Genomic DNA, 40,518 nt, shown 5'->3' on the forward strand with positions numbered 1-40,518 from the left:
GAGGTAATCGAGCATATGCGAGTTGATTTCCGGGGAGAACGAGCTGATCACCGCTTTTTCAATGCGTCGCGGCTGTTGGGAAAGCGCGACCATGGTCGCGGCACCGCCCCAGGAAAACGACAGCACGTGTTCGGCGGCGAAGTGGTCGATCAGCTCAATAAGGATCTGCCCTTCGATTTCCTTGGTGAGCATTTTTTCATGCAGGTTGTGGGCTTTTGACCGGCCCGCGTAGGGCTGGTCGTAGCAGACGACGTTGAACTGCGGATGGAGGTTTTTCACGGTTTGTGCAAACGACGCAGTCGTGGCCATCGAGCCGTTGACCAAGATAATGGTCTTCTCTGCGGCGTCTGCGCGATAGAACTCCGTGTAAACCCGGTACTGACCCTGTATATCCAGCACAGCGATTTCTGGCCTCATGTCATAAGACTCCTGGCAAGCGGGTATGCGCGCAAATGAGATTGCACGAGCTTTGTGACAGGTAGGCATACGCCTGGAATTTGAGAGGCCCATGTCGATCCATTGCAGTCCGGTCGACGGGTATTGTTATTGGCGGGCAGTCTGCCGGATGAGGCCGGAACCCTTGGGTTCCTACCGGCAAAAAGTTTCTTAGAAGTATGGGGTGACTCGTCGGTCACATTTCGGCCGACGTCCTGATTCAAGCAGGGGTCACATCAATGCGCAAGTGCCTTTGGTAAATTGTTCGACAACTTCTGCTGAGCGGTCGCTGGCTTAGATCGATCCGATCTCTTCATCGCTCAGTGGGCGGTATTCGCCCGGTTTCAACGCGTCGTCGAGCAGCAGCGGCCCCATGCGTTCGCGGTGCAGGCGCATCACCTTGTTGTTGAAGTGGCCGAACATGCGCTTGACCTGGTGATAACGGCCTTCGACGATGCTCAGGCGCGCGCATTTTGGCCCGAGCAGCTCTAGCCCGGCCGGTTGCGTGGTGAGGTCTTCGAAGGCGAAGTACAGCCCCTGGCTGAACGTGATCGCGTATTCGGGGCCGATGTCCTGCTCGGTTTCGACGTAATAGACCTTCGGTAGCTTGGTCTGCGGTTGGGTCAGGCGCCGCGACCAGCTGCCGTCGTTGGTGATCAGCATCAGGCCGGTGGTATTGAAATCCAGGCGTCCGGCGATGTGCAGTTCGTCCTTGTCCGGTTCATGGATCAAATCGAGCACAGTCGGGTGTTGCGGATCCCGGGTGGCGCTGACGCAGCCGGCGGGCTTGTGCAGCATGAAGTGGCGCAGGGGTTTGCCGACTTGCAGCACCTCGTTGTCGACTTCGACGCGGCTGAATTCGCGGACTTCGCTGTGCGGGTCGCTGACGACGTTTCCGTCAACCCGGACGCGTTTTTCCACCAGCAACAGGCGTACTTGCTTACGGTTGAAGCACGGCAGGTTGCTGAGGAAGCGGTCGACACGCATGACTTAAGGATCGGTGAATAAAGGGGCGCGCATCTTACTTGATCGATTCGGGCGCTGCTTGCAACTGCGCCTCGACCTCGGCGCAACGCGGGCACAGGCACGAGGCGTCGCGCAGTTGCGCCGGCAGCGCCTGGAGCACGGCCGGGTCGATGCTGACGCCGTAGCACCAGCAGGCGCGGTCAGCGGTTCGCGGATCGGCCAGGGTGCAGTCGTTGGGGGCGCCGCAGGCGGGGCAGAGGTCAGGCTGGTTCATAGCTGGAGTGAGACATTTCCACACAGGTTCGGTTACGGCCACTTTGCTTGGCCCGATACATCGCATGATCCGCCCGTGACAGCAGGCTGTGCAAGGTGTCATCGGGCTGCAGGGTGGTGATACCGATGCTGACGGTCACATGCAAGGCCTGGCCGTTGTAGGCATAGCGCTGTTGTTCCACGTGCTGACGAATTTTCTCGGCAATCATCAGGCCAGTCCTGCCGTCGGTGTCCTTGAGCAGCACGATGAACTCTTCACCGCCCCAGCGGCAGACGATGTCGGAGTGCCGCAGGCAGCTCTTCAGATCCCGGGCAAAGCCAATCAATACCTGATCGCCGGCCAGGTGGCCATAGGTGTCGTTCAACACCTTGAACCGGTCGAGGTCCAGCAGCAAAGCGGTCAGCGGCCTGGGCTCGCGCCGGGCTTCTTGCATGGCCTGCGCGGCCAGCAGGTCGAAGCCGCGACGGTTGGGCAGTTCGGTCAGGCTGTCGAGGATGGCCTGGGCCTGGATCTTGTCCTGATAGCGTTTGATCACCTGGTTGAGCAGGGCCAGCACGATCAAGGTCACCAGCAGGCAAATCAGCAGGTTGAGGTACAGCGACTGGCGGATGTCACCGAGGGCGCTGTCTTCGCGTTTGTCGACGAACAGGTACCAGTTCAGCTCCGGGATAAACCGCACATTGAGGAAGTGTCCCTGGCCCTGCACGGAGTATTCATAGCTGCCGCTGTGGGGTTTGGGCAGCCGGCTGACCAGGTCTTTCATGCTGTCGAGTTCGTCGAGCTTCTGCCCGATATGCGCACCCTGCGGACCCCCTTCGGCACCGGTGAGCACCAGGCGCCCGAAGTTGTCGACGAAATACACACTGCGTTGATAACGCTGCTGGTACTTGTCGATCAGCTTGATCACGGCGTCAACGGTCAGGCCCACCCCGGCCGCGCCGATGAATCGGCTGTTGTAGTCGTAGACCTTGTAGTTGATGAAGAAGGTCAGGTTGTCCTTGTTGGCGAGGTCCGGGTCGACGTTGATCTCGTACGGATCCTTCATGTCCCGCACACGGAAGTACCAGGCGTCGCGGGGCTCGGTGGCCTTGACCTGCTTGAGCACACCCTTGGCGTGGTAGTAGGTCAGGCTGGTGTTGGAGACGAAGAATGCGGTGTAGGCGCCGTAGTGGGTCATGACCTCGTTGAGGTAACGGGTCATCTGGTCGGAGTCCTTTTCGCCGTTGACCACCCAGTCGCGCATGAAGGTGTCGCGGGCCATCATCGAGGAAATCAGGATCGGCCTGACGAGGTCTTTCTGGATTTCCGAGTAGACCGTGTCCGACGTCAGCGGCAGTTCGGTGTTGACGATGTTGTCGCGGATCGAGGCCCGGGAGGCGTAGTAACTGAGAAAGGAGGTGGCGAGGAAACCAGCGCCCAGCAACGCGACCAGCGTGAGCACCAACGAACGTTGAGAGTACAGCGGCGAGCGAAGCGACATGGTAGTTCCATTGGCAGTCATCCGATGGTTGCATTCTAATGGCACTGCGGGGAAATAACTGCTTCATGTGCGCCGCGAATGGTCGTTCCAATGTTCCACGGAGGTTGCAGGTGCTCCTTGTGGGAGCGAGCTTGCTCGCGATGGCGGTGTGTCAGTCACATCAATCGTGAATGTGCTGACGCTATCGCGAGCAAGCTCGCTCCCACAGGGTTGAGTGTGTTTAAGCCAGTGATTTCAGATACATCCGCCACCCGCCCAAATGGCTGATGTTCACCGCGCCCTCCAGCCCATAGGCCTCGCAGATAAACCCGCTCTCCCAGCGACCGTCCGCCAGTTGCACCTTGCCCAACCCCAGTGGCGCCGGAATTCCGGTCAGGAACGAACCCAACTCGCTGCTCGGCAACTCCCAGACTTCCACCGCAATCGCCACGCCGCCATCCTTCACGCGGACCATGCCCGGACGAAACGGCGGGCCACCGGCCAGGGCATGGAGTTGATAATCCGGTGAGCTGAATGTCGTTTCCACCAGGCGGGCACCGCGCTGCTTGAGCTGCCAGTTCAACGCCAACCCGTCCAGGTGCGCACCGCAGACCACCAGGCGCGCCCGATCGTGGCGGGCAACCGTCGCCGGTGCAGGCGCGGCCAGGCCTTGCTGACGCTGCAAGGCATCCGCCACGCTCAACAGGTACTGATCGGTAAAGGCGCGGCCAAACAGCGTCACGCCCCACGGCATGCCGTTGTCCATGAACGCGCTGGGCACGGCGACGGCGGCGTAGTCGAGCAGGTTCATGAAATTGGTGTAGTAGCCCAGTTCCGAATTGCGCAGCACCGGTTCGGCCTCGAGCTCCGCCAGCGTCACCGGGCGGCCGATGGTCGGCGTGACGACGCAATCCAGGCCTTCCAGCGCTGTGTCGCACAGGGCTTTGAGCGCTTGCAGCCGGTATTGGGCGCGGAAAGTTTGCACACCATCGACGGCGGGTGCCTTGGCCAACACGGCGCGAATCACCGGCAACACGGCCTCCGGGTTTTGCGCCATCAACTCCCCGGCCACGCTGTAGCGCTCGGCCACCCACGGGCCTTCATAGAGCAAGCGCGCGGCCTCCAGAAATGGCGACAGGTCCAGTTCCACCGCTTCGCCGCCGAGGGCCTTGAGGCGGTCGATGGCATCACCGAACAACAGCGGGCCTTCAGGGCAACCGAAGAATTGCAGGTCCTGTGCACGGGGTACGCCGAAACGGAAGGGGCGTGGGGTACCGAATGCCGAGCCGTCGTTCCACAGCGGGTTGCTGCGGCTGTATTCGTCCCGTGGGTCGAGGCGTGCGGTGAGCGCCAGTAACTGACTGGCTTCCCGCGCCGTGGCGGTGAAGGTGGTGACGCAATCGAGCGTGCGACAGGCCGGAACCACGCCGGCTGTCGAGATCAGGCCCTTGGTGGCCTTCAGGCCGACCAGGTTGTTCAACGCCGCCGGCACACGCCCGGAGCCGGCGGTGTCGGTGCCCAGCGCAAAGCTCGCGACCCCGAGCGCCACCGCCAGTGACGATCCGGCGCTGGAGCCGCCCGACGGATACTCCGGCAATACGCTGTTGGGGCATGCGCCGTACGGTGAGCGGCTGCCGTTGAGCCCCGTGGCGAACTGGTCGAGGTTGGTCTTGCCCAGCGGAATCGCACCGAGGGCCAGCAGTTGTTCGACGATGGTCGCCGAACGCTCCGGCACATAGGCGAATGCCGGGCACGCCGCCGTGGTCGGAATGCCCGCCAGGTCGATGTTGTCCTTGATCGCGAACGGCACGCCATACAGCGGCAGGCTGTCGAGGTCGCGACCGTCGAGGGTGGCGAGATAAGGCTCCAGTTCATCGACACTGAGCAAGTGGATGAACAGGTGATAGTCCGGGTTCAGCGCGGCGGCTTTGTCCCGCAGTTGCAGCAGTAATTGCCGTGGCGTGGTGCGGCCTTCGCGATAAGCGCTGCGCAGGGCGTCGAGTTGCAGATTGATGTTCATGGAGTCAGTCCTTTTCAAAATAGGGTCAGTCGAGTTCCAGCACCACGACGCGCTGCCCGGCGCGTACCGCCGAACCCGGTTGCACGCGAATCTCGCGCACCACGCCGGCCATTGGCGCGAGCAGGGGGATTTCCATCTTCATCGACTCCAGGATCACCAGCACATCACCGGCCGCGACGCGGCTACCGGTCTCTACCTGGACCTGCCAGAGGTTGCCGGCGATGTGGCTGTCGACGCTCTGCTGGCCGTTTTCCAGCGGTGCATCTTCGGCGGCCTCCGGGGCCAGTTCTTCACTGTCGAAATGCGCCTGGCCACTGGCGATCCAGCGTTCGCGCTCGGCATTGAATGCGCCTTTTTGCTGATCGCGAAACGCGTCGATGGTCTCGGCTTCCCGGGCCAGGAACGCCTGGTATTGCGCCAGGTTCAACTGACTGTGTTCGATGTTCAGGTCGAAGCGCCCGAGGGGGAAATCCCGGCGGATGCGCAGCAATTCATCGGCGCTGACCGGGTAGAAACGGATCTGGTCGAAAAACCGCAGCAACCAGGGTTTGCCTTCGAACGCGGCGACTTCGCGGTAGCGGTTCCACATCTGCAACGTGCGCCCGACAAACTGATAGCCGCCGGGGCCTTCCATGCCGTAGACGCACATGTAGGCGCCACCGATGCCTACTGAGTTTTCCGCGGTCCAGGTGCGCGCCGGGTTGTACTTGGTGGTCACCAGGCGGTGGCGCGGGTCGAGCGGGGTGGCGACCGGTGCGCCGAGGTAGACGTCGCCCAGGCCCATCACCAGGTAACTGGCGTCGAACACCGTGCGCTGCACTTCATCGAGGTTCGGCAGGTCGTTGATGCGGCGGATGAACTCCAGGTTGCTCGGACACCACGGCGCGTCCTTGCGCACGGTGGTCATGTATTTCTCGATGGCCAACTGGCACGCCGGGTCGTCCCAGGAAAGAGGCAGATGCACGATGCGCGAGGGCACTTGCAGGTCTTTGGCGGCGCACACGGCGTCCCATTCCCCGGCGACGATGCCGAGCAGGTCGGACAGCGGCAGTTGCTCGGGCTGATAGTGGATTTGCAGCGAGCGGATGCCGGGGGTGAGGTCGATCACGCCGTGCAGGTCTTTGCTTTCCAGCGCCTGCATCAGGGCGTGGGCGCGGAAGCGCAGGACCAGGTCCAGTTCCGGGGCGCCGATTTCCAGCAGCAGGTGGGTGTCGCCGGAAAGGCGCGCCACCAACCGCGTGTCGTCCTGCCCAATATCCAATACAACAGGCGACACCAAACCCTGTGGGAGCGGCGGTGCGGCGATCCGACTTGCTCGCGAAAGCGGTGCTTCAGACACATCAATGTTGACTGACACGCCCTCTTCGCGAGCAAGCCCGCTCCCACATTGATCCCATTTCAAGGCCAGGGGGCGGGCGGTCTTGATGTCGACGGGGGAAAACTGCACCTTGTCCCCAGCCTTGAGCTGCCCCAACTGCCAGAGATCCGCCTCGATCACCGTCACTGGGCACACGAACCCGCCAAGGCTCGGGCCATCCGGGCCGAGGATCACTGGCATGTCCCCGGTAAAATCCACCGCACCGATCGCATACGGGTTGTCGTGGATGTTCGACGGATGCAAACCGGCCTCACCACCGTCGGTACGCACCCACTCAGGCTTCGGTCCGATCAGGCGAACGCCGGTGCGGCTGGAGTTGAAATGCACTTCCCACTGCGTGGCGAAGAAGGTGCCGATGTAGTTTTCAGTGAAGTATTCCGGCGCGCCGTGGGGGCCGTAGATCACGCGAATCTGCCGAACTGCCGGCAACTCGGTGACCTGTTCTTCAGCCAGTTGCCGGCCGGCACTGCGGTCATTGAGGGCCGGCAGGTGCAACACATCACCGGCTCGCAACGCGCGACCACCGTGGCCGCCAAACTGGCCGAGGGTGAAGGTGCTTTTGCTGCCCAGATAGTCCGGTACCTGCAGGCCGCCACGCAGGCACAGATAGCTGCGCGCACCTGCGCCTGCGATGGTGCCAAGGCTCAACGTCGCGCCCGCTGGAATCAGCAGTGCCGAGTTCATCGGTACGCTTTCGCCGTTCAAAGCCAACGGAATCACCGCCCCGGTCACCGCCACCACCGCCTCGCAATTGAAGCGCAGCAACGGCCCGCTCATGGTGATTTCCAGCGCCGCCGCGCCTTCGTCATTGCCCAGCAAACCGTTACCCAGACGCAGCGCCCGACTGTCCATCGGCCCCGATGGCGGCACGCCGACCGCCCAGTAACCGAGACGGCCGGGATAGTCCTGAACGCTGGTCTGGGTGCCGGCGCTGAGTACCTCGAACGTGTTGGCCTGATAGATCAGCCCTTCCAGGCAACGGGTCCACGGCTGGCCGCTGGCGAAAGGCGCATCGAGCAGAATCTGCCGCAGGTAATCGCGGTTGGTTTCCACGCCATACAGCTGACTGTCGCCGAGGGCTTGATGCAAATCGGCGCGGGCCTCTTCGCGAGTCGGCGCCCAACTGATGACCTTGGCGATCATCGGGTCGAAGTAGGGCGGGATCTCGCAGCCAGCCTCGACCCAGGTGTCGACGCGCAGTTCAATGCCATTGGCCGCGGGGAAATCCACGGCGGTGAGCAAGCCGGGGCTCGGTTGAAAATCGCGGCCCGGATCTTCGGCATACAACCGCGCCTGGATCGCATGGCCCACCGGCTTCAAACCTTGCATCAGTTCGCTCAGGGGCGGCAGATCACCGGCCGCCAGTTGCACCATCCAGCGCACCAGGTCGACCCCCCACACCTGTTCGGTGACACCGTGTTCCACCTGCAAACGGGTGTTCACTTCCAGGAAGTAAAAGCGCTGGGCCTCGCTGTCGAACACAAACTCCACGGTGCCGGCGCTGCGGTAATTCACCGCCTTGGCCAGTTTGATCGCAGCCGCGCACAACTCATCGGCCATGCCGTCGGGCAGGTTTGGTGCGGGGGTTTCTTCGAGGACTTTCTGGTTGCGTCGTTGCACCGAGCAATCACGCACGCCGAGGGCGATCACTTCACCTTGACCGTCGCCGAATACCTGCACTTCCAGGTGCCGGGCGCGCTGGATGTACTTCTCGATGAACACCCCGGCGTCGCTGAAATTGTTCTGACCCAGGCGTTTGACCGCTTCGAAGGATTCGCTCAACTCCGCCGCACTGCGGCATACGCGCATGCCGATGCCGCCACCGCCAGCGGTACTCTTGAGCATCACCGGGTAGCCGACCTGCTCACCGGCCAGCAGCGCGGTATCGATGCTATCGAGCAGTTCGGTGCCTTCGAGCATCGGCACGCCGTGTTGTCTGGCCAGGGCACGTGCGGTGTGCTTGAGGCCGAACACCCGCAGTTGTTCGGGTGTCGGGCCGATGAAGGCGATGTTGACGGCCTTGCAGGCTTCGGCGAACGCGGCGTTTTCCGAAAGAAAGCCGTAGCCGGGATGGATCGCGGTAGCGCCGGTGGACTTGGCGATGGCGAGGATCTTGTCGAGCGCCAGATAAGTGCCGGCGGCCGAGCCTTCACCGAGGCTGTGGGCTTCATCGGCTTGCAGGATGTGCAGGCTGGCGGCATCGGCTTCGGAGTACACGGCAACGCCCTGCACTTGCAGCTCGCGCAAGGTTCGCAGGATGCGGCAGGCAATGGCGCCACGGTTGGCAATCAGGACTTTTTCGAACATGGCATAACCCCCGGAGGCGATAGCGCATCAGCCTCGACTGGGATGCGGGCCGTCCCGCAGTTTTTCTTGATGCACCAGGGCCGTCCCCGGTGAAAAAACAGTTCACTTCGCAACACCGCCGAACCCCTGTGGGAGCGAGCTTGCTCGCGATGACGTCAGCACTTTCAACATTGATGGTGACTGACACACCGCTATCGCGAGCAAGCTCGCTCCCACAGGGTTATCAGTGTTCTTGCGGTTTTAGGCACTGACCGGAACGGGCCTGGCACAGGGCAAACAACCAACGGCGCAGTCTCGGGAGTTTCAGTTCCATACCAGCAGCTCCGCAGGGGTGGGGTTGTAGGCGTTGCAGGGGTTGTTCAGTTGCGGGCAGTTGGAGATCAGCACGATCACGTCCATTTCTGCCCGCAGGTCGACGTACTTGCCCGGTGCCGAGATGCCGTCCTCGAAGGTCAGGCCGCCGTCTGCGGTGACCGGTACGTTCATGAAGAAGTTGATGTTCGGCCCGATGTCGCCCTTGCCCAGGCGGCCATCATGAGCACAGGCGCGCAGGTAGTTGTCGCGGCAGCTGTGCATGTAGCGTTTTTCCAGGGCGTAGCGCACGGTGTTGCTCTCTTGCGCGCAGGCGCCGCCCAGGGTGTCGTGACGCCCGCAGGTGTCGGCGACGATGGTCAGCATCGGCTTGCCGAGGTTGGAATAGAGCACGCTGCCAGTGCTCAGGTACACGCTGTTCTGCCGACGCAGGGTGCGCTGCACGTCGTAGCGCTCCCTGGGATTGGCGACGCTGTAGAACAAGGTGTCGACAGCCTGGTTGCCCTCAAGGTCGAGGATGCGCAGGGTCTGGCCGGCCTTGACCTCCATCAGCCAGGGCTCGCCGGCGGGGATGGTGGCGCGGTAGACGGCGGTTTCAGGTGACTGTGGAGCGGTAGCGATAGCGAGTGACATGGCAGCGATCCTCAGGCAAACAAACGGTCGGTGTTGATGAAGCCGCGCTCGTTTTCGGGGCGCGAGGTGCGGCAGTGTTCGGCGACGCTGGCGTCGGCGTTCATCCAGCTGAGCTTCAGCGGTTTCGGTGCATATTCCGGCGCCGGGTCCATCGGGTGCTGCAGGGCTGTTAGCACCACCAGGGTGTCCATCGGCGCGTACAGCTCGATGTAGTCGCCAGCCTTGGAATTGCCCTCGACGAAATGGAAGCGCCCGGCGTCATCGACGTTCACGCGGCTGAACAGGTTGAGGGTCATCAGCAGGTCGGACAGGCCCAGCCCCCACTTGCCCAGTTCCACCAACAGGTTGTCGGTACCGTTGCGGAAGAAGCCGTTGCGCAGTTCCTGATAGCGGCCCGCGCCGTACTTTTGCGCCACTTCTTCTGCGCAGAGCAGGCCGCCGAGGCTGTCGCTCCAGCCGCAGGTGTCGGCGGTGATGGCGGCCAGCACGCGGCCCATGTCCGAGTACAGGCAGTGGCCGGCGGTGAGCTTGGCGGTGTGTTGGCATTTGAGGCTGTCGGGCAGGTTCAGCCGTTCGGTTTTTTCATTGGCGTTGAGCAACGTCAGGCTGACGTTGGCGCCGCCACGCAGGTCGGTCAGGCGCAGCAATTGGCCGCGTTTGAGCACAAAGGAGCGATGGCCGCCGCCGGGGAGCATTTCCTCGGCGAAGGGGGGGAACAGTCGGGTCGAATCTGTCATTTTCAGAATTCCTCTAAGCGATACGAAGCGTGCCCGCCAAAGGCGCCGGCAGGGCGTCGACGGCGGCACGGGTGGCGCGGCGGTCGCTGTTCAAAGGGATGTCATAGGTGATGCGCGCGCCATAGCGGCCGGGTGCATGGGGGTCGAGGCGGACCTTGTCGAACACCAGCAGGCGGGTGCCGAGGCTGAAGCCTTCGGACAGGTCATGGGTGACCATGAACACCGTCAGTCGGGTCTCGCGCCACAGCTCCAGGAGCAAGGCGTGCATGTCTTTGCGGATGCCCGGGTCGAGGGCGCCGAACGGTTCGTCGAGCAGCAACACCCGCGGCTTCATGATCAGCGCCTGGGCAATGGCCAGTCGTTGTTGCATGCCGCCGGAGAGCTGCGCCGGGTACTTGTCCAGCGAGTGGCCCAGGCCGACTTTGTGCAGCAGCACCGAAGCCTGTTCACGGGCCTGTTTTTTCGCGCTGCCGAACAGGCGACCAAGCAACGGCGAGCGCGGCAGTTCGAGGCCGAGGGCGACGTTGTCCAGCACGCTCAGATGGGGAAACACCGAGTAGCGCTGGAATACCACGCCACGGCTGGCGTCCGGCTCTGCGGCCAAGGGCTGGCCGTCGAGCAGGATCTCGCCGCGACTGGCGCGTTCCTGGCCGAGCAACAGGCGCAGGAAGGTCGATTTGCCGCAACCGGAGGCACCCACGAGGGTGCAGAACTCACCTTCGTTGACGTTCAGGTTGAGGCCTTCGAGCACCACTTGATCGGCGTATTGCTGCCAGACGTTTTTCACCGTGATGAAGCTCATTTTGCCGCTCCTTCATACCAAGGGAACGCGCGACGGGTCAGCTGCTTGAGCCCCCAATCCATCAACCAGGCGAGCAGGGTGATCCACACCACGTAGGGCAAAATCACGTCCATCGCCAGGTAGCGGCGCACCAGGAAAATCCGGTAGCCGAGGCCGTCAGTGGAGGCAATGGCTTCGGCGGCAATCAGGAACAGCCACGCCGAGCCGAGCATCAGTCGCAGCGAGATCAACAGGCGTGGCAGCAGTTGCGGCAACACCACTCGCAGCATCAGGGTCCAGGTAGAGGCGCCGAGGGTCTGGGCCTTGATCAGCAACTCCACGGGAATTTCCCGGGCGCGCTGTTCCAGGTCACGGGCCAGCGCCGGAGTAATGCCGATCACGATCAGCATCACTTTCGACAACTCACCCAGGCCGAAGACGATGAACAGGATCGGCAGGATTGCCAGCGGTGGCACCATCGACAGCACGGTCAGCAAGGGAGACAACGGCGCACCGAACAACGGCAGGGTGCCGGCGGCGATGCCCAGGCACAGCCCGGCCAGGGCGCTGATGCCCAGGCCGATGGCCAGACGCTGCAAGCTGGACGCCGTGTCCTGCCAGAGCAGGTATTCGCCGGTGCGGCTGTCGGCCACGAAGGCCAGGCGTTTCACCGCATCGGTCATCTGCACGGCGCTGGGCAGCAGCTTGTCGTTGGGGTTTTCCGCCAGTCGCTCGGCCGAGCCCGTGAAGTAGGCGAACAGCACCAGGGCGAACGGCAGGATCACCAGCAGCAGGCGACTCGGGCGGTCCGGGTGACGGTTGATCAGGCGCATAACCAGTTCTCCTGATTACAGCTTGGCGTCGGCGGCCATCTGTACGTAACTCGGGTCGAAGCGCAGCTTGAGGTTGCCCTTGTCGCCGCTGGTCACGCCGTTGGCGAAGGCCATGCCGACCGCGCTGGTGTCCTTGGCGCCTTCACCCAGCAAGCCATGCTGGAAGGAAAATTCGGCGACCTTGCGCATGGTTTCCGGCAGTTGCTTGCTGGTACTGAACGCCAAGGCTTCTTTCGGGGTGGCGAACAATCTGGTGGTGTCCAGTTGCGCCTGGAAACCCGCCAGGTCAGTGCCCGAGGCTTTGGCCATGTGCTCCAGGGCCGCTTTGCTGGCGGCGTTTTTCGCGTTCATCAACTCGACCACTTCGAACCAGGCGCCGGTCAGTGCCTTGCCGAGGGCCGGGTTGTCTTTGAGGGTCTGGGAGTTGACCACCATCATGTCCATGATCTCGCCGGGGATCTGGCTGGAGTTGAACACTTCGGTCACCGCAGGCTTGGCCTTGATGTCCGAGAGCATCGGGTTCCAGGTGGTGACGGCGTTGACCTGATCGGTGTTGAAGGCGGCCGAGATATCGGCGTCGGAGGTATTGACCACTTTCAGGTCTTTTTCGGTGAGGTCCACCGAATCCAGGGCCCGGGCCAGCAGGTAGTGGGAGACAGAGAGCTCCACCAGGTTGACGTCCATACCCTTGAGGTCGGCGACTTTCCTGCCTTCGCCCTTGAGCACGATGCCGTCGTTGCCGTTGGAGAAATCGCTGACGATCAGCGCGGTGCTGTCGACGCCGCCGGCGGCCGGAATGGTCAGCGCGTCCATGTTGGTCATGGTGCAACCGTCGAACTGCCCGGCGGTGTACTGGTTGATGGATTCGACGTAGTCGTTGAGCTGCACCACATCGATCTTGATGCCGTACTTCTTTGCCCATTTGTCGACGATGCCCTGGCTGCCGGCGTATTCCCAAGGCATCCAGCCGGCGTAGATCGTCCAGCACACGCTGAAGTGGTCTTTCTGTGCAGCCTGGGACGAGAAGCTCACGAGGGCGGCGAACGCAGCGGCGAGCAGGGCGGGTAAACGAAGCTGGGACATGGTGGTTCTCCAGTTGATCAAGGACGGACAGGAAGGCAGCGGCACCGCTAACGGTGGCTTGTCTCCCGGGCTTTTGTCCCGCCGTGTAACCTCAACTGGAGGTCGCCAACTCTCGGACCAGTCACTCGCGATTGCGAGCCGGAACCCTAGTCAGCCATTGCAAATTGTGGTGCCGCGAACCTGTAGTGACTCCTGCACGGCTTTACTAAAGCGAGAGGCGTGCCAAGTTGGCCCGAGCGCTCTAGCGTGGGGGGCAGGAAGGTCGACGGTGTTGGTTGGAAAGGCGCACTGCCTTGTGATGGTGCGTTGGTGCACCGCATTGGAACCTGTCCGCCGCTGATCAGAAGGAGGGTGCAACGTCGCACTTGGCAGGGGATTGCCAGTCAAAACAGGTGTCAGTCGATGTGTTTCGACTGCTGTTACAGGTCTTTACGGAGGCCGCCATGTTGCGACGATTATTGTTAGGTGCAGTGCTTGGTCTTGGATTGTCTGGCTGCTACTACTACGCCGGTCCTGCCGACCCCTACGGGGGACCTTATTACTACCCCGGCTACTACTCGCCCTATTACTACGGTTACTACGGTCCACGTTATTACGGTGGCTATCGCACCTATTACTACGGTGGGCATGGTTACTACCGTGGCCACGGCGGTGGGCATCATGGCGGTGGACATCGCGGTGGCCATCGTTGATCAGGGCGCGAATGGATGAAAAACCTTTCATCGGCCAGATGTTTCTACTTGTTTCGCGGACGCACCAGATTCCGAATTCGGTGTCTGATGTTTCGACAGTCAGCGAACATTTGACTGTCGCCTGCCAGCGTCGCTGGTGTGGCTTACCCGCGGTCCAGGAGGCCGCCATGCTCTGTCGAATTCTTCTGCTAGCTGTGTTTGGATTGTCCCTTGGTGGGTGCGTGCCTTATTACGATGAAGGAGGCAGTTACTACAGTTCCGAGGTCTATACCTCTCCATCGCCAACCTATTACGCCGGGGGGAGTTCCTACTACTCCAATGGTGGCGGTTATTACACACCGCCGCCCCGGTACTACGCGCCTCCAGCGCGCTACTACCAGCCGACACCGCGCTATTACTCACAGCCGCGGATCTATCAACCGTCGCGCTATTACTCGCAGCCGCGGATGTATCAACCCTCGCGCCATTACCAGTCGGCCCCTCGTTACAATCAGCCGTCTCGGGGTGACTACCGCATGCATCAGAACCATGGCTGGGACGGCCGTAGCCGCGGGAGCGGGAACAACGACTATCGCGGTCACGACGGTCGCGGCTATCGCAATGGGCGGGGTAACCACCGCTAATCATTAAACTGAATACAAAACCTGTGGGAGCGAGCAGGCTCGCTCCCACATTTTTATGCCCTGTCTTCAGTATTCCGACAAATCCGCCAGCGGATGTCGACCTTCCCACGCCTTGTGAAAGTGCGCTTCTACTACCGCGTCCGGCACGTTGTTGATGTCCGGCCAGTGCCAGTGCGGCTTCTGGTCCTTGTCGATCAACCGGGCTCGTACACCTTCGCTGAACTCCGGATGCCGGCAGCAGTTGAGGCTCAGGGTGTATTCCATCTGGAAGACTTCGGCCAGCGACAGGTGGCGGGCACGGATGATCTGCTCCCACACCAGATGAGCGGTCAGCGGCGCGCCTTCGCTCAGGGTCTTGGCTGCGCGGCTCAGCAACAGGTCGGTATGGTCACGCAAGGCGCTGATGGCCTTCCAGGCGCAACGCACGTCGCTGACATCCAGCAGTTCGTCGATCTGCTGTCGGCGCGGTAGCCACTGGGCTTCGGGCATCTGTGCCACGGCTTCCTGCTGCAAGGCCTTGAGCAGGCTGTTGAGCTGCATGGGTGTCTGTTCCTGCCAGTTCAATTGCAACAGGCCTTCGATCAATTGCGGCTGCTGCTCATCGAGCAAGAAACGATCGGCCAGGTCCAGGTCGATGGCATCGCGGCCGTTCATGTGCGCTCCGGTCAGGCCCAGGAACAACCCGAGCTTGCCGGGCAGGCGCGACAGAAACCAGCTGGCGCCAACATCCGGGTACAGGCCGATGCTGATCTCCGGCATGGCCAGGCGGCTGCTCGGTGTAACGATGCGGGTGCCTGCCCCTTGCAACAGTCCCATGCCGCCGCCGAGCACATAGCCATGGCCCCAGCAGATCAGTGGTTTCGGGTAGGTATGAAGTTTGAAGTCCAGGCGATATTCCGCCGCAAAGAACTGCGCAGCCAGTGGCGGTACTTCGCCCGGATGGACGCGACAGGCTTCCACCAGGCTGCGCACTTCGCCGCCGGCGCAAAAGGCCTTGGCGCCATTGCCGCGCAACAGCACGCAGACAATCTGCGGGTCCTTGGCCCAGGCTTCCAGGCGGTCGCGCAGGGCGTTGATCATTGGCAGGGACAGGGCGTTCAGGGATTTTTCGGCATCCAGGCTGGCGATGCCGATGCGTGCGCCGTCGGTGCCGGTGAGTTCTTCGAAGTGCAGATTCATCGTGACCTCGATCGGGAATTTGAGGGTTAAGTATGATCGCTGTGTGGGAAAGTGCCGGATCTGCATCAGATCAATTGACAAGCGTGATGCGCTTTCCTAGGGTTCGCCCCATTGTTTTTGCCGGATGTAACCATGACTGCTGATGACCGTATCAAACTCGAACCGGGCTGGAAGGAGGCACTGCGTGCCGAATTCGACCAGCCCTACATGGCAGAGTTGCGAAACTTCCTGCAACAGGAGCGGGCGGCCGGCAAGGAGATCTATCCACCGGGACCAATGATTTTCAATGCGCTGAATTCAACGCCACTGGACAAGGTCAAAGTGGTGATCCTCGGTCAGGACCCTTATCACGGCCCGGGCCAGGCCCATGGCCTGTGCTTCTCGGTGCAGCCGGGCGTACCGGCACCGCCGTCGCTGGTGAACATTTACAAAGAACTCAAGCGCGACCTGAACATCGACATCCCCAACCATGGTTACCTGCAGAGCTGGGCCGATCAGGGCGTGCTGATGCTCAACACCACCATGACCGTCGAGCGCGCCAACGCCAATGCGCACAAGGACAAGGGCTGGCAGTTTTTCACTGATCGAGTCATTGAAGTGGTCAGCCAACAGCAACCGCACCTGGTGTTCATGCTGTGGGGCGCCCATGCCCAGAGCAAACAGAAACTGATCGATGCCACCAAGCATCTGGTGCTGATCTCGGTGCACCCGTCACCGCTGTCGGCTTATCGCGGCTTCCTCGGTTGCGGGCACTTCAGCCGGACCAACAAGTTTCTGGAGCAGAATGGCGAGTCGCCGATCGAGTGGCGGTTGCCGCCGGTTTGATGGGAGTGTGCTGATTTTTGTGGCGAGGGAGCTTGCTCCCGCTGGGCTGCGAAGCAGCCCCAATTTCTGCAACCTGATTTCTTCTGACACACCGTGCATACAGGCTTTACGACTGCTGCGCAGCCGAGCGGGAGCAAGCTCCCTCGCCACAGGTCTATCAGGCTGAATCCGGATTCCGGTTCCAATACTTGAACAACGGCTCCGCCAGAAACAACACAAACAACAGCCGCATCACCTGCATCGCCGTCACCAGCGGTACCGACAGTTGCAGGGTTTCCGCCGTCAGGCTCATCTCGGCAATACCGCCGGGCATCATGCCCAAGGTCAGCGAACGCAGATCCAGATGGGTCAGCGCACTCAAGCCCAACGCCGCTGCCGTGGCGATCAACATGGTCAACACCGTGCCGACCAAAGTGCGCCCCATGAACGATGGCGCACGCCGGAAAAACTGCCGGTTGAAGTGACAGCCCAGACCGCTACCGATCAGCCATTGGCCAATCTGGCTGCCACCATTGGGCAAACCGATGTGCAGATCCCAGCCGATGCTGACTGCCGCGCTGACCAGCAAGGGCCCGAACAGCCAGGGGTTGGGTTGGCGCAAGCGCTCCCAGATCCAGGCGGCCAATGCGCCTGCCGGGAACAGCAAGGCCAGCCAGCGCCAGTCCACAACGGTGGCATGTAAAACCGGGGCACCATCGCCCAGTAAGTACTTGAAAGCTGCCGGCACGCACAGCACCACCACCAACACCCGCAAACTCTGCCCCGCCGCCACGCGGCTGAGCACCGCGCCATTGCGGGCGCCGAGGTTGACCATCTCCCCGGAACCGCCGGGCATGCTGGAAAAGAACGCCGTGGCGCGATCTTCACCGGTGCGGCGCATCAGCCACACGCCGACGACCGCCGACAGGCTGGTGACCAACGCACCGAAGAAGATCAGGCCGAAATGACTGAGTACCTGCTCCATCACCACTGGAGTGAAATGCAGGCCGATACCGATGCCGACGATCCACTGGCCGCACTTGCGGCCGCCAGGGATTTCGGCCAATTGCCAGGGTGTCAGGCAGCGCACGAGGATGATCGCCAGCAACGAGCCGACCATCCACGGCAAAGGCCAGCCGACCTGGCTGGCGAGGAAACCGCCCAGCAGGCCGACCAGCGGGGTTCCCCACCAGAGTTTGAGGGGGGACCGATCAGACATCGGCAATAACGCGTTGCGCGGCCGAACGTTTGCGCCAGATGCGGATGAGCGGCATCAGCAGCATGATCGCCGTCAGCACCCAGCAACCGAAGGTGATCGGGCTCGACCAGAGGATTTCCAGCGCACCGTTGGAAATCGACAGGGCGCGGCGCAGGTTCTGTTCCATCAGGCCGCCGAGGATGAAGCCCAGCAATACCGGTGACAGCGGGAAGTCCAGCTTGCGCAGGATATAACCGAAGATGCCGATGCCGATCATCAGGAACAGATCGAACGTTGTCGCGTGTACCGCGTAGACGCCAATCCCGGTAATGATCGCGATCACCGGCACCAGTGCCCAGTTCGGCACGGCGAGGATGCGGGTGAAGATGCGGATCATCGGGATGTTGAGGATCACCAGCATCACGTTGGCGATGAACAACGAAGCGATCAGGCCCCAGACGATGTCCGGCTGCTGTTGGAACAGCAGCGGGCCCGGAGTGATGTTGTACAGCGACAGGGCGCCGATCATCACCGCCGTGGTGCCGGAACCTGGAACGCCGAGGGTCAGCATCGGCACCAGCGCACCGCAGGCCGCGCCACCGATGGCGGTTTCCGGCGCCGCGAGGCCGCGCATGTCACCTTGCCCGAAAGTACCCTTGGCACCCGCCATGCGTTTCTCGGTCATGTAGGCGACGGCACTGGCCAGGGTCGCACCGGCACCCGGCAACACGCCCATGATGAAACCCAGTACGCCGCAACGGATGTTCACCACGAACACCGACGCCGCTTCCTTGAAGTTGAACATCATGCGCCCGGTGGCTTTCACCGCTTCCTGGCCGTGGTGGGTTTTTTCCAGCAGCAGAAGAATTTCGCTGATGGAGAACAGGCCCAGCACCAGCACGACGAACTGGATGCCGTCGGTCAGGTGGATGTTGTCCCCGGTGAAACGGTACACACCGCTGTTGGCGTCGATGCCGACGGTCGACAGGAACAGGCCGATCAGTGCCGCGATGAACGTCTTCAGCGGACGGTCGCCGGCCATGCCGCCGAGGCAGACAATCGCGAACACCATCAGTACGAAGTATTCCGCGGGGCCGAAGGCAATCGCCCATTTCGCCAGCAGCGGGGCGAACAGCACCATGCCGCAGGTCGCGATAAAGGCACCGATGAACGAGCTCCATGCCGACAACGACAGCGCTACACCGGCCAGGCCTTTACGGGCCATCGGGTAACCGTCGAGGGTGGTCATCACGGTGGACGCTTCGCCCGGGATGTTCAGCAGGATCGAGCTGATCCGGCCGCCGTATTCGCATCCCAGATATACCGCCGCCAGCAGGATCAGTGCCGACTCCGGTGGCAGGCCGAGGGCGAATGCGATCGGGATCAACAGTGCCACGCCGTTGATCGGCCCCAGGCCCGGCAACAGGCCGACCACGGTGCCGATCAGTGTGCCGCACAGCGCGGTCACCAGGTTGTACGGGCTCAGCGCGACGCCGAAACCCTGACCCAAATAGCCAAGAGTATCCATATCAGTTCTCCAGAACGTCGAGCACGCCCAGCGGCAGTGGAACGTCCATCAACTTGTCGAACAGCAGGTAGAGGCCGACGGCCATCAGGCTGATGATCACGATGCTTGGCACCCAGCGACCGCCATACAGACGGGCCATGGGCACGCCGATCAGGATGCTGGCGACGATGAAACCCAGGGGTTCGAATGTGCCGGCGAACACCAGCAACAGCACCACGCAGATGCCGATTTTGGTCAGGGTTTCGCGATCCAGCGGCGGCTCGTCAGCACTGTGCTTGATCGGCGCCGGACGGAACACCATGTACAACAGCGCCGAGCCCATCAGGCCAAGCATCAACAGCGGAAAGGCCCGAGGCCCCACCGGTTCGTAGGAAAAAGCCGCTTGATACGGCCACGCCATCAATGCCAGGCCGAGACAGGCCAGCAACAGCACCGAAGCAAAAATGCGTTGTAAGAGCATGGGAGAACTCCTGTGCCGCGACTCCGTGAAAGGGGAGCCGCAGCCGCTAGACAGAGACGATCACTGGATCAGGCCGAACTCTTTGGCCAGCACTTTGTAGTCCGCAACCTGCTTCTTCACGTAGGTGTCCAGTTCCGGGCCGGTCATGGCAAACGGGAAGAGCTCGCGCTGATCGCGCAACTTGGCGAAGTCTTCGGAAGCCAGCAGCTTGTCGAAGGCCGATTTCCACCAGGCATAGTCTTCGTCGCTGACTTTTGGTCCGAGGTAGAAGCCACGGACCACTGGCCAGACGATGTCGTAGCCTTGCTCGCGGGCGGTCGGAATGTCCTTCATTTCCGGCTCGTCCAGACGCTTGTCGGCGAACACTGCCAACAGGCGCATGTCGCCGCTCTGGATGTGTGGCATGGAGTCGGAAATGTCGGTGCTGCCGACCTGAATGTGACCGCCGAGCAGGGCGGTGGCGATTTCGCCGCCACCTTCGAGGGCGACGTAACGCAGGTCACGGGGGTTGATCCCGGCGGCCTTGGCGATCAGCGCGGTTTGCATCCAGTCCTGGCTGCCGACGGTGCCGCCGGAACCGATCACCACTTTGCTCGGATCTTTCTTCAGTGCCTGTACGAGGTCGTCGAGGGTCTTGTAGGGCGAATCGCTTTTCACTGCGATGGCACCGTAGCTGGTGCCGACGGCAGCGAGCCAGCGCACGTTGGTTTCATCGAAACGACCGAACTTGCCCTGGGCCAGGTTCAACAGCGAACCGCTGGACCAGGCCACCAGGGTGCCGGCATCGGCCGGACGCTGGGCGACCACCGCGTTGTACGCCACCGCGCCGACACCGCCGGGCATGTAGGTCACGCGCATCGGTTTGCTCAGCAGTTTTTCGTTGACCAGCGCGCTTTGCGCCAGTTTGCAGGTCAGGTCGAAACCACCGCCGGGCGAGGCCGGGGCGATGCATTCCGGGCGTTTTGGCTCGGCCATGAGTTGGCCGGCGAACAGCACACAGCTGGCGGCGAGGGCGAAACGGCGCATTGAACGATTCATTTTTGTCTCCACTGGAGTTTTTGTTTTTTGGGATGATTCAGGTGCGACGATTTCGCACGGCGCTGGCGCGTTCGAATCCGTACGGACTGAACGACGAGCAGCCGGCTTCGGCGCTGGCAAGCATAAACATCGGGGAGCGAGAGAAGGGGTGGGACGGGTAAGCCTGAAGCTGTATGGACAGCATGATGCAGTACCTCGGTTATTGTTCTTATTGGCGAAAACGCTTCGAGGCGTTTTTCGGTAGTTACATGTCAAAGCACGCTTTCAAACTACGATTCGATGGTTGGCAGTCGAAACCATCCGTGGGGCGACTCTAACGCCCCAACCTTTCGCTAACCTTTCATCGGGCTTTCACGGTTTTTTGGGCTTCACAGCGGCAATTGCGGCTGTAAACTCCGCGCCAAAGAATGGCGTCGGCCATCCCTGAACGAGGTAAAGATCCATGCGTGTCCTGCTCGTCGAAGACCATTTGCAGCTCGCCGAAAGTGTCGCCCAGGCGCTCAAGAGCACCGGGCTGACCGTGGATGTCCTGCACGATGGCGTGGCAGCCGACCTGGCGCTGGGCAGCGAGGAATACGCCATGGCGATCCTCGACGTCGGCTTGCCGCGCATGGATGGTTTCGAAGTGCTGGCGCGTTTGCGGGCGCGGGGCAAGAACCTGCCGGTGTTGATGCTGACCGCCCGCAGCGACGTCAAGGATAGGGTCCACGGCCTCAACCTCGGCGCCGACGACTACCTGGCCAAGCCGTTCGAATTGACCGAACTCGAAGCCCGGGTCAAAGCCTTGTTGCGCCGCAGCGTGCTGGGCGGTGAGCGCATTCAGCGTTGCGGTGTGCTGGCCTACGACCTGGAAACCCGGCGTTTCAGCCTTGGCGAAGAATTGCTGACCCTGACTTCCCGCGAACAGGCCGTGCTCGAAGCCCTGATTGCGCGCCCCGGTCGGGTGATGAGCAAGGAGCAACTGGCTTCTCAAGTATTCGGTCTCGATGAAGAGGCCAGTCCCGATGCCATCGAAATCTACGTGCACCGCCTGCGCAAGAAACTCGACGGCCAGCCGGTCGCCATCGTGACTTTCCGCGGCCTCGGTTACTTGCTGGAAAGCCGCGATGCATAAGCCCAGCAGCCTGCGCTGGCGGTTGCTGTGGAACCTGGCGCTGCTGCTGGTGGTGTTGATGCTGGCCAGTGGTTTGAGCGCTTACTGGAACGGCCGCGAAGCCGCCGACACGGCCTATGACCGGACGCTGCTGGCCTCGGCGCGAACCATCGCTGCCGGCGTCTCCCAACGCGACGGCACCCTGAGTGCCGACGTGCCCTACGTGGCCCTCGATACGTTTGCCTACGACAGTGCCGGGCGAATTTTCTACCTGGTCAACGACATCAATCAGAAGCTGATTTCCGGTTACGAAAACCTGCCGGCGCCACCGCCGGGAACGCCGCGCACCGATGACTATCCGGCGCTGGCACGTTTCTACAACGCGCAGTACCGTGGGCAGAACGTGCGTGTGGTGAGCCTGCTCAAACCCGTGAGCGAGCCGAACATGAACGGCATGGCGGAAATTCGCGTAGCGGAAACCGATGAGGCGCGGGTGAGCATGGCCCGCAGCCTGGCGGCCGACACCTTGCTGCGCCTGGGCATGCTGGCCATCGGTGCGTTGATGCTTGTGTGGTTTGCGGTGAGTGCCGCGTTGCGCCCGCTGGAGCGTTTGCGCACGGCGGTGGAAGAGCGCCAGCCGGACGATCTGCGCCCCTTGCCTCTGGTGGAAGTGCAGCGCGAATTGTGGCCGCTGGTGCGCGCACTCAATCACTTTACCGAGCGCTTGCGCGGCCAGTTCGAGAAGCAGGCGCAATTCATTGCCGATGCCGCTCACGAGTTGCGCACGCCGCTGGCGGCACTCAAGGCGCGCCTGGAGCTGGGCATGCGCTCGGCCGAACCCGATACCTGGCGCAGCACGCTGGAAACCGCCGCCCAAGGCACCGATCGCTTGACCCATCTGGCCAATCAGTTGCTTTCCCTGGCACGGGTCGAAAATGGCGCCCGGGCGATTGCCGAGGGCGGCGCGCAGTTACTCGATCTGAGTCAATTGGCCCGGGAACTGGGCATGGCCATGGCGCCGTTGGCCCACAAACGTGGTATCGCGCTGGCGCTGGAGGCGGATGAACCGGTCTGGCTGCGGGGCGAGCCGACGTTATTGAACGAGCTGCTGAGCAATCTGGTGGATAACGCACTGGCCCACACGCCGCCAGGTGGCAACGTGATTCTGCGGGTCTCGGCGCCCGCCGTGCTGGAAGTCGAAGATGATGGCCCGGGCATACCGCTTGAAGAACGCGATCGGGTATTCGAGCGCTTTTACCGACGCAATCAGCAAGTGGCCGGTTCCGGATTGGGTCTGGCAATTGTCGGTGAGATCTGCCGCGCGCATCTGGCGCAGATCAGTCTGCACGATGGTGAGCCCGCGGGGTTGAAGGTGCGGGTGAGTTTTGTTGCGGGGGATTGATGCAGCGTCTGTTCCGACGAAGGGGGCAACGCGGTCTTTGATCAGTAAAACATCGTGCGCGTTTCTTCCAGATCGGCACGCATCGCCTTGTCGTCAAAGTCGATCCCGAGTGCCTTGCAGGCCGGTACATTCAGCGCATCGGCACGGGTGTGCGGGTGATCGCTGTCCTGTAGACAATACAGGCTGGCCACCTGCACCAGATCCACATAGTCGACCTGCGCAGACTGGCGCTTGAAGTCCAGGTATAGCCGCGGCACTTGCACCAACATGTCTGGAAATTCCCAGACCTTGAGCAGTTTTTCGCCGATCAGCGGATGAATCTGGTCGATCACATGGTTGAGGCTGACCGGGTCGGACAGCAGCTCATAGTGATCTTCGGCGTAGGTCAGGATCGGCAGTACGCCGATCTGGTGCACCAGCCCACCAAGGGCCGCCTGATCGGGCTTGAGTCGGGTGTAGCGGCGGCACAAGGCGTAGCTGACGCCGGCGATTTCCAGGCTTTTGCGCCAGACATCGCGCATCTTCTGTTCCACCACGTCGGAGCGGGCATGGAATATCTGCTCCATGACCAGGCCGATCGCCAGGTTACAGCTGTAGTTGATGCCCAGGCGGGTGATCGCGGTATGCAGGTCGGTCACTTCCTGGGCTGCGCGCAACAGTGGGCTGTTGACCACTTTGATCAGGCGTGCCGACAGCGCGGTATCACGGCCGATCACTTTGCTCAGGGTGCTGACGCTGACTTCCGGGTTTTCCGCGGCCTTGCGAATTTGCAGGGCCACTTCCGGTAACGTTGGCAGAACCAGGTCATCGTTATTGATGGCCTCAACCAAATCCTGTTGGACCTTTTCCGCCAGCTCGCTCATTTAGTCTCTCTAGCTGTTGCGTCAAATACTGCCGTTATTGCTGGATTTCGCGGTCGCGGTCCAGTTCATAAGGCAGGTCGAGCAGCTGCAAGGACGGCCCTTCGAGCTCGCCCAGGTGGATGTCTCCACTTTCTGCTGCTTCGGCTTGCAACACAGCCAGGAGTTCAATGTTCTGCCCGGCGCGGGCCGCCAGCACCACTTCGCCGATGGCGCTGCCGTGAGTCGGGGAAAACAGCGGTGTACCAGGCTCAGGCAGTTCGTCGGCAGCCAGTTGCAGGCGGTACAGGCGGCGCTTGAGTTTGCCCAGGTACTGCATCCGCGCGACGATTTCCTGCCCGGTGTAGCAACCTTTCTTGAAACTCACGCCACCAACCGCTTGCAGGTTGAGCATCTGCGGGATGAACAACTCGCGGGTGCCGGGCATGACCTGCCCGATCCCTGCGCGGACCTGGCCCAGCAGCCATTGATTCAGGTCGCCTTCGCTCAGCAGCGTCGAAAGCTTGCCTTTGATCGCGCCGGCTTGACCGGCGGCGACCCACAGCTCGGCACGGTCAGGCGAGACACGGATAGCGATCAGCCCATCGCTGCGCACGACGCTGTCGGTTTCTGCCGGCAGGTCCAGGCCGAGGCTGACCAGTGCGGCGTCGCCATGGTCAACGCCGAAGCGGACCCAGGCGGCACTTTCGTCGGTCAGTTTCGACTTGGAAAACACCGCGTATTTTTTCAGGTCCGCCAGTTGCGGTTCGAGCAATTCGGTGGCCATGGCCAGGACCACGCCGTCATCCTCGAGCAGGATGCGGAAACTCGATTGCATCCGGCCTTTTTGCGTGCAGCGGGCACCGAGGCTGGCCCGGGAATCGCTCAGGTAGTTGAGGTTGCAGGTCAGTTGGCCTTGCAGGAATTTGCTGGCGTCCGCGCCGCGGACCGCGAGAACACCTTCATGAGAAAGGGTGCAGAAAAAAGCTGAATCGGCCATGGGTCATCGCAGGATAAAAAGTCTGGTGGACATCATAAGGGCCCGTCTTCGAAATGGGTAGTTAACAAAGGCTCGTCGGTGGCCGACCAAAGCCGACTGTTCGATAGGGCGCGGGCCTGTATACTTGCGGCCTATTTGAGGAGCGCTCCATGGTCGAAGATGTTGAACTGAATCGCCTCTACTGGCACAGCCGCCGCGGCATGCTTGAGCTTGACGTGTTGCTGGTGCCGTTTGTGAAAGAGGTTTATCCGCACCTCAACGAAGTGGATCGCGCCTGCTACGTCAGGCTGCTCGAATGCGAAGATCAGGACATGTTCGGCTGGTTCATGGAACGCGCCGAATCGGAAGATCCCGAGCTGCAACGCATGGTTCGCATGATCCTGGATCGTGTCCAGCCCAAGTAACGGGTTCGAATGCCGCTGGCATGCCTCACGGCAGTTGCTGGCGGCATATCTTCTGGCCCAGCTGTTCGCGTTGGGTTCCTTGTTTTTACTGTCAATTCCGGTCTGGGCCAGCGCGCTCGGCGTCGTGCTGTGCGTGGCTCACGGAGTCTGGCTGTTGCCCCGGCAAATCCTGCTGACCCACCCGCAGGCCTTTTGCGGCTTGCGGCGCGATGCCGATGGCTGGCAGCTGTGGAGTCGGGCCAGGGGGTGGCAGCCCGTGCAACTGAGGCCGGACAGCCTGGCGCTGCCAATGGTGGTGGTACTGCGTTTTCGACTGCGTGGCGAGCGCCGGGTCCGGGCCATTTGTGTGCCCCGGGATGCGCAGGCGGCGGATGTGCACCGACGCCTGCGGGTCCGGCTCAAATTCAGCCGACGTAGGTGGGCGGCACCAGAATAGTGTCCAGTGCGACCGGCAGCATGTCCGGGTAGTCGAGGGTGTAATGCAGGCCACGGCTTTCCTTGCGCTCCATGGCTGACAGAATCATCAGCTCTGCCACTTGGGCCAGGTTGCGCAGTTCGATCAAGTCTCGGCTGACCTTGTAGTTGCTGTAGAACTCGTCAATTTCATCCAGCAACAGTTGCACGCGGTGTTGCGCCCGTTGCAGGCGCTTGTTGGTGCGCACGATGCCAACGTAGTCCCACATGAATCGCCGCAGTTCATCCCAGTTGTGCGCAATGATCACGTCTTCATCGGAATCGGTGACCTGGCTCGCATCCCAGGCGGGAAGGGGGGCCGGCATCGGCACCCGGGGCAGCTGCTCGAGAATGTCCGCGGCCGCCGAGCGGGCATAGACGAAACATTCCAGCAGCGAGTTGCTGGCCATGCGGTTGGCGCCGTGCAGGCCGGTGAAACTGGTTTCGCCGATGGCATATAGCCCCGGCACATCGGTACGGCCCTGTTGATCGACCATTACGCCGCCACAGGTGTAGTGCGCCGCCGGAACCACCGGAATCGGCTGTTTGGTGATGTCGATGGAAAATTCCAGGCAGCGTTCGTACACCGTCGGGAAGTGCGTCTTGATGAAGGCTTCGGGTTTGTGGCTGATGTCCAGGTAGACGCAATCGACACCCAGGCGCTTCATTTCATGGTCGATGGCCCGGGCGACGATGTCCCGTGGTGCCAACTCGGCCCGTGGGTCGAAGCGCGGCATGAAGCGCTCGCCATTGGGCAGCTTAAGGTGCGCACCTTCGCCTCGCAGGGCTTCGGTGATCAGGAAGCTCTTGGCTTGCGGGTGATACAGGCAAGTAGGGTGGAACTGGTTGAATTCCAGGTTCGCCACCCGGCAGCCGGAACGCCAGGCCATGGCGATGCCGTCACCGCAGGCGCCGTCAGGGTTGCTGGTGTAGAGGTAAACCTTGGCCGCGCCACCGGAGGCGAGGATCACAAAACGGGCGCCGTAGGTGTCGACTTCGCCAGTGCCGCGATTGAGCACATAGGCGCCGAGGCAGCGATCACCTTCGAGTCCCAGGCGTTTCTCGGTGATCAGGTCAACCGCAACCCGTTGCTCCAACAGTTCGATGTTCGGTCGTTTCCTTGCCTGGTCGAGCAGGGTGGTGAAAATGGCCGCACCGGTGGCATCGGCGGCATGGATGATGCGCCGATGGCTGTGACCGCCCTCGCGGGTGAGGTGGAACTCGAACCCGCCATCTTCGGTACTCGACTGTTCATCGCGGGTAAAGGGCACGCCCTGGTCGATCAGCCATTGAATCGCCTCCCGGCTGTGCTCGACGGTAAAACGCACTGCGTCCTCATGGCACAGGCCGCCACCGGCATTGAGAGTGTCATCGACATGGGATTCAACGGTGTCGGTGTCATCCAGCACGGCCGCAACGCCGCCCTGGGCCCAGAAAGTCGAGCCATTGGCGAGGTTGCCCTTGCTCAGAACGGCGATGCGCAAATGACCGGGCAAGGTCAGCGCAAGGCTCAAGCCGGCAGCACCGCTGCCAATTACCAGAACATCGTGTTGAAACTGTTGGCTCATTTCAGGATTCCGCTCAAAGCGACCCGGGTCGGGGGTGGCGCAACTGGACTGTCGAGTCGATGCAGCCGCACAGCCCACTAGTATATAGAGGGGGGGAGCGGCACAATACCCGAGCTGACATGGCATTGTGAAACTACCGTGACGCAAAATATCGGTCGCTTCGTCGGATGTTTTTCTGCCCGTTGGGCGCGAGAATGACTGTATCGCCGATTTAACAGTCTTTTTCCCTTCACGGTTGCACAATGTCGGGTTGGCACGGCTATAAATATTTGGAACTTTTGCCAAAGGGCCAAGATCAATAGACGGTTGCCTGAAACAAGGGACAGTGTCGGCTTCAGTGCGGGATTGCAGTTCGATCCTCGCTGAAGAGTCCGATGACAAGATTATCCGCGCAGCCGGGTCAACTCGTGCTGCGCTTTTCGTGCGTGCCAAATCAGAGCCCGCAGGAAACTTGCCTGGAGGGGGAGAACTTTTGCGAAAAGACCGAGTCTATGTTTGCAAGTCTGGTGGTTTACTTCTGCAATCCTCCTCCGAGCTCATCGAGGAGTGTTCATGCTAACCCAGGAAGAGGATCAGCAACTGGTCGAACGCGTTCAGCGCGGCGACAAGCGTGCTTTCGATCTGCTAGTGCTGAAATACCAGCACAAAATTCTCGGGTTGATCGTGCGTTTCGTGCACGACACCCATGAAGCCCAGGATGTGGCACAAGAAGCCTTTATCAAGGCATACCGTGCACTTGGAAATTTTCGCGGAGACAGCGCGTTTTATACGTGGCTTTACCGCATCGCCATCAACACGGCGAAAAACTATCTGGTTTCACGCGGCCGTCGGCCGCCGGATAGCGATGTCAGTTCCGAGGATGCAGAGTTCTACGATGGCGATCATGGCCTCAAGGATCTCGAGTCGCCAGAGCGGGCCTTGCTGCGGGATGAGATCGAGGGCACCGTCCATCGAACCATTCAGCAACTGCCGGAAGATTTGCGTACGGCTTTAACTTTACGTGAGTTTGATGGTCTGAGTTACGAGGACATTGCGAGCGTCATGCAATGTCCGGTAGGCACCGTGCGCTCCCGGATCTTCCGCGCCCGGGAGGCCATCGACAAAGCCCTGCAGCCGTTGTTGCAGGAAAACTAAAGACAGCGGCGACAGCCAAGAGAGGAACGCCATGAGTCGTGAAGCCCTGCAGGAATCGCTGTCCGCAGTGATGGATAACGAAGCGGACGAATTGGAATTGCGTCGGGTATTGAATGCCTGTGACGATGTTGAAACCCGTGATACCTGGGCTCGTTATCAGATCGCTCGGGCAGTGATGCACAAGGATCTGCTGCTTCCACGCCTGGACATCGCCGCGGCTGTTTCTGCTGCCCTGGCTGACGAAGCCGTACCGGCAAAAGCCTCCCGTGGTCCATGGCGCAGCCTGGGTCGTCTGGCGGTTGCTGCTTCCGTGACCCTGGCGGTGCTCGCCGGTGTGCGTCTGTACAACCAGGATGAGATCGCCGGCGTCGAATTGGCCCAGCAATCCACCCAGCCCGGACTGGCCGTTCCTCAAGTAAAAGGCCCAGCCGTTCTGGCAGGCTACAATGAGAGTTCGGATGCTACCGGCCCAATGGCCAGCGGCGTATTGCAAGGTCAGCCAGGCTGGCACGATCAGCGTCTGCCAGGGTACTTGCGCCAACACGCACAACAGGCTGCACTGAAAGGCACTGAGAGCGCTCTGCCGTACGCTCGTGCCGCAAGCCTGGAAAACCGTTAAGGAGGATCATGCGCGCCATACCTCTACTTTCGCTTCTGCTCAGCGGCTGGTTCATCGTTCCAGCCCAAGCCGATGAAGCCCGGGACTGGTTGACCCGCCTGGGCCAGGCAGAGCAACAGCAAAGCTTTCAGGGTACTTTCGTCTACGAGCGTAACGGTAGTTTTTCTACCCATAACATCTGGCACCTCGTCCAGGATGGAAAGGTCCGCGAGCGCTTGATCCAGCTCGACGGTTCCGCTCAGGAAGTCGTTCGCATTGATGGGCAAACCCAATGCGTCAGCGGCACGCTGATAGCAGGGCTTGGTGACTCACCGAACTCCGCTGCCCGTGCACTCGATCCCCAAAAGCTCAAGAATTGGTATGACCTCGCCGTCATTGGCAAGTCGCGTGTGGCCGGGCGTGCGGCGGTGATTGTATCGCTGACACCCCGCGATCAGCACCGCTACGGTTTTGAACTGCATCTGGATAAAGAGACCGGCCTGCCTCTGAAGTCCTTGCTGCTGGACGACAAGGGACGGTTGTTGGAGCGCTTCCAGTTCACACAACTGGATACCGCTGACGCTCCTTCCGAAAAAGACCTGCAGGCCAGTAATGATTGCAAGCCGGTCAATCTTGAAAGTGACAAGGCTTCTGCCGTCAAGTCTGCCCAGGTCTGGCGTTCCGACTGGCTGCCGCCCGGCTTTGAGCTGACCAGCAGCACCGCTCGCAAGGATCCGCAGACCAAGACCCAGGTCAACAGCCTGATGTATGACGATGGCCTGACGCGCTTTTCGGTGTTCCTCGAGCCGTTGAATGGCGCAACAGTCACCGACACCCGTACTCAGTTGGGGCCGACCGTTGCGGTTTCCCGGCGCCTGGCCACGGCACAGGGCGACATGATGGTGACCGTCGTCGGCGAGATACCGGTCGGTACTGCTGAACGGATAGCGCTTTCGATGCGCACCGACGCCGCTGCAACCAAGCAGTGAGCTGAATTCGAAATGTTTCGTGAGCATTTCAATTTGCAAAAATCCCGTAAATTTCTTATAGGTCAGAGCCCCTCGGCTCTGGCCTTGTTTGTTGTTCCCGGAACAAAAATACCGGCGTATCGTTCCCGGTGTTCCTTGCTCCATATCGCTTAACCATGCTCGTCGTAACGGGAGCCGTATGTCGATACCACGCTTGAAATCCTGCCTTTCCATTATTGCCACCGTGCTGGTGCTCGGTCAGGCGGTCACCGCCCAAGCGGTCGAATTGCCTGACTTTACGCAACTGGTCGAACAGGCCTCGCCTGCAGTCGTGAACATCAGTACCACGCAAAAGCTGCCGGATCGCAAAGTCAGCCAGCAAATGCCCGATCTCGAAGGCTTGCCGCCGATGCTGCGCGAATTCTTCGAACGGGGCGTGCCGCCACAATCGCGCTCACCTCGTGACCGTCAGCGCGAGGCAACTTCCCTGGGCTCGGGTTTCATCATCTCTTCCGATGGCTATATCCTGACCAACAACCATGTGATCGCCGATGCTGACGAAATCCTCGTTCGCCTGGCCGATCGCAGCGAAATGAAAGCCAAGCTGATCGGTACCGATCCACGTTCCGACGTGGCGCTGCTGAAAATCGAAGGCAAGGATCTGCCCGTGCTCAAGCTCGGTAAATCCCAGGACCTGAAGGCTGGCCAATGGGTTGTCGCGATCGGCTCGCCGTTCGGCTTTGACCACACCGTGACCCAAGGCATCGTCAGTGCCGTAGGTCGCAGCCTGCCGAACGAAAACTATGTGCCATTCATCCAGACTGACGTGCCGATCAACCCGGGTAACTCCGGTGGCCCGCTGTTCAACCTCAACGGTGAGGTGGTGGGGATCAACTCGCAGATCTATACCCGCTCCGGTGGCTTCATGGGCGTGTCGTTTGCGATCCCGATCGACGTGGCCATGGATGTTTCCAATCAGCTGAAATCCGGTGGCAAGGTCAGCCGTGGCTGGCTGGGTGTCGTGATTCAGGAAGTGAGCAAGGACCTGGCCGAGTCGTTCGGCCTGGAGAAACCGGCCGGTGCGCTGGTTGCCCAGATCCAGGATGATGGCCCGGCTGCCAAGGGTGGCCTGCAAGTGGGCGACGTGATCCTGAGCATGAACGGTCAACCAATCGTTATGTCGGCCGACCTGCCGCACCTCGTTGGCGCATTGAAATCTGGTACCAAGGCCGATCTGGAAGTGATTCGTGACGGCAAGCGCAAGAATGTCGAGTTGACGGTCGGCGCGATTCCGGAAGAAGGCAAGGAACTGGACGCGCTGCCAAAATCCGGCATCGAGCGCAGCAGCAATCGCCTGGGTGTTTCCGTGGTCGAGTTGACTGACGAGCAGAAGAAAACCTACGACCTCAAGGGGGGGGTGCTGATCAAGGAGGTGCAAGACGGCCCTGCCGCCCTGATCGGCTTGCAGCCCGGTGATGTGATCACCCACCTGAACAACCAGGCCATCGGTTCCACCAAGGAGTTCGCGGACATCGCCAAGGCGCTGCCAAAGAACCGTTCGGTGTCGATGCGGGTACTGCGTCAGGGTCGTGCGAGCTTCATCACCTTCAAGCTGGCTGAATAACCCGGTTGTTGGTTGAATAAAAAACCGCCTCGAAAGAGGCGGTTTTTTTTCGGAGTTTTTGTCGCCGGGGCGTCAGCCCATCATGTCCTTGATCATGCGCTCCTGTTCCATCAGCTCACGTTGCCGCGCGTCGATCCGCGAAGACAGCGGGAAGTTGCTGCCTGCCCGGCGTTTGGCGAAGTCCAGTTGCTGAATGGCCTGTTTGTAGTCGCCGACCAGCGCAAAGTATTCGGCGCGAGCCTGATGCAGGCCGATGATGTTGCCCGACAGGCCGCGCGTCTCGGCAACCTGATACCACACGTCCGGGTCATCCGGACGGGATTTGAGCAGGCCTTCGAGGGCTTTCTCCGCATCCGCAGTACGGTTTTGCTTGAGCAGCAGGTCGACGCGAATCTGGTTCAGCGGGTAGTTGCCAGCGTATTGGCCCATCAACCGGTCAACCCGGGACTGGGCATCCGCCAGGCGATTATTGGTGATATCCAGATCGACCTGAGCCAGGTTGTAGATGATTTCGTTGGGTGACTTGGCCAGCAACAGCTTGAGGTTTTCCCGTGCTTCGTTCAGTTGACCGCCCTTGATCTGGGCAATTGCCAGGCCGTAGCGCGCCACGTCGTTTTTCGGGTTTTCGTCGAGCTGGGCACGGAAGCGCTTGGCGCCGAGCCCCGGGGTTTCTTCATAGATCAACTGGACGCGCGCGCGAATCAGTTGATAGCGCATGCTGTCTTCGATGCCGCCCGCTGGAAACTGTTCGGCGCGGTTGCGGGTGTCGGCGATACGCGACTCGGTGACCGGGTGAGTCAGCAGAAATTCCGGCGGCTTGGCATCGTAGCGGTACTGACGCCCCAGGCGTTCGAACATGCTGGGCATCGAGCGGGGGTCGTAACCGGCCTTTTCCAGATTGAGGAGGCCGATACGGTCGGCTTCCTGCTCGTTCTGGCGGGAGAATCGCCGCTGTTCCTGGATGGCGGCGGCCTGTGTGCCTGCAATGGCTGCAATCCCGGCGTCACCGCCACCTGCGGCTGCCACCACGATACCCGCCAGCAATGCAGCCATCATGGGTACTTGCATGCGTTGCTGCGCTTCGACGCCCCGGGCAAAGTGGCGCTGCGACAAGTGAGCCAATTCGTGCGCCAGTACCGAAGCGTATTCGCCTTCGGTCTGGGCGTAGAGGAACAAACCACCGTTCACCCCGACGATCCCGCCGGGTGCCGCAAAGGCGTTGAGCTGCGGGCTGTTTATCAGGATGAACTCCAGGCGCCGGTCAGTGACCTGGCTGGTCTCCAACAGTCGGTAGACGCTGGATTCCACGTAATTCTTGAGTTGCGGATCGTTGAGCTGTGAAACCTGACTGCGCAACATGGCCAGCCAGGCGCGGCCGAGCTGGTACTCCTGTTGCGGTGAGACAATGGCAGAACTGGCGTCGCCGAGTGACGGCAGGTCGTCGGCGAAGCCCGGTGAGGCGAGCAGGCAAGCGAGCGTCAGCAGGGTAGGGCGCAAAAATGTCATGCACAAAGCCTTAGTCGACAAAGACCTTACTGTAGCCGGACACCGGCGTTGCGACCAGATATTCTAGGCATCTCAACCATCTGACCCGGAGTGATGCAATGACCGACGCTGTAGAGCATGACGTTGAACTGGATGCCAGTGGCCTCAATTGCCCATTGCCGTTGCTAAAGGCCAAGATGGAGCTCAACCGGCTGGCCAGTGGTGCGGTACTCAAGGTCATCGCCACCGATGCGGGTTCGCAGCGCGACTTTCGCACCTTTGCCCGATTGGCCGGTCATACCCTGCTTCGTGAAGAAGATGATGCGGGTGTTTACCGCTACTGGTTGAAAAAGGCCTGAACTCGGCTGCGTTTGCTCCTAAGGATTATTGATGTTCAAAGTGTTACGCGACTGGATTCAGCGCTATTTTTCCGATGAAGAAGCGGTGGTGCTGGCTGTCCTGCTATTTCTGGCATTCACCGTCGTGCTGACCCTGGGCGGTATGCTGGCGCCGGTGCTCGCGGGCATGGTGCTGGCGTACCTGATGCAGGGGCTGGTGGTGACCCTCGAGCGCTTGCGCGTGCCGGGCTGGGCAGCGGTGGGGCTGGTCTTTGCATTGTTCATGGGGCTGTTGCTGGTATTCATCGTGGTGGTCGTGCCATTGCTATGGCACCAACTGATCACCTTGTTCAACGAATTGCCCGGCATGCTTGCCAAATGGCAGTCGCTGTTGCTGTTGCTGCCCGAGCGCTATCCGCACCTGGTATCCGACGAGCAGGTGTTGCGGGCCATCGAAGTGGCGCGGGGTGAAATCGGCAAGTTTGGCCAGTGGGCACTGACGTTCTCGCTGTCGAGCCTGCCGTTGCTGGTGAACATCATGATCTACCTGGTGCTGGTGCCGATCCTGGTGTTTTTCTTCCTCAAGGATCGGGCCATGATTGGCCAGTGGGTGCGCGGTTACCTGCCCCGTGAGCGGGCGTTGATCACCCGGGTCGCTCATGAAATGAACCGGCAGATCGCCAATTACATTCGCGGCAAGGTCATCGAAATCTTCATTTGCGGTGGCGTGACCTACATCGCCTTTGTTGTTCTTGAACTCAACTACGCAGCGCTGCTGGCTCTGCTGGTGGGGATTTCGGTGGTGGTGCCTTATGTCGGCGCCGTGGTGGTGACCGTACCCGTGTTTTTGATTGCGCTGTTCCAGTGGGGCTGGAGCGATCAGTTCATATACCTGATGGCGGTCTACGGGATCATTCAGACGCTGGATGGTAACGTGTTGGTGCCATTGCTGTTCTCGGAGGCGGTCAACCTGCACCCGGTGGCGATCATCTGCGCAGTGCTGTTGTTTGGCGGGTTGTGGGGCTTCTGGGGGGTATTCTTTGCGATTCCCCTGGCGACGCTGTTCAAGGCTGTGCTGGATGCGTGGCCGCGCAAGGAGCCGGTGGTGGCACCGTTGCTTTAGATTGTAGAAAGATCGCAGCCTGCGGCAGCTCCTACAGATAAATGCGTAATCCTGTAGGAGCTGCCGCAGGCTGCGATCTTTTAAAGGTCAGGCTTTATTCAGGGCCTGAGCGGCAGCCAATACCGCATCAACATGCCCCGGCACCTTCACACCGCGCCATTCCTGACGCAGTACGCCGTTGGCGTCGATCAGGAACGTGCTGCGATCCACGCCCATGTATTCCTTGCCATAGAGCTTTTTCAGCTTGATCACGTCGAACAGCTGGCAGATGGCTTCGTCCTTGTCGCTGATCAGCTCAAAGGGGAATTCCTGCTTGCACTTGAAGTTCTCGTGGGATTTCAGGCTGTCGCGCGACACGCCGAACACTTCGGTATTGGCGGCCTTGAACGCAGCGTATTGATCACGAAAGCCCTGCCCCTCGGTCGTGCAGCCGGGCGTGCTGTCCTTGGGGTAGAAGTAGATCACCACTTGCTTGCCCTTCAGGCCGGCGAGGCTGACGGTCTGGCCGCTGGTGGCGGGGGCTTCGAAATCGGCAACCGGTTGGTCGATGGCAACGGCCATGAAAGCTTCCTTACATTGGGTTCTGTGGGCGCCAGGGTTCGATCAGGGCATCGAGGTTCAGCGCGTCGGCAAAATCCAGGAACTGATCGCGCAGCCAGCTGATTTGCACGCCGGCCGGCAAGGTCACGGTAAACGTGGCGTTGAGCATGGTGCCGCCGGTCTGCGGAGCCTGGTAGGTGTCGCAGGTCAGGTTTTCCAGTTCGACATTGTGGTCCATGAAGAACTGGCACAGCTCGTTGATGATGTCCGAGCGGTAGGCCGAGCTGACATAAGCGACGTACGGCAGGGCCTGGGGGCGGTTTTCCAGGGCCGCGCTGCGCACCACGTTGACCGTGAATGCATGCCGCTTGGCCAGTACAGGCAGGCTGCCTTCCAGGCGTGCCAAGGCATCCCAGCTACCGGAGATTTCCAGCACCAGGGCACTGCATTCGCCATGGCGGGTCAGGCGAGAGGTGACAACGGCGCAGCGGTTTTCATGGCTGGCGCGGCACAGGACGTTGGTCAGCTCCATGGGGTTGGCGCCGAGGGCACTGATAACAAGGAATTGTTCGCGAACTGTGGGGGTGGACATGCAGCATTCCTAAAGCGATGAGCGGTCGGTACGTCCAGAGGTCGTTATGCCGGGAGCGAGCCTGCGGATGCGAATTCAGAAAACCCCGGAAGGCAGGTTGCGACGTGCTCCGGCAGGGCGGGAGCGAGAGGCGGCAACGCTGGATCAGGGCTTGTGATGCCGAAAATGGAGGCTGAAACCCGACGCACGAGCTTGTCTGTACCGATCAAAGTCTGAAGGGTAGCGAAAACCGGCGCCAAGGGGAATGGCGGCAGCACAGTACTTCGCTTGTGCAAGCATCTTGGCGCCAGTACCATTACGGCTCTCTTTTTCCGGCAGGAGCGGTTTCATGATTGCGGGCAGTATGGTGGCACTGGTCACACCCATGGATGCACAGGGGCGTCTTGACTGGGACAGCCTCAGCAAACTCGTGGACTTCCACCTTGAAAACGGCACCCATGCCATTGTCGCCGTCGGTACCACCGGCGAATCGGCAACCCTTGATGTCGATGAACATATCGCCGTCATCAAGGCGGTAGTCAAGCAGGTCAATGGCCGTATTCCGGTGATCGCCGGTACCGGCGCCAATTCGACCCGCGAAGCCGTCGAATTGACCCGTAATGCCAAGGAAGCCGGCGCCGATGCCTGCCTGCTGGTAGTGCCGTACTACAACAAGCCGACCCAGGAAGGCCTGTACCTGCACTTCAAGCACATCGCCGAGTCGGTCGACATCCCGCAGATTCTCTATAACGTTCCTGGTCGCACCTCCTGTGACATGCAGGCCGAAACCGTGATCCGCCTGTCCACCGTGCCGAACATCATCGGTATCAAGGAAGCGACCGGCGACCTCAAGCGCGCCAAGGCTATCCTCGACGGCGTAAGCAAGGACTTCATCGTCCTTTCCGGCGATGATCCGACCGCCGTCGAGCTGATCCTGATGGGCGGCAAGGGCAACATCTCCGTCACCGCCAACGTCGCGCCGCGTGAAATGGCCGATCTGTGCGAGGCCGCCCTCAAGGGCGATGCCGAGACCGCACGGGCAATCAACGAAAAACTGATGCCGCTGCACAAGGACCTGTTCATCGAAGCCAACCCGATTCCGGTGAAATGGGCTTTGGTTGAAATGGGCCTGATGCACGAAGGCATTCGCCTGCCGTTGACCTGGCTGAGCACACCTTGTCACGAAACGCTGCGCACGGCCCTGCGCCAGTGCGGCGTCCTGGTTTAATTGAGGAAGTACAACGCATGAAGCGAATGGCCGGACTTTCCGCACTTGCCTTGATTATCTCCAGCACCAGTGGCTGTGGATGGGTCTGGGGCCCGGAAGGTTATTTCCGTGACCGTGGTAGCGATTACCTGGAAGCGCAACAGACTGCACCGATGCAAATACCGCAGGATATCCATGACGCCAAGCGTCTGGATCCGCTGTTGCCGATCCCGCGCAACGTGGCCGATGACACCGCCAAGGGCGAATACATCGTTCCTCGGCCACAGCCGCTGACCGCGGGTGCCGACGCCAGTGCCTACTCCCTGCAGAAGAGCGGCGGCTCCAGCTCCATCCTGGCGCAGAATCCGCCGGCTGAAATCTGGCCAGTGGCCGTTCAGTTCTTCCAGGACAACGGTTTCCGTCTGGATGAACAGCGTCCGCAAACCGGCGAATTCACCACGACCTGGCAGCATTCCGATGAACTGTCCGCGGCCGTGGCCAAGCGCCTGAGCGCGGCCGGTGTCAGCACGGACAGCGAAACTCGCGTGCGGGTGCGCATCGAGCCGGGCGTGCAGCGCAACACCAGTGAAGTCTATGTGGTCAGCGCCGAGCGTCCTGCCGGCAGCACCGCCGACGTGGCCTTCACCAACCGTTCGGTCAACACTGGCCTGGATGCGGCACTGGTCGACGACATGCTCGTGAGCATGAGTCGTATCTCCGAGAAGGGCGGTTCGGTCTCCATGCTGGCCTCTCGTGATTTCGACGCGCCTAGCCGTGTCAGCCTGAGTGAAGACGGCAGCGGCAACCCTGTGCTGAACGTCGGTACCGATCTGGATCGTGCCTGGTCAAGTGTCGGTCGTGCGCTGGAACAAGGCGAATGGCGTGTTGAAGACATTAACCGCAGCCTGGGCCTGTACTACATCAACCTGGCCGAAAAAGCCGAGAGCAAAGACGACAAGCCAGGCTTCTTCAGCGGCCTGTTCGGCAGCGCGCCGAGCAAGGAAGAGCTTGAGGCCCGCGCCGAGCGTTATCAGGTTCGCCTGAGCAAGGTTGGCGAGAACGTACAGGTCACCGTCGAGAAAAACATCAACACCGTGGCGCCGGCAGACGTGGCGCGTAAAGTGTTGAGCAAGATTCAGGACAACCTGGGCTGATCCTATGCGTTTTGCCGTTCTCGGCAGCGGTAGTCAAGGGAACGGCACGCTGATAGCCAGCGCTGATACGTACGTATTGGTCGATTGTGGTTTTTCCCTGCGGGAAACCGAAAAACGCCTGCTGCGCCTGGGTGTGAACCCTGCGCAGCTGAGCGCGATACTCGTGACCCACGAACATGCCGACCACGTGCATGGCGTGGGTTTGCTGTCTCGGCGCTACAATCTGCCTGTCTACCTCAGTCGCGGGACCTTGCGCGGGATGCGCAAACCGATTGAACCCGCAGGCTTTCTGGCCGGCGGCGAGCAGCTGCAAATCGGCGACTTGAGCATCGGTGTCATTGCCGTGGCCCACGATGCACAAGAACCGACGCAGTATGTTTTCAGTGATGGTTTACGGCGCTTCGGCCTGTTGACCGACCTGGGTTCGTATTGTGACAAGGTGCTGGACGGCTATCGGGACCTCGATGCGTTGATGATCGAGTCCAACCATTGCCGTGACATGCTGGCTCGCGGTCACTACCCGTACTTTCTCAAGCAGCGGGTGGGCGGTGAGCTGGGGCATTTGAATAACCACCAGGCGGCATTCCTGGTGTCCGAGCTGGGCTGGAAAGACCTGCAACACCTGGTCCTGGCCCATCTGAGCAGCAAGAACAACCTGCCGCAGCTGGCCCGGCAATGTTTTGTCGACACCCTCGGGTGCGACCCGGACTGGCTGCAACTGGCCGATCAAGATTCAGGGCTCGACTGGCGACACATCGCCTAGCCCATCTACTTAGCAAGCGGAGCCCATCATGGAAAAACGTGAAGAACTCTACCGCGGCAAAGCCAAGTCGGTTTACAAGACCGACGACGCTAACCGTTTGATCCTGCTGTTTCGCAACGACACCTCGGCGTTCGACGGCAAGCGCATCGAACAGCTCGACCGCAAAGGCATGGTGAACAACAAGTTCAACGCCTTCATCATGCAGAAGCTCGAAGCGGCCGGCGTACCGACCCAATTCGACAAATTGCTGGGCGACAACGAGTGCCTGGTGAAGAAGCTGGACATGATCCCGGTCGAGTGCGTCGTGCGTAACTACGCCGCCGGCAGCCTGGTCAAGCGTCTGGGTGTTGAAGAGGGCATGAAGCTCAACCCATACACCTTCGAACTGTTCCTGAAGGATGACGCCAAGGGCGATCCGTTCATCAACGAATCCCACGTCGTGGCCTTTGGCTGGGGCACCGCCGAGCAACTGGTTCGCATGAAAGAACTGTCGCTCAAGGTCAACGAAGTCCTGAGCAAGCTGTTCGACGACGCCGGTCTGCTGCTGGTCGACTTCAAGCTGGAATTCGGCGTGTTCCACGATGGTTCCATCGTGCTGGGCGACGAATTCAGCCCGGACGGCTGCCGTCTGTGGGACAAGGCCACCGGCAAGAAAATGGACAAGGACCGCTTCCGTCAGGGCCTCGGTGACGTCATCGAAGCCTACGAAGAAGTCGCCAATCGTCTGGGCGTACCGCTTTAACCGACGCAAGCATCTGATAGCACAGAAATATTTCGCTTAGGGGGTTCGCTTCCTGCGAAAGTGTTGTTATGATGCGCGCCGTTGGAGAGATGCCAGAGTGGCCGAATGGGACGGATTCGAAATCCGTTGTACCTTCACCGGTACCTAGGGTTCGAATCCCTATCTCTCCGCCATTATTGAGCAAGACGAAGCCCCTGAAATGGTTAAACATTTCAGGGGCTTTTCGTTTCTGTCATGTTGGTCGGGATGAAGTGCCCTTTATGCCGCGCCAGTCCGTTCCGGTTCTGCGCGTTCTCTGGCGTTTTCCGCGCGATACCCGTCATGCTCTCGGGATTCCTGGGTATCCATATGTCGTAGTGTTTTCTCGCCGTCGTTGTGCCTGCATGTCCAGGCGACGTGATTTGGATTCTGTGCTGTCCGATGCTTTATATAGGTGCTGGTGGTTTTCGTGGTGGCAGCCCGGGCGCTTTGGTAAGGCAGAAGAGTTTTCAGGTGGGGGGTTGACCACGTATTTAAATACTGTACTATTCGCCTCCCGCTAACGAGCAGTTTGATCTGGCTCTTGGTTTAAGTAGTTGATTTTGTTGAAAAATCAGAAACTTTTAAGGTTGCAAATTGAAAAGATGCGCTGTAAGATGCGCACCTCGGTTGAGACGAAAGATCTTAACCAGCCGCTCTTTAACAACTGAATCAAGCAATTCGTGTGGGTGCTTGTGGAGTCAGACTGCTAGTCAACAGATTATCAGCATCACAAGTTACTCCGCGAGAAATC

At 60.8% G+C, this 40,518-nt stretch carries 39 protein-coding genes, 1 tRNA gene and 1 riboswitch (1 of these 41 running past the window's edge); of the genes, 18 read left to right on the forward strand and 22 right to left on the reverse strand.

Annotated features, from left to right (window positions below; all coding sequences use genetic code 11):
- The 11 genes from ASD95_RS20325 to ASD95_RS20375 form a co-directional block, all read right to left on the reverse strand.
- Positions 1 to 417: the start of an alpha/beta fold hydrolase gene (locus ASD95_RS20325; protein WP_056720712.1), read on the reverse strand. The gene continues 468 nt to the left of window position 1, outside the view; 417 of the gene's 885 nt are visible here — the first part of the coding sequence; its start codon is at positions 415 to 417; the stop codon falls past the left edge of the window.
- A gap of 312 nt (positions 418 to 729) precedes the next feature.
- Positions 730 to 1,422 (reverse strand): pseudouridine synthase, encoded by a 693-nt coding sequence (locus ASD95_RS20330; protein ID WP_056720710.1) that lies wholly within the window; start codon positions 1,420 to 1,422, stop codon positions 730 to 732.
- A gap of 34 nt (positions 1,423 to 1,456) precedes the next feature.
- Entirely contained in the window at positions 1,457 to 1,675 is a 219-nt protein-coding gene (locus ASD95_RS20335; RefSeq protein WP_056720708.1) for a cysteine-rich CWC family protein, read from the reverse strand.
- Positions 1,662 to 3,155: a sensor domain-containing diguanylate cyclase gene (locus tag ASD95_RS20340; RefSeq protein WP_056720706.1), complete on the reverse strand. Its 1,494-nt coding sequence runs from the start codon at positions 3,153 to 3,155 to the stop codon at positions 1,662 to 1,664. The genes ASD95_RS20335 and ASD95_RS20340 overlap by 14 nt, the downstream gene beginning before the upstream one ends.
- A 220-nt stretch (positions 3,156 to 3,375) precedes the next feature.
- Complete coding sequence (gene atzF, locus ASD95_RS20345; RefSeq protein WP_056720704.1) at positions 3,376 to 5,154, reverse strand: allophanate hydrolase; 1,779 nt, start codon at positions 5,152 to 5,154, stop codon at positions 3,376 to 3,378.
- A gap of 25 nt (positions 5,155 to 5,179) precedes the next feature.
- Positions 5,180 to 8,839 (reverse strand): urea carboxylase, encoded by a 3,660-nt coding sequence (gene uca / locus ASD95_RS20350; protein WP_056720702.1) that lies wholly within the window; start codon positions 8,837 to 8,839, stop codon positions 5,180 to 5,182.
- 303 nt (positions 8,840 to 9,142) lie between these two features.
- Positions 9,143 to 9,784 (reverse strand): urea amidolyase associated protein UAAP2, encoded by a 642-nt coding sequence (locus ASD95_RS20355; protein ID WP_056720700.1) that lies wholly within the window; start codon positions 9,782 to 9,784, stop codon positions 9,143 to 9,145.
- 11 nt (positions 9,785 to 9,795) lie between these two features.
- A complete protein-coding gene (locus ASD95_RS20360; protein ID WP_056720698.1) occupies positions 9,796 to 10,521 on the reverse strand; it encodes an urea amidolyase associated protein UAAP1 in 726 nt (241 codons plus the stop codon).
- A 13-nt stretch (positions 10,522 to 10,534) separates the two neighbouring features.
- Positions 10,535 to 11,323: an ABC transporter ATP-binding protein gene (locus tag ASD95_RS20365; RefSeq protein ID WP_056720696.1), complete on the reverse strand. Its 789-nt coding sequence runs from the start codon at positions 11,321 to 11,323 to the stop codon at positions 10,535 to 10,537.
- A complete protein-coding gene (locus ASD95_RS20370) occupies positions 11,320 to 12,135 on the reverse strand; it encodes an ABC transporter permease (RefSeq protein ID WP_056720695.1) in 816 nt (271 codons plus the stop codon). Before ASD95_RS20370 ends, ASD95_RS20365 begins: the two co-directional genes overlap by 4 nt.
- A gap of 15 nt (positions 12,136 to 12,150) precedes the next feature.
- Entirely contained in the window at positions 12,151 to 13,218 is a 1,068-nt protein-coding gene (locus tag ASD95_RS20375; RefSeq protein WP_056720693.1) for a putative urea ABC transporter substrate-binding protein, read from the reverse strand.
- Between the two features lie 60 nt (positions 13,219 to 13,278).
- Positions 13,279 to 13,379: riboswitch (guanidine-I (ykkC/yxkD leader) on the reverse strand.
- Positions 13,380 to 13,661: 282 nt separating this feature from the next.
- On the opposite strand from ASD95_RS20375, the gene ASD95_RS20380 reads away from it, so the two are divergent.
- Positions 13,662 to 13,910, forward strand: coding sequence for a hypothetical protein (locus ASD95_RS20380; RefSeq protein ID WP_082562876.1), 249 nt, complete (start codon positions 13,662 to 13,664; stop codon positions 13,908 to 13,910).
- Between the two features lie 167 nt (positions 13,911 to 14,077).
- Positions 14,078 to 14,533, forward strand: coding sequence for a hypothetical protein (locus ASD95_RS28835; protein ID WP_082562875.1), 456 nt, complete (start codon positions 14,078 to 14,080; stop codon positions 14,531 to 14,533).
- Positions 14,534 to 14,599: 66 nt separating this feature from the next.
- Here the strand turns inward: ASD95_RS28835 and ASD95_RS20385 are convergent, their stop codons facing one another.
- Complete coding sequence (locus tag ASD95_RS20385; RefSeq protein ID WP_056720689.1) at positions 14,600 to 15,712, reverse strand: enoyl-CoA hydratase/isomerase family protein; 1,113 nt, start codon at positions 15,710 to 15,712, stop codon at positions 14,600 to 14,602.
- 132 nt (positions 15,713 to 15,844) lie between these two features.
- Here ASD95_RS20385 and ung point away from each other — a divergent pair, with 132 nt between their 5' ends.
- The gene (gene ung, locus ASD95_RS20390) at positions 15,845 to 16,537 is read left to right on the forward strand and encodes a uracil-DNA glycosylase (protein WP_056720687.1); all 693 of its coding nucleotides are present in this window, start codon (positions 15,845 to 15,847) and stop codon (positions 16,535 to 16,537) included.
- A gap of 157 nt (positions 16,538 to 16,694) precedes the next feature.
- Here ung and ASD95_RS20395 read toward each other — a convergent pair whose 3' ends face one another.
- From ASD95_RS20395 to ASD95_RS20410, 4 genes are read right to left on the reverse strand one after another with little or no spacing between them, the layout of a single operon-like run.
- Positions 16,695 to 17,735: an AbrB family transcriptional regulator gene (locus tag ASD95_RS20395; protein WP_056720686.1), complete on the reverse strand. Its 1,041-nt coding sequence runs from the start codon at positions 17,733 to 17,735 to the stop codon at positions 16,695 to 16,697.
- The gene (locus ASD95_RS20400; RefSeq protein WP_056720684.1) at positions 17,728 to 19,242 is read right to left on the reverse strand and encodes a tripartite tricarboxylate transporter permease; all 1,515 of its coding nucleotides are present in this window, start codon (positions 19,240 to 19,242) and stop codon (positions 17,728 to 17,730) included. The genes ASD95_RS20395 and ASD95_RS20400 overlap by 8 nt, the downstream gene beginning before the upstream one ends.
- A 1-nt stretch (position 19,243) precedes the next feature.
- Entirely contained in the window at positions 19,244 to 19,702 is a 459-nt protein-coding gene (locus ASD95_RS20405) for a tripartite tricarboxylate transporter TctB family protein (protein ID WP_007979809.1), read from the reverse strand.
- Positions 19,703 to 19,762: 60 nt separating this feature from the next.
- Positions 19,763 to 20,740 carry a Bug family tripartite tricarboxylate transporter substrate binding protein gene (locus ASD95_RS20410; protein ID WP_056720680.1) on the reverse strand — a complete coding sequence of 326 codons (978 nt, stop codon included), beginning with the start codon at positions 20,738 to 20,740 and terminating at the stop codon, positions 19,763 to 19,765.
- Positions 20,741 to 21,182: 442 nt separating this feature from the next.
- On the opposite strand from ASD95_RS20410, the gene ASD95_RS20415 reads away from it, so the two are divergent.
- Positions 21,183 to 21,854, forward strand: a complete 672-nt coding sequence (locus ASD95_RS20415) for a response regulator (RefSeq protein WP_056720678.1) — start codon at positions 21,183 to 21,185, stop codon at positions 21,852 to 21,854.
- Positions 21,847 to 23,235, forward strand: a complete 1,389-nt coding sequence (locus ASD95_RS20420; protein ID WP_056720677.1) for a sensor histidine kinase — start codon at positions 21,847 to 21,849, stop codon at positions 23,233 to 23,235. The genes ASD95_RS20415 and ASD95_RS20420 overlap by 8 nt, the downstream gene beginning before the upstream one ends.
- 41 nt (positions 23,236 to 23,276) lie before the next feature.
- Here the strand turns inward: ASD95_RS20420 and ASD95_RS20425 are convergent, their stop codons facing one another.
- Positions 23,277 to 24,098 (reverse strand): HDOD domain-containing protein, encoded by an 822-nt coding sequence (locus ASD95_RS20425; protein WP_056720675.1) that lies wholly within the window; start codon positions 24,096 to 24,098, stop codon positions 23,277 to 23,279.
- 34 nt (positions 24,099 to 24,132) lie between these two features.
- Entirely contained in the window at positions 24,133 to 25,074 is a 942-nt protein-coding gene (ygfZ, locus tag ASD95_RS20430) for a CAF17-like 4Fe-4S cluster assembly/insertion protein YgfZ (RefSeq protein ID WP_056720673.1), read from the reverse strand.
- A gap of 149 nt (positions 25,075 to 25,223) precedes the next feature.
- Between ygfZ and ASD95_RS20435 the strand changes: the two genes are divergently transcribed.
- The gene (locus ASD95_RS20435) at positions 25,224 to 25,478 is read left to right on the forward strand and encodes an FAD assembly factor SdhE (RefSeq protein WP_007898624.1); all 255 of its coding nucleotides are present in this window, start codon (positions 25,224 to 25,226) and stop codon (positions 25,476 to 25,478) included.
- Positions 25,462 to 25,914, forward strand: coding sequence for a protein YgfX (locus ASD95_RS20440; protein ID WP_056720671.1), 453 nt, complete (start codon positions 25,462 to 25,464; stop codon positions 25,912 to 25,914). The genes ASD95_RS20435 and ASD95_RS20440 overlap by 17 nt, the downstream gene beginning before the upstream one ends.
- Here the strand turns inward: ASD95_RS20440 and nadB are convergent.
- The gene (gene nadB, locus ASD95_RS20445) at positions 25,883 to 27,499 is read right to left on the reverse strand and encodes an L-aspartate oxidase (protein ID WP_056720670.1); all 1,617 of its coding nucleotides are present in this window, start codon (positions 27,497 to 27,499) and stop codon (positions 25,883 to 25,885) included. The two genes, ASD95_RS20440 and nadB, sit on opposite strands and share 32 nt — an antisense overlap.
- 552 nt (positions 27,500 to 28,051) lie before the next feature.
- Here nadB and rpoE point away from each other — a divergent pair.
- From rpoE to ASD95_RS20465, 4 genes are all read left to right on the forward strand, one after another.
- The gene (gene rpoE, locus ASD95_RS20450; RefSeq protein WP_003172477.1) at positions 28,052 to 28,633 is read left to right on the forward strand and encodes an RNA polymerase sigma factor RpoE; all 582 of its coding nucleotides are present in this window, start codon (positions 28,052 to 28,054) and stop codon (positions 28,631 to 28,633) included.
- Positions 28,634 to 28,664: 31 nt separating this feature from the next.
- Positions 28,665 to 29,252, forward strand: a complete 588-nt coding sequence (locus tag ASD95_RS20455; protein WP_056720668.1) for a sigma-E factor negative regulatory protein — start codon at positions 28,665 to 28,667, stop codon at positions 29,250 to 29,252.
- A gap of 8 nt (positions 29,253 to 29,260) precedes the next feature.
- Positions 29,261 to 30,220, forward strand: a complete 960-nt coding sequence (locus ASD95_RS20460; protein ID WP_056720666.1) for a MucB/RseB C-terminal domain-containing protein — start codon at positions 29,261 to 29,263, stop codon at positions 30,218 to 30,220.
- 184 nt (positions 30,221 to 30,404) lie between these two features.
- On the forward strand, positions 30,405 to 31,823 hold the full coding sequence (locus ASD95_RS20465) for a DegQ family serine endoprotease (RefSeq protein WP_409079384.1): 1,419 nt from the start codon (positions 30,405 to 30,407) through the stop codon (positions 31,821 to 31,823).
- A 72-nt stretch (positions 31,824 to 31,895) separates the two neighbouring features.
- On the opposite strand, the gene ASD95_RS20470 is transcribed toward ASD95_RS20465, so the two are convergent.
- Positions 31,896 to 33,329, reverse strand: coding sequence for a M48 family metalloprotease (locus ASD95_RS20470; protein ID WP_056720662.1), 1,434 nt, complete (start codon positions 33,327 to 33,329; stop codon positions 31,896 to 31,898).
- 98 nt (positions 33,330 to 33,427) lie between these two features.
- On the opposite strand from ASD95_RS20470, the gene ASD95_RS20475 reads away from it, so the two are divergent.
- Both ASD95_RS20475 and ASD95_RS20480 read left to right on the forward strand, forming a co-directional pair.
- The gene (locus ASD95_RS20475) at positions 33,428 to 33,667 is read left to right on the forward strand and encodes a sulfurtransferase TusA family protein (RefSeq protein WP_007996208.1); all 240 of its coding nucleotides are present in this window, start codon (positions 33,428 to 33,430) and stop codon (positions 33,665 to 33,667) included.
- A gap of 31 nt (positions 33,668 to 33,698) precedes the next feature.
- Positions 33,699 to 34,769 carry an AI-2E family transporter gene (locus ASD95_RS20480; RefSeq protein ID WP_056720660.1) on the forward strand — a complete coding sequence of 357 codons (1,071 nt, stop codon included), beginning with the start codon at positions 33,699 to 33,701 and terminating at the stop codon, positions 34,767 to 34,769.
- A gap of 87 nt (positions 34,770 to 34,856) precedes the next feature.
- Here the strand turns inward: ASD95_RS20480 and ASD95_RS20485 are convergent, their stop codons facing one another.
- Entirely contained in the window at positions 34,857 to 35,330 is a 474-nt protein-coding gene (locus ASD95_RS20485; protein ID WP_056720658.1) for a peroxiredoxin, read from the reverse strand.
- 10 nt (positions 35,331 to 35,340) lie between these two features.
- The gene (locus tag ASD95_RS20490; protein WP_007979776.1) at positions 35,341 to 35,901 is read right to left on the reverse strand and encodes a glycine cleavage system protein R; all 561 of its coding nucleotides are present in this window, start codon (positions 35,899 to 35,901) and stop codon (positions 35,341 to 35,343) included.
- 328 nt (positions 35,902 to 36,229) lie between these two features.
- Here ASD95_RS20490 and dapA point away from each other — a divergent pair, with 328 nt between their 5' ends.
- The 5 genes from dapA to ASD95_RS20515 all read left to right on the forward strand — a co-directional run bounded on the left by dapA (position 36,230) and on the right by ASD95_RS20515 (position 39,919).
- Positions 36,230 to 37,108 (forward strand): 4-hydroxy-tetrahydrodipicolinate synthase, encoded by an 879-nt coding sequence (dapA, locus tag ASD95_RS20495; RefSeq protein WP_056720657.1) that lies wholly within the window; start codon positions 36,230 to 36,232, stop codon positions 37,106 to 37,108.
- A 17-nt stretch (positions 37,109 to 37,125) separates the two neighbouring features.
- A complete protein-coding gene (gene bamC / locus ASD95_RS20500; RefSeq protein WP_056720655.1) occupies positions 37,126 to 38,241 on the forward strand; it encodes an outer membrane protein assembly factor BamC in 1,116 nt (371 codons plus the stop codon).
- Positions 38,242 to 38,245: 4 nt separating this feature from the next.
- The gene (locus ASD95_RS20505) at positions 38,246 to 39,004 is read left to right on the forward strand and encodes an MBL fold metallo-hydrolase (RefSeq protein WP_056720652.1); all 759 of its coding nucleotides are present in this window, start codon (positions 38,246 to 38,248) and stop codon (positions 39,002 to 39,004) included.
- Between the two features lie 28 nt (positions 39,005 to 39,032).
- Positions 39,033 to 39,746: a phosphoribosylaminoimidazolesuccinocarboxamide synthase gene (gene purC / locus ASD95_RS20510; RefSeq protein WP_007944067.1), complete on the forward strand. Its 714-nt coding sequence runs from the start codon at positions 39,033 to 39,035 to the stop codon at positions 39,744 to 39,746.
- Positions 39,747 to 39,829: 83 nt separating this feature from the next.
- Positions 39,830 to 39,919 (forward strand) — tRNA-Ser (locus tag ASD95_RS20515).
- Positions 39,920 to 40,518 lie beyond the last annotated feature (599 nt).

It is taken from the genome of Pseudomonas sp. Root71, assembly GCF_001429045.1.
GTDB lineage: Bacteria > Pseudomonadota > Gammaproteobacteria > Pseudomonadales > Pseudomonadaceae > Aquipseudomonas > Aquipseudomonas monachiensis.

Coding starts and splice junctions, on each gene's coding strand:
- ASD95_RS20330 (WP_056720710.1), bottom strand. CDS start 1,422: ATGCGTGTCGACCGCTTCCTCAGCAACCTGCCGTGCTTCAACCGTAAG.
- ASD95_RS20335 (WP_056720708.1), bottom strand. CDS start 1,675: ATGAACCAGCCTGACCTCTGCCCCGCCTGCGGCGCCCCCAACGACTGC.
- ASD95_RS20340 (WP_056720706.1), bottom strand. CDS start 3,155: ATGTCGCTTCGCTCGCCGCTGTACTCTCAACGTTCGTTGGTGCTCACG.
- atzF (WP_056720704.1), bottom strand. CDS start 5,154: ATGAACATCAATCTGCAACTCGACGCCCTGCGCAGCGCTTATCGCGAA.
- uca (WP_056720702.1), bottom strand. CDS start 8,839: ATGTTCGAAAAAGTCCTGATTGCCAACCGTGGCGCCATTGCCTGCCGC.
- ASD95_RS20355 (WP_056720700.1), bottom strand. CDS start 9,784: ATGTCACTCGCTATCGCTACCGCTCCACAGTCACCTGAAACCGCCGTC.
- ASD95_RS20360 (WP_056720698.1), bottom strand. CDS start 10,521: ATGACAGATTCGACCCGACTGTTCCCCCCCTTCGCCGAGGAAATGCTC.
- ASD95_RS20365 (WP_056720696.1), bottom strand. CDS start 11,323: ATGAGCTTCATCACGGTGAAAAACGTCTGGCAGCAATACGCCGATCAA.
- ASD95_RS20370 (WP_056720695.1), bottom strand. CDS start 12,135: ATGCGCCTGATCAACCGTCACCCGGACCGCCCGAGTCGCCTGCTGCTG.
- ASD95_RS20375 (WP_056720693.1), bottom strand. CDS start 13,218: ATGTCCCAGCTTCGTTTACCCGCCCTGCTCGCCGCTGCGTTCGCCGCC.
- ASD95_RS20380 (WP_082562876.1), top strand. CDS start 13,662: ATGTTGCGACGATTATTGTTAGGTGCAGTGCTTGGTCTTGGATTGTCT.
- ASD95_RS28835 (WP_082562875.1), top strand. CDS start 14,078: ATGCTCTGTCGAATTCTTCTGCTAGCTGTGTTTGGATTGTCCCTTGGT.
- ASD95_RS20385 (WP_056720689.1), bottom strand. CDS start 15,712: ATGAATCTGCACTTCGAAGAACTCACCGGCACCGACGGCGCACGCATC.
- ung (WP_056720687.1), top strand. CDS start 15,845: ATGACTGCTGATGACCGTATCAAACTCGAACCGGGCTGGAAGGAGGCA.
- ASD95_RS20395 (WP_056720686.1), bottom strand. CDS start 17,735: ATGTCTGATCGGTCCCCCCTCAAACTCTGGTGGGGAACCCCGCTGGTC.
- ASD95_RS20400 (WP_056720684.1), bottom strand. CDS start 19,242: ATGGATACTCTTGGCTATTTGGGTCAGGGTTTCGGCGTCGCGCTGAGC.
- ASD95_RS20405 (WP_007979809.1), bottom strand. CDS start 19,702: ATGCTCTTACAACGCATTTTTGCTTCGGTGCTGTTGCTGGCCTGTCTC.
- ASD95_RS20410 (WP_056720680.1), bottom strand. CDS start 20,740: ATGAATCGTTCAATGCGCCGTTTCGCCCTCGCCGCCAGCTGTGTGCTG.
- ASD95_RS20415 (WP_056720678.1), top strand. CDS start 21,183: ATGCGTGTCCTGCTCGTCGAAGACCATTTGCAGCTCGCCGAAAGTGTC.
- ASD95_RS20420 (WP_056720677.1), top strand. CDS start 21,847: ATGCATAAGCCCAGCAGCCTGCGCTGGCGGTTGCTGTGGAACCTGGCG.
- ASD95_RS20425 (WP_056720675.1), bottom strand. CDS start 24,098: ATGAGCGAGCTGGCGGAAAAGGTCCAACAGGATTTGGTTGAGGCCATC.
- ygfZ (WP_056720673.1), bottom strand. CDS start 25,074: ATGGCCGATTCAGCTTTTTTCTGCACCCTTTCTCATGAAGGTGTTCTC.
- ASD95_RS20435 (WP_007898624.1), top strand. CDS start 25,224: ATGGTCGAAGATGTTGAACTGAATCGCCTCTACTGGCACAGCCGCCGC.
- nadB (WP_056720670.1), bottom strand. CDS start 27,499: ATGAGCCAACAGTTTCAACACGATGTTCTGGTAATTGGCAGCGGTGCT.
- rpoE (WP_003172477.1), top strand. CDS start 28,052: ATGCTAACCCAGGAAGAGGATCAGCAACTGGTCGAACGCGTTCAGCGC.
- ASD95_RS20455 (WP_056720668.1), top strand. CDS start 28,665: ATGAGTCGTGAAGCCCTGCAGGAATCGCTGTCCGCAGTGATGGATAAC.
- ASD95_RS20460 (WP_056720666.1), top strand. CDS start 29,261: ATGCGCGCCATACCTCTACTTTCGCTTCTGCTCAGCGGCTGGTTCATC.
- ASD95_RS20470 (WP_056720662.1), bottom strand. CDS start 33,329: ATGACATTTTTGCGCCCTACCCTGCTGACGCTCGCTTGCCTGCTCGCC.
- ASD95_RS20475 (WP_007996208.1), top strand. CDS start 33,428: ATGACCGACGCTGTAGAGCATGACGTTGAACTGGATGCCAGTGGCCTC.
- ASD95_RS20480 (WP_056720660.1), top strand. CDS start 33,699: ATGTTCAAAGTGTTACGCGACTGGATTCAGCGCTATTTTTCCGATGAA.
- ASD95_RS20485 (WP_056720658.1), bottom strand. CDS start 35,330: ATGGCCGTTGCCATCGACCAACCGGTTGCCGATTTCGAAGCCCCCGCC.
- ASD95_RS20490 (WP_007979776.1), bottom strand. CDS start 35,901: ATGTCCACCCCCACAGTTCGCGAACAATTCCTTGTTATCAGTGCCCTC.
- dapA (WP_056720657.1), top strand. CDS start 36,230: ATGATTGCGGGCAGTATGGTGGCACTGGTCACACCCATGGATGCACAG.
- bamC (WP_056720655.1), top strand. CDS start 37,126: ATGAAGCGAATGGCCGGACTTTCCGCACTTGCCTTGATTATCTCCAGC.
- ASD95_RS20505 (WP_056720652.1), top strand. CDS start 38,246: ATGCGTTTTGCCGTTCTCGGCAGCGGTAGTCAAGGGAACGGCACGCTG.
- purC (WP_007944067.1), top strand. CDS start 39,033: ATGGAAAAACGTGAAGAACTCTACCGCGGCAAAGCCAAGTCGGTTTAC.